The organism is Sporosarcina quadrami, from assembly GCF_014836615.1.
Classification (GTDB): Bacteria; Bacillota; Bacilli; order Bacillales_A; family Planococcaceae; genus Sporosarcina; species Sporosarcina quadrami.
Window position 1 is genome coordinate 1 of the sequence record NZ_JACSQN010000003.1, and the last position, 57671, is coordinate 57671.

The 57671-nt window shown below is 43.5% G+C and carries 63 protein-coding genes, 1 riboswitch and 2 other annotated features (1 of these 66 running past the window's edge); of the genes, 59 read left to right on the forward strand and 4 right to left on the reverse strand.

Annotated elements, in window-relative coordinates; genetic code table 11:
* Positions 1–291: 291 nt before the first annotated feature.
* The gene (gene metH / locus H9649_RS03615) at positions 292–3729 is read right to left on the reverse strand and encodes a methionine synthase (RefSeq protein WP_191693370.1); all 3438 of its coding nucleotides are present in this window, start codon (positions 3727–3729) and stop codon (positions 292–294) included.
* Entirely contained in the window at positions 3722–5569 is a 1848-nt protein-coding gene (locus H9649_RS03620; protein ID WP_191693371.1) for a bifunctional homocysteine S-methyltransferase/methylenetetrahydrofolate reductase, read from the reverse strand. The genes metH and H9649_RS03620 overlap by 8 nt, the downstream gene beginning before the upstream one ends.
* A 96-nt stretch (positions 5570–5665) precedes the next feature.
* Positions 5666–5768, reverse strand: a riboswitch (SAM riboswitch).
* Positions 5769–6206: 438 nt separating this feature from the next.
* Here H9649_RS03620 and H9649_RS03625 point away from each other — a divergent pair.
* The 3 genes from H9649_RS03625 (at position 6207) to H9649_RS03635 (ending at position 9621) form a co-directional block, all read left to right on the forward strand.
* The gene (locus H9649_RS03625; protein WP_225229655.1) at positions 6207–6809 is read left to right on the forward strand and encodes a biotin transporter BioY; all 603 of its coding nucleotides are present in this window, start codon (positions 6207–6209) and stop codon (positions 6807–6809) included.
* On the forward strand, positions 6806–7810 hold the full coding sequence (gene bioB / locus H9649_RS03630) for a biotin synthase BioB (RefSeq protein WP_191693372.1): 1005 nt from the start codon (positions 6806–6808) through the stop codon (positions 7808–7810). Before H9649_RS03625 ends, bioB begins: the two co-directional genes overlap by 4 nt.
* A gap of 131 nt (positions 7811–7941) precedes the next feature.
* Complete coding sequence (locus H9649_RS03635) at positions 7942–9621, forward strand: hypothetical protein (protein ID WP_191693373.1); 1680 nt, start codon at positions 7942–7944, stop codon at positions 9619–9621.
* A gap of 33 nt (positions 9622–9654) precedes the next feature.
* Here H9649_RS03635 and H9649_RS03640 read toward each other — a convergent pair whose 3' ends face one another.
* A complete protein-coding gene (locus tag H9649_RS03640; RefSeq protein WP_191693374.1) occupies positions 9655–11178 on the reverse strand; it encodes an AbgT family transporter in 1524 nt (507 codons plus the stop codon).
* 354 nt (positions 11179–11532) lie between these two features.
* Here H9649_RS03640 and H9649_RS03645 point away from each other — a divergent pair, with 354 nt between their 5' ends.
* The 4 genes from H9649_RS03645 (at position 11533) to H9649_RS03660 (ending at position 14026) form a co-directional block, all read left to right on the forward strand.
* Complete coding sequence (locus tag H9649_RS03645; protein ID WP_191693375.1) at positions 11533–12219, forward strand: DUF1361 domain-containing protein; 687 nt, start codon at positions 11533–11535, stop codon at positions 12217–12219.
* Positions 12220–12283: 64 nt separating this feature from the next.
* Complete coding sequence (locus H9649_RS03650) at positions 12284–12688, forward strand: hypothetical protein (protein ID WP_191693376.1); 405 nt, start codon at positions 12284–12286, stop codon at positions 12686–12688.
* A 381-nt stretch (positions 12689–13069) separates the two neighbouring features.
* Complete coding sequence (locus H9649_RS03655) at positions 13070–13429, forward strand: hypothetical protein (RefSeq protein WP_191693377.1); 360 nt, start codon at positions 13070–13072, stop codon at positions 13427–13429.
* A gap of 87 nt (positions 13430–13516) precedes the next feature.
* A complete protein-coding gene (locus H9649_RS03660) occupies positions 13517–14026 on the forward strand; it encodes a nucleoside deaminase (RefSeq protein ID WP_191693636.1) in 510 nt (169 codons plus the stop codon).
* A gap of 331 nt (positions 14027–14357) precedes the next feature.
* Here H9649_RS03660 and H9649_RS03665 read toward each other — a convergent pair whose 3' ends face one another.
* Positions 14358–14942 (reverse strand): GNAT family N-acetyltransferase, encoded by a 585-nt coding sequence (locus H9649_RS03665; RefSeq protein ID WP_191693378.1) that lies wholly within the window; start codon positions 14940–14942, stop codon positions 14358–14360.
* Between the two features lie 337 nt (positions 14943–15279).
* Here H9649_RS03665 and H9649_RS03670 point away from each other — a divergent pair, with 337 nt between their 5' ends.
* The 52 genes from H9649_RS03670 to secY form a co-directional block, all read left to right on the forward strand.
* Positions 15280–15750, forward strand: coding sequence for a CtsR family transcriptional regulator (locus H9649_RS03670; RefSeq protein ID WP_191693379.1), 471 nt, complete (start codon positions 15280–15282; stop codon positions 15748–15750).
* 27 nt (positions 15751–15777) lie between these two features.
* The gene (locus H9649_RS03675) at positions 15778–16341 is read left to right on the forward strand and encodes a UvrB/UvrC motif-containing protein (RefSeq protein ID WP_191693380.1); all 564 of its coding nucleotides are present in this window, start codon (positions 15778–15780) and stop codon (positions 16339–16341) included.
* Positions 16331–17413 (forward strand): protein arginine kinase, encoded by a 1083-nt coding sequence (locus tag H9649_RS03680; RefSeq protein ID WP_191693381.1) that lies wholly within the window; start codon positions 16331–16333, stop codon positions 17411–17413. Before H9649_RS03675 ends, H9649_RS03680 begins: the two co-directional genes overlap by 11 nt.
* A 177-nt stretch (positions 17414–17590) precedes the next feature.
* Positions 17591–20038, forward strand: coding sequence for an ATP-dependent Clp protease ATP-binding subunit (locus H9649_RS03685; RefSeq protein ID WP_225229672.1), 2448 nt, complete (start codon positions 17591–17593; stop codon positions 20036–20038).
* A gap of 71 nt (positions 20039–20109) precedes the next feature.
* Positions 20110–21480, forward strand: coding sequence for a DNA repair protein RadA (radA, locus tag H9649_RS03690; protein WP_191693382.1), 1371 nt, complete (start codon positions 20110–20112; stop codon positions 21478–21480).
* Positions 21481–21630: 150 nt separating this feature from the next.
* Positions 21631–22743, forward strand: a complete 1113-nt coding sequence (locus H9649_RS03695) for a PIN/TRAM domain-containing protein (protein WP_191693383.1) — start codon at positions 21631–21633, stop codon at positions 22741–22743.
* 17 nt (positions 22744–22760) lie between these two features.
* Positions 22761–23456 carry a 2-C-methyl-D-erythritol 4-phosphate cytidylyltransferase gene (ispD, locus tag H9649_RS03700; protein WP_191693384.1) on the forward strand — a complete coding sequence of 232 codons (696 nt, stop codon included), beginning with the start codon at positions 22761–22763 and terminating at the stop codon, positions 23454–23456.
* Complete coding sequence (gene ispF / locus H9649_RS03705) at positions 23456–23941, forward strand: 2-C-methyl-D-erythritol 2,4-cyclodiphosphate synthase (RefSeq protein WP_191693385.1); 486 nt, start codon at positions 23456–23458, stop codon at positions 23939–23941. Before ispD ends, ispF begins: the two co-directional genes overlap by 1 nt.
* 80 nt (positions 23942–24021) lie before the next feature.
* The gene (gene gltX / locus H9649_RS03710; protein WP_191693386.1) at positions 24022–25485 is read left to right on the forward strand and encodes a glutamate--tRNA ligase; all 1464 of its coding nucleotides are present in this window, start codon (positions 24022–24024) and stop codon (positions 25483–25485) included.
* Between the two features lie 69 nt (positions 25486–25554).
* Positions 25555–25776 (forward strand) — a binding site (T-box leader).
* A 59-nt stretch (positions 25777–25835) separates the two neighbouring features.
* Positions 25836–26504, forward strand: coding sequence for a serine O-acetyltransferase (gene cysE, locus H9649_RS03715; RefSeq protein ID WP_191693387.1), 669 nt, complete (start codon positions 25836–25838; stop codon positions 26502–26504).
* Positions 26485–27885, forward strand: coding sequence for a cysteine--tRNA ligase (gene cysS / locus H9649_RS03720; protein ID WP_191693388.1), 1401 nt, complete (start codon positions 26485–26487; stop codon positions 27883–27885). Before cysE ends, cysS begins: the two co-directional genes overlap by 20 nt.
* Entirely contained in the window at positions 27882–28313 is a 432-nt protein-coding gene (locus tag H9649_RS03725; protein WP_191693389.1) for a Mini-ribonuclease 3, read from the forward strand. Before cysS ends, H9649_RS03725 begins: the two co-directional genes overlap by 4 nt.
* On the forward strand, positions 28310–29068 hold the full coding sequence (gene rlmB, locus H9649_RS03730; protein ID WP_191693390.1) for a 23S rRNA (guanosine(2251)-2'-O)-methyltransferase RlmB: 759 nt from the start codon (positions 28310–28312) through the stop codon (positions 29066–29068). Before H9649_RS03725 ends, rlmB begins: the two co-directional genes overlap by 4 nt.
* On the forward strand, positions 29065–29580 hold the full coding sequence (locus tag H9649_RS03735) for an NYN domain-containing protein (protein WP_191693391.1): 516 nt from the start codon (positions 29065–29067) through the stop codon (positions 29578–29580). The genes rlmB and H9649_RS03735 overlap by 4 nt, the downstream gene beginning before the upstream one ends.
* 81 nt (positions 29581–29661) lie before the next feature.
* Positions 29662–30300 carry an RNA polymerase sporulation sigma factor SigH gene (sigH, locus tag H9649_RS03740; protein WP_191693638.1) on the forward strand — a complete coding sequence of 213 codons (639 nt, stop codon included), beginning with the start codon at positions 29662–29664 and terminating at the stop codon, positions 30298–30300.
* Between the two features lie 134 nt (positions 30301–30434).
* A complete protein-coding gene (rpmG, locus tag H9649_RS03745) occupies positions 30435–30584 on the forward strand; it encodes a 50S ribosomal protein L33 (RefSeq protein ID WP_191693392.1) in 150 nt (49 codons plus the stop codon).
* Between the two features lie 52 nt (positions 30585–30636).
* Positions 30637–30822, forward strand: coding sequence for a preprotein translocase subunit SecE (secE, locus tag H9649_RS03750; protein ID WP_191693393.1), 186 nt, complete (start codon positions 30637–30639; stop codon positions 30820–30822).
* Between the two features lie 155 nt (positions 30823–30977).
* Positions 30978–31511, forward strand: a complete 534-nt coding sequence (gene nusG / locus H9649_RS03755; protein WP_191693639.1) for a transcription termination/antitermination protein NusG — start codon at positions 30978–30980, stop codon at positions 31509–31511.
* A gap of 173 nt (positions 31512–31684) precedes the next feature.
* Positions 31685–32110 (forward strand): 50S ribosomal protein L11, encoded by a 426-nt coding sequence (rplK, locus tag H9649_RS03760; protein WP_191693394.1) that lies wholly within the window; start codon positions 31685–31687, stop codon positions 32108–32110.
* Positions 32111–32223: 113 nt separating this feature from the next.
* Positions 32224–32922, forward strand: coding sequence for a 50S ribosomal protein L1 (gene rplA, locus H9649_RS03765; protein WP_191693395.1), 699 nt, complete (start codon positions 32224–32226; stop codon positions 32920–32922).
* A 45-nt stretch (positions 32923–32967) separates the two neighbouring features.
* Positions 32968–33113 (forward strand) — a sequence feature (ribosomal protein L10 leader region).
* A gap of 32 nt (positions 33114–33145) precedes the next feature.
* Positions 33146–33646, forward strand: coding sequence for a 50S ribosomal protein L10 (gene rplJ / locus H9649_RS03770; RefSeq protein WP_191693396.1), 501 nt, complete (start codon positions 33146–33148; stop codon positions 33644–33646).
* A 76-nt stretch (positions 33647–33722) separates the two neighbouring features.
* Positions 33723–34088, forward strand: a complete 366-nt coding sequence (gene rplL / locus H9649_RS03775; protein WP_191693397.1) for a 50S ribosomal protein L7/L12 — start codon at positions 33723–33725, stop codon at positions 34086–34088.
* 100 nt (positions 34089–34188) lie between these two features.
* Positions 34189–34803, forward strand: coding sequence for a class I SAM-dependent methyltransferase (locus tag H9649_RS03780; RefSeq protein WP_191693398.1), 615 nt, complete (start codon positions 34189–34191; stop codon positions 34801–34803).
* A gap of 207 nt (positions 34804–35010) precedes the next feature.
* Complete coding sequence (gene rpoB / locus H9649_RS03785) at positions 35011–38553, forward strand: DNA-directed RNA polymerase subunit beta (protein WP_191693399.1); 3543 nt, start codon at positions 35011–35013, stop codon at positions 38551–38553.
* Between the two features lie 139 nt (positions 38554–38692).
* A complete protein-coding gene (gene rpoC / locus H9649_RS03790; RefSeq protein WP_191693400.1) occupies positions 38693–42286 on the forward strand; it encodes a DNA-directed RNA polymerase subunit beta' in 3594 nt (1197 codons plus the stop codon).
* A gap of 128 nt (positions 42287–42414) precedes the next feature.
* The gene (locus H9649_RS03795) at positions 42415–42663 is read left to right on the forward strand and encodes a 50S ribosomal protein L7ae-like protein (RefSeq protein ID WP_191693401.1); all 249 of its coding nucleotides are present in this window, start codon (positions 42415–42417) and stop codon (positions 42661–42663) included.
* A 103-nt stretch (positions 42664–42766) separates the two neighbouring features.
* Positions 42767–43189, forward strand: coding sequence for a 30S ribosomal protein S12 (rpsL, locus tag H9649_RS03800; RefSeq protein ID WP_191693402.1), 423 nt, complete (start codon positions 42767–42769; stop codon positions 43187–43189).
* A gap of 35 nt (positions 43190–43224) precedes the next feature.
* Positions 43225–43695, forward strand: coding sequence for a 30S ribosomal protein S7 (gene rpsG, locus H9649_RS03805; RefSeq protein ID WP_191693403.1), 471 nt, complete (start codon positions 43225–43227; stop codon positions 43693–43695).
* A 183-nt stretch (positions 43696–43878) separates the two neighbouring features.
* A complete protein-coding gene (fusA, locus tag H9649_RS03810) occupies positions 43879–45957 on the forward strand; it encodes an elongation factor G (protein WP_191693404.1) in 2079 nt (692 codons plus the stop codon).
* Between the two features lie 127 nt (positions 45958–46084).
* Entirely contained in the window at positions 46085–47272 is a 1188-nt protein-coding gene (gene tuf, locus H9649_RS03815) for an elongation factor Tu (RefSeq protein ID WP_191693405.1), read from the forward strand.
* Between the two features lie 396 nt (positions 47273–47668).
* Positions 47669–47977, forward strand: a complete 309-nt coding sequence (rpsJ, locus tag H9649_RS03820) for a 30S ribosomal protein S10 (RefSeq protein ID WP_060203412.1) — start codon at positions 47669–47671, stop codon at positions 47975–47977.
* Between the two features lie 43 nt (positions 47978–48020).
* Positions 48021–48650, forward strand: coding sequence for a 50S ribosomal protein L3 (gene rplC, locus H9649_RS03825; RefSeq protein WP_191693406.1), 630 nt, complete (start codon positions 48021–48023; stop codon positions 48648–48650).
* A 25-nt stretch (positions 48651–48675) separates the two neighbouring features.
* The gene (gene rplD / locus H9649_RS03830; RefSeq protein WP_191693407.1) at positions 48676–49299 is read left to right on the forward strand and encodes a 50S ribosomal protein L4; all 624 of its coding nucleotides are present in this window, start codon (positions 48676–48678) and stop codon (positions 49297–49299) included.
* Entirely contained in the window at positions 49299–49583 is a 285-nt protein-coding gene (rplW, locus tag H9649_RS03835; RefSeq protein WP_191693408.1) for a 50S ribosomal protein L23, read from the forward strand. The genes rplD and rplW overlap by 1 nt, the downstream gene beginning before the upstream one ends.
* 33 nt (positions 49584–49616) lie before the next feature.
* On the forward strand, positions 49617–50447 hold the full coding sequence (rplB, locus tag H9649_RS03840; RefSeq protein ID WP_191693409.1) for a 50S ribosomal protein L2: 831 nt from the start codon (positions 49617–49619) through the stop codon (positions 50445–50447).
* A gap of 63 nt (positions 50448–50510) precedes the next feature.
* A complete protein-coding gene (gene rpsS, locus H9649_RS03845) occupies positions 50511–50789 on the forward strand; it encodes a 30S ribosomal protein S19 (RefSeq protein ID WP_191693410.1) in 279 nt (92 codons plus the stop codon).
* Between the two features lie 19 nt (positions 50790–50808).
* Positions 50809–51153, forward strand: a complete 345-nt coding sequence (gene rplV / locus H9649_RS03850; protein ID WP_191693411.1) for a 50S ribosomal protein L22 — start codon at positions 50809–50811, stop codon at positions 51151–51153.
* Between the two features lie 3 nt (positions 51154–51156).
* The gene (gene rpsC / locus H9649_RS03855) at positions 51157–51813 is read left to right on the forward strand and encodes a 30S ribosomal protein S3 (RefSeq protein WP_191693412.1); all 657 of its coding nucleotides are present in this window, start codon (positions 51157–51159) and stop codon (positions 51811–51813) included.
* A 2-nt stretch (positions 51814–51815) separates the two neighbouring features.
* On the forward strand, positions 51816–52250 hold the full coding sequence (gene rplP, locus H9649_RS03860) for a 50S ribosomal protein L16 (protein WP_191693413.1): 435 nt from the start codon (positions 51816–51818) through the stop codon (positions 52248–52250).
* The gene (rpmC, locus tag H9649_RS03865; RefSeq protein ID WP_025783856.1) at positions 52240–52440 is read left to right on the forward strand and encodes a 50S ribosomal protein L29; all 201 of its coding nucleotides are present in this window, start codon (positions 52240–52242) and stop codon (positions 52438–52440) included. Before rplP ends, rpmC begins: the two co-directional genes overlap by 11 nt.
* A gap of 17 nt (positions 52441–52457) precedes the next feature.
* Entirely contained in the window at positions 52458–52721 is a 264-nt protein-coding gene (gene rpsQ / locus H9649_RS03870; protein ID WP_191693414.1) for a 30S ribosomal protein S17, read from the forward strand.
* 39 nt (positions 52722–52760) lie between these two features.
* The gene (rplN, locus tag H9649_RS03875) at positions 52761–53129 is read left to right on the forward strand and encodes a 50S ribosomal protein L14 (RefSeq protein WP_191693415.1); all 369 of its coding nucleotides are present in this window, start codon (positions 52761–52763) and stop codon (positions 53127–53129) included.
* Between the two features lie 35 nt (positions 53130–53164).
* Positions 53165–53476 carry a 50S ribosomal protein L24 gene (rplX, locus tag H9649_RS03880; protein WP_191693416.1) on the forward strand — a complete coding sequence of 104 codons (312 nt, stop codon included), beginning with the start codon at positions 53165–53167 and terminating at the stop codon, positions 53474–53476.
* Positions 53477–53498: 22 nt separating this feature from the next.
* The gene (gene rplE, locus H9649_RS03885) at positions 53499–54038 is read left to right on the forward strand and encodes a 50S ribosomal protein L5 (protein WP_191693417.1); all 540 of its coding nucleotides are present in this window, start codon (positions 53499–53501) and stop codon (positions 54036–54038) included.
* A 19-nt stretch (positions 54039–54057) separates the two neighbouring features.
* Positions 54058–54243, forward strand: a complete 186-nt coding sequence (gene rpsN, locus H9649_RS03890; RefSeq protein WP_020062302.1) for a 30S ribosomal protein S14 — start codon at positions 54058–54060, stop codon at positions 54241–54243.
* Between the two features lie 29 nt (positions 54244–54272).
* Complete coding sequence (gene rpsH / locus H9649_RS03895; protein WP_191693418.1) at positions 54273–54671, forward strand: 30S ribosomal protein S8; 399 nt, start codon at positions 54273–54275, stop codon at positions 54669–54671.
* Between the two features lie 30 nt (positions 54672–54701).
* Complete coding sequence (rplF, locus tag H9649_RS03900; protein ID WP_191693419.1) at positions 54702–55241, forward strand: 50S ribosomal protein L6; 540 nt, start codon at positions 54702–54704, stop codon at positions 55239–55241.
* 33 nt (positions 55242–55274) lie between these two features.
* Positions 55275–55637, forward strand: a complete 363-nt coding sequence (gene rplR, locus H9649_RS03905; RefSeq protein ID WP_191693420.1) for a 50S ribosomal protein L18 — start codon at positions 55275–55277, stop codon at positions 55635–55637.
* A gap of 22 nt (positions 55638–55659) precedes the next feature.
* On the forward strand, positions 55660–56160 hold the full coding sequence (gene rpsE / locus H9649_RS03910; protein ID WP_191693421.1) for a 30S ribosomal protein S5: 501 nt from the start codon (positions 55660–55662) through the stop codon (positions 56158–56160).
* Between the two features lie 13 nt (positions 56161–56173).
* Entirely contained in the window at positions 56174–56356 is a 183-nt protein-coding gene (gene rpmD, locus H9649_RS03915) for a 50S ribosomal protein L30 (protein ID WP_191693422.1), read from the forward strand.
* Between the two features lie 32 nt (positions 56357–56388).
* A complete protein-coding gene (gene rplO / locus H9649_RS03920; protein ID WP_191693423.1) occupies positions 56389–56829 on the forward strand; it encodes a 50S ribosomal protein L15 in 441 nt (146 codons plus the stop codon).
* Positions 56829–57671, forward strand: partial view of a preprotein translocase subunit SecY gene (secY, locus tag H9649_RS03925; protein ID WP_191693424.1) — the 5' portion only. Its footprint extends 450 nt past the window's final position; 843 of the gene's 1293 nt are visible here — the first part of the coding sequence; it begins with the start codon at positions 56829–56831; its stop codon lies off the right edge, out of view. The genes rplO and secY overlap by 1 nt, the downstream gene beginning before the upstream one ends.

The following is a 57671-nucleotide window of genomic DNA, read 5'->3' on the forward strand; positions in this document are numbered from 1 at the left end:
TACCGAGTATAAGTATATGATTTGATAGGCAATGGAAAACATGAATAGGGAATTTACACAATACTATGGACTTGACTCGTAACCGTCGTCCACGCGCCCATAACCGCCTCGCCCGCGCCCGTAACCTCGCTTCACGCGCCCATAAACGTCGTCTCCGCGCCCGTAACCCCGCCGCCCGCGCTCGTAAACGATGCCGCCGCGCCCATAAACACACCATCCGGCCCGCAACCGACACACCAACCCACAAAAAAGCCGCCTCCCACAATCAGGAGACGACCTACAACCAATCAATCAAACAACATTAAAATATCTCGCATCCGGATGCGCAAACACGATAGCAGACACCGATGCTTCCGGTTCCATCATAAACTCCTCCGTCAAATGAACACCAATATCTTCAGGCTTCAACAATCCGAACAACTTCGCCTGATCCTCAAGATTCGGACACGCTGGATAGCCGAACGAAAAACGCTGACCTTGGTACTTCGCCGCAAACCGGTCGCGCATTGTGAAATCGGTCGCATCGGGGAAGCCCCACTGATCACGGATTTCCTGATGCACACGCTCTGCAAATCCTTCCGCCAACTCAAGCGCAGTCGCCTGAAATGCGTGACTTTCCAAAAACTTACCTTGCGCTTTCAAATCAGCCGCATAAGCTCGTACACCATGGCCTGCTGTCACTTGCATCAAAGCAATATAATCCATCTCACCACTTTGTACCGTCTTCAAGAAATCTGCAAGACATAAGAACGGCTCTTCACTTTGACGTGGAAATGTAAACCGTTCAATTTCCGTCTTCGAATCAGCAGGATCATACACGACAACATCATCGCCATCCGCTTGAGCGGGGAAGAACTGATACAAGCCTGAAGCCGTCATCTTATCGGAATTCAAGAACCCCGTCACCATTTCATGCAGCTGAAGTGCACGCTCTTCACGATTTTCAAGCATCTTATCGACATTGCCTCGCAATCCGAGATGATGGCCGATCAATGTCCGCATATTCACATATGGGTGTAAATGGGACACCGAATAATCCTTCATCACCCGGCGGCGCAAATCACTTGGCACATACACGGGAGCATCTTCACGAACCGTCTTCACAGGCTTCGGCAACACAGCGACCGCCGTATCACGCGTCGCACGCACAGCTTCAGATTCCATCCGTTTTTCCTGCTTCTCCGAAATCTCGAGCAACAACGCCTCCTTGTCACCACTTTGCAACCGATTCGCAAGATCCAATCCTTGCATCGCATCCTTCGCAAAAATAACCGGTCCGTCATATTCAGGCGCAATCTTCGTCTCTGTAAACCTACGCGTCAACGCAGCCCCACCAACCATGATCGGTATATTGATACCTGCTGCCTTGAAATCCTGCGCGGTAATAACCATCTGCTGCGCTGATTTAACTAGCAAACCCGACAACCCGATAATATCCGGTTTCTCCTTACGAATGACATCAATCAGCGTCGCGGGCGTCACTTTAATCCCGATATCGACAACACGGAAACCGTTATTACTCAAAATGATTTCAACTAAATTCTTCCCGATATCATGCACGTCACCTTTGACCGTCGCGAGCACCATCTTCCCTTTACCCGTATCATTTTCATCCTTCTCCATAAACTGCTCGAGGAAACTCACCGACGCTTTCATCACTTCAGCACTTTGCAATACTTCCGCAACAATTAACTTATTATCATTGAACAACTTTCCAACTTCAGACATTCCGACCATCAAAGGCCCGTTAATCACATCCAGCGGCGTATCATACATTTCGAGAGCTGCTTCAAGGTCAGGAATCAATCCTTCCTTCGTCCCCTCCACTACATAATAAGCAAGACGCTCAGGAACCGTCTTCGGAATATCATCCTCAGTCTTTTCCTTCTTCTTATCACGATAGAAATCAGCAAAATCAGCAAGCGTCTGATCCGTCGTCGTAAATAATAAATCATTCGCAAGCTTAATTTCCGCCTCAGGAATAGAAGCGTACCGTTCCAATTTCTCTGTGTTGACAATCGCGTAATCGAGGCCTGCTTGAGTGCAGTGATATAAATACACCGCGTTCAACACCTCGCGACCAACAGGAGGCAATCCGAATGACACGTTACTGACACCGAGTGTTGTCAAAGCCAATGGCATTTTCTCCTTGATCAACCGGATGCCTTCAATCGTTTCGACCGCGGAACCGATATATTGTGCATCACCTGTTCCGACAGGGAATACAAGTGGATCGAAAATAATATCTTCCGGTGCAAGTCCCCATTTATTCACTAATAAATCATACGAACGTTCCGCAATTTCAAGCTTCCGTTCACGAGTGACCGCCATGCCGATTTCGTCAATCGTACCGACGACGACAGCCGCACCGAACTTTTTAACGAGCGGCATAACCGCATCAAACCGCTCTTCACCATCTTCCAAGTTGATGGAGTTGATGATTGCTTTCCCTTGAGAAAATTTTAATGCTTCTTCAATGACGTTTTCGTCTGTCGAGTCGATGACGAGAGGAACTTTCACTTTTTTTACAACTTCTTGCATGAACCGCTTCATATCTTCTAGCTCATCACGGTCCGGATTTGCCAGACAGATGTCAAGGACATGCGCACCACCACGAACTTGAGCACGTGCAATTTCAGATGCTTCTTCGAACTTTTCATCGACAATCAGCCGCTTGAACTTTCTGGAACCGATGACGTTCGTTCGTTCACCAATCAACAGTGGACGCATTGATGGATCGTACATTAAAGGTTCAATTCCAGAAATACTGTGTTCATGTACACTTTCGGGCTTCTGGCGAGGGGAGAGTCCATCAACCGCTTCACGCAATACGCGGATATGTTCAGGTGTCGTCCCGCAACAGCCGCCAACCATGTTCAACCAGCCTTTATCGGCAAAACCTTTCAATTTCAGCGATAAAGACTCAGGTGATTCATGATAATGGCCTTCTTCGTCAGGCAATCCGGCGTTCGGATAACACGTAACATAACTCGTCGCAAGTTCCGATAAAGAGCGTAAGTGATCCGTCATAAATTCAGGCCCTGTCGCACAGTTCAATCCGACTGACAAGGGATTAATATGTTCAATGGAAATGTAGAACGCTTCAATACTTTGTCCAGCAAGCGTTGTTCCCATCGGTTCAATCGTGCCTGAAATCATGATTGGCAGTTCAATACCTGTCTCTTCGAATGCTCGTTTTATGCCAAGTGTTCCCGCTTTGACGTTGAGCATATCCTGACTCGTTTCCATGAGCAGTAAATCGGCACCCCCTTCAATCAATGCTTTCGCTTGCACATAGAAGTCTTCCGAAAGCTTATCGAACGTAATGCCCCCTGTGACGGAAAGCGTCTTCGTTGTTGGTCCGATTGCACCGGCGACGAAACGCGGCCACTCCGCAGTCGAGAATTCGACAGCACACTTTTTCGCGATTTCCACAGCGCTTTTATTAATTTCTTCAGCGCGGTGTCCGAGGCTAAATTCATCCAGAACAAGAGGGGTGCCTCCAAAAGTGTTCGTGCATATGATGTCCGATCCTGCTTCTAAGTAGCCTCGATGGATCTTCTCAAGAATGTCAGGACGTAAAATGTTCAAGTATTCGTTACAGCCATCGTATTCCTCTCCACCAAAATCTTCAGTAGATAGGTCTTCCGCTTGGAGCATCGTGCCCATAGCCCCATCTAAGATGAGTATTCTTTTTTGGAGCTGTTCTTCAATAATGTGTTTAGGCATGGACAATGTTCCTCTCTTTCTCTGCGTCGAGTTCTTTAATATGTTGAACGAGTTCAAGCGACATATCATAGCGCAAGAACGGGGTAATAATATAAATGCCGTTGAATAGCTCTGCTGCTGTGTCAATCAGTTCCTTTGCAATTTGAATGCCTTCTTTCGTCGCTTTATCACGGTCATCGCCACACGCCGCCATTCGAGCCAGCACTTCCTCGGATAATTTGATGCCCGGCACTTCGTGATGGAGGAATTCGGCATTCCGGATATTTGTAAGAGGCATGATGCCAAGGAATATTGGCGTATTCAAATGCTTTGTCGCTTCGTATATGTCGACGATTTTCTCTTTTGTATAGACCGGTTGGGTAATGAAATAATCCGCCCCGCATTCGATTTTCTTCTCGAGTCGTTGCACAGCACGGTCAAGGACACGGACATTCGGATTGAATGCTGCTGCTACAGAGAACTTCGCCTTTTTACGTAAAGGTTTCCCTGTGAATGAAATCCCTTCATTCAACTGCTTGATGAGTTGCAGCAACTCCATGCTGGATACGTCATACACACTAGTCGCACCAGGGAAATCACCGACTTTTGTCGGGTCTCCTGTGACTGCCAAAATGTCATGGATACCGAGTGCATCCAGCCCCATCAGATGGGATTGAAGTCCGATTAGATTATGATCACGGCAAGTGAGATGCACGAGCGGACGTACATTATGCTGCTGTTTCATGATCGCGCCCATCGCCATATTGCTAATGCGCGGTGAAGCGAGTGAGTTATCCGCCATCGTCACCGCGTCGACACCTGCGTCGTATAATTGGTTTGCACCGATGAAATACTGTTCTGTTTCCAAATGTCTCGGCGTATCAAGTTCGACGATGACTGTGCGTGCAGTTTTCGCTTTTTCGTGAATTGGTTCGTATTTCGCTGGATCTGCTTCTCGTATGACAATCGGTTTTTGTGGTGTAACGATCTTTTTTGTAATCGGTGCAAGCCCACTTAAATGCTTTTTTACAGCTGCGATATGTTGCGGAGTCGTTCCACAACATCCGCCGATAAGACGAACACCTTCTGCGCGGAGCAGTGCAGCAGCACGACCGAAATACTCCGCTTCGGATACATAGACGATCCGGCCGTCTTCCACATCGAGCAGGCTAGCATTTGGAGCGGCCGATAGGAATGCACGCTCAGGTAATGTCACTTTTTCAAAAGCTTGAATCGTATGATAAGGGCCCAATCTGCAGTTGACGCCGACGACATCTGCACCGATTGTTTCAAGTTCATGTAACGCATCATTCAACAGCATCCCGTTTTTTAACACCCCGGGTTCATCCATTGAAACTTGTGCAATGATCGGTCGTTCCGTCATTGCGCGTAGTTCTTTCACAACAGCAGATAGCTCTTCGAAATCATAGTACGTTTCAAGCAACAGACCATCAGGATCGCCTGTCAACAATGAATTTGCCTGTTCGCGCACAATAGCAAGGACTTCCGGAATCGTTGCATCGCTTTTCCGGATGCCTCGTAAGCCGCCAATTGTTCCGAGTACGTATTGATTGCCCGGTGCAGCTGCGCGTTTGGCAATTTTAATTGCCGCTTCATTGAATTCTTTCACGCGGTCTTCCATGCCGTAGCGTGCAAGTTTGAACGCATTTGCACTATATGTGTTCGTCTGGATAATGTCTGCTCCAGCTGCTATGTAATCAAGATGAATCTTTTCAATGATATCGGGTTTTTCCACATTCAATTCTTCGTAGCAAAAGTCAATTCCATGCGAATAAAGTACAGTCCCCATTGCACCGTCCGCCACCAATACATTGTTCTTCAAGTTTTCTAGTAAGTTCATTATAAAATCATCCCTTTCCCCATTATGTGAGAGTTATAAGAAAATAGAAAAAAGCCTTCTCGAAAGAAGGCTTTGAAAATGCGATGGCTCGCTACCTCCTTATCTACCAGGTTTACACCTGCTGGAATTAGCACCTGACCATAAATGGCTGGTTGCTGAAGCGTCGACGGGCCAGTCCCTCGGCTTCTCTTGATAAGAAAATGATATTCAGTTGTTTGAATAATTTAACACATCATACCGCGAATAAGTTGTTCCGTCAACAGTTGGTTGAAATATGATAGAATGAGCATATGAATATGAGTGGAAGGTGAATACAGTGAGAATTTTTAAGTTTTCGGTTCCCATCGCGCTTCTCGTAGCGGGGATATCTTGGTATATGCTCAACTTGAACTTCCAGGAAGTGCCGGGTATGACCCGTATCTATATAACGCTTGGGGCTGCGGTTCTGAGTGGCATATTAGCTTACTTTCTATTTCCCAAAAGTGAAGACAAACAATAGTGTATGAAGTGCATCGACGGCGAATTTCTGCTGTCGTTTTTTTGTTGTGTTTTGTGTTAACCTTAAAAAATATACGGTTGACACATTTCGTTTAAACTTTTATCCTTATAGATATAAATTAAATCTAAGAGGTGCGTTATGACAACAGCAACAGCAAAACCAAAACAAAAAAGTGCAATGAGCGCGTTAAGTCTCGTCTACTGCGGAATGTTCGCAGCACTCATGATGATTGGCGCAAATATTACATCATTCGTTCCATTCCTAGTAGTAGGAGGCGTTCCAATTACTTTGCAGGCATTCTTTGCAGTACTTGCAGGACTTCTGCTAGGAAGCCGTCTAGGCCCAATTGCTATTACTGTTTATGTTGTAGTCGGTCTTGCAGGAGCTCCCGTATTCGCGAAATTCCAAGGAGGATTCAGCGCGATTCTACTACCGACTTTCGGATTTATTGTATCGTTCATCCTCGTCGCATATGTTGTCGGGAAGATCGTTGAAAAGAACGGCAGTATAGGAAGTTACGTTATTGCAGGACTTGTCGGTATGACGATTAATTACCTTATCGGTACGAATTGGATGTATTTCGCTTACAAGTTTTGGGCCAATGCACCTGATGTATTTACGTATAAGATTGCATGGGCTTGGATGGTTCCACCATTACCGAAAGATATTATCCTATCGATATTGGCAGGAATCTTCGGTCATAGAATGTATAAAGTGTTGAAAGTGAGGCGGGCGCATTGACGATCTATGGGGAATGGTCAGATCGTGTACTTGCTGGAGGAACGTTGACGGACGAAGAGGGACTCGCGATTTTGAATAGTCCTGATACAGACCTACTGCAACTTCTGCATGCATCATACAAAATTCGCAATTATTATTTTGGCAATAAAGTGAAACTCAATATGATTATTAATACAAAATCAGGATTATGCCCTGAAAACTGTGGCTACTGTGCACAGTCAATCGTCTCAAAAGCACCAATTGAAAAGTATGCGATGATGAAAAAAGAAGAAATCATCGAAGGTGCTGATCGCGCCGTCGCTGTGAATGCTGGAACGTATTGCATCGTTGCAAGTGGACGTGGACCCGTCAACCGGGAGCTTGAAATCGTTATCGATTCAGTAAAAGCGATCAAAGCAAAACATCAAGACATGACTGTTTGTGCATGCCTTGGCATCTTGAAGCCTGAGCAAGCAAAACGCTTGAAAGAAGCGGGTGTGGATCGCTATAACCACAACATCAACACATCCGCTGCGCACCATGAAAGCATTACGACGTCACACACATACGACGATCGAGTGAACACGGTCAACCACGCCAAAGAAGCGGGAATCTCGCCATGCTCTGGTGTCATTATCGGTATGCGTGAAACGAAAGAAGACGTCATCGCAATGGCGCGTAGCCTACATGCAATGGATGCAGATTCAATACCGGTCAACTTCTTGCATGCGGTGGATGGGACACCGCTTGAAGGGACAAACGAATTGACCCCGCTTTACTGCTTGAAAGTATTGTGCCTGTTCCGCTACATCAACCCGACGAAAGAAATTAGGATTTCGGGCGGGCGTGAAGTGAATTTACGGTCTCTTCAGCCACTTGGATTATATCCGGCGAACTCGATTTTCATCGGCGATTATTTGACAACTGCAGGTCAAGAAGGCGATCGCGATCGTCAAATGCTCGAGGATATGGGCTTTGAAATCGATTTAGAACCGCTCAATAAGGAAGCTGTCGTTAATTAACAATTTGATGTGAACTGTCTGCATGGTGGAGATCACCTAGTAGACAGTTTTTCTGTATGGAATGAAACGGATGGCGTATTCATACGTATACTTATAGGTGAACGGAATCTTTAATGGAAAAGAGTGAACGTATGATTAATCTATTACTATTTTCAATCGTCGCAGGTATTGTATCTGCGATTATCATTGTTCCCATCACATTTGTGTCAAAGGAAACGGAGAAACCGACTTTCAACCGGATTACAGCGCTTGCGGCTACAACAGTCCTCATTGCTGTCATCACATTCGGCATTTATTATTTAACTAATCTTGATCGCAATTGGACGTCAGCGTGGGCGTTGTTACTGGTTGTGACGATTATTGGAGTCGTGTTTGCCACAGGGAAGGAACGTACCATGAAAATGGTCCTCCTGCTAGTCTCATTGGCAGGAAGTGTATTCATATTGAGTGCGCCGCTTTTCAACGCCGACAAGAAATACGAAGCAGTCGAGATGGACCAGCAAGTAGAAATCAAGGCGTTCGACGAAACGAAAACACCGGCTAGTGTCCCACCGAAGTTCGCTCGGAATAAAATGAAGAAAGCATTCGGACAAGTGCCGAATACGAGCTATTACGAGCTTGGTCATTTGCAAACTCAAAAAGTGAATGACAAATTTGTCTATATTGCGCCCGTCGAGTTTTCAGGTTTATTCAAGTGGTGGAATGGCAAGACGACACCGGGTTATTTTACGATGAGTGCGACGGACTCCGCGGATAATCCCAAGTTCGTGAAGACGGAAATGGCCTATACGCCATCCTCGTTCTTCCATAAACAAGTGGAGCGACATATGCGCATGGAATTCCCTGAACTGATCTTTTATGGAGATGTGCAGTTGGAAATTGATGATGACGGGCATCCGCATTATATCCGCTCTTACGGAAAGTTCATCACGGCAAGGAATGGTTTTGACGTACAAGGGATTGTCATAGTCGATCCTGAAACAGGGGAAGTCGATCAATTCGCGTTAGCGGACATTCCTGATTACATCGACGGTGCCGTCTCGCCTGAAGCAGTCAGCCTTCAAAACAGCTACTTCGGGAATTATATCCACGGTTTCTGGAATTCAGTCGTCGGTAAAAAAGACGTGAAATTGCCGTCTGATGAAGGCACAGAATCGAATGTCAGTCCCGTATTCGATGAGAACGGGCATATGTTTTACTTCACAGACTTTACAAGTCCGAAAGAGGAAGTCGACTCGATGCTCGGCTACGCATTAACGGATGGACGCACTGGCGAAGCAACCTATTACACGGGCAATCTAGAAGAATCCTACATGGATTCCCAAGGTGCGCTCCAAATTATCGAGAAGAAATTCATTGAGAAGAAGTGGTCGGGTGAAATGCCTGTCCTCTACAACTTCTACGGCGAAGCAAGCTGGTTGACGCCAGTGCTAGACTCAAACGGATTCTTGCAAAACTACTTCATCGTCTCGGCAGCGAACCCTGAGATCTCTGTTTTTGCAAACTCACCTAACGAAGCGTTAAGACTATACAAAACGGCTTTACAACGCGGCGGTAGCTCTGTCGATGGTAGTTCCGGCGCAGTAGAAGAGAAAACCGTGGCAACAGTCTCAAGGGTATACAAAGAACGAGCAGGCGATTTCACGATCGTTTCAATCCTTGCGGAAGACGGAAAGAACTACATCGTCTCAACTGAAGCAGTTCCACTCGCCATTTATATTGAAGAAGGTGATCGGTTAGCCATCACGTACTTTGCAACAGGCGAACTGTTCCTGCCAGTGAAGGAACTGAAGAATAGTACGATTGAATGAAAGAAGGGTGCCCCCTAATCGGAGCACCCTTTTTCATTTATTCAAGAATAATTCGCCTTGAGGTCCTAGAGGAATGCCGAGCAAGTACCATACTGCGAATAGAATGATCCACATGATGGCGAAGGCAATTGAATAAGGCAGTAGGGAAGTCATGAATGTACCTATTCCGATTTTCGGATCGTATTTCTTCGCGAATGTCAGTGCAATGGCGAAGTATGCAAGCATCGGTGTAATTGGATTCGTTATGGAATCCCCGATTCGATACGCTGCTTGTGTCAATGCTGGACTATACCCCATAATCATGAACATCGGCACGAACACGGGAGCGAGAATTGCCCATTTAGCGGACGAGCTGGCAACAAGGAAGTTAATGAGTGCTGCAACTATGATGAAACCGATAAATAGCGGTAGACCTTTTAAACCCAATGCTTCAAGCGTTTCAGCCCCTTTAATGGCTACGATAGGACCTAGATTACTCCAGTTGAAGTAAGCAATCATTTGTGCGGCAACAAAAGCGATGACGATATACATGCCCATACCAGACATGGCCTTCGCCAAATGATCTGCAAAATCCTTTGAATTATTTACTGTCTTGACGATTTTTCCATAAATTATAGAAGGAACAAGGAACAATATCATCATCAATGGCACAAGGCTATCCATGAGTGGAGATGTCGTCAAACTGCCTGTTTCAGGATGACGTAATAGCGCCCCTTCTGGAATTGATAGGGCTAATACTGTACCGATGATGAGTACAACGGAAAGTGCGGCCCATAAAAAGCCTTTTTTTTCAACAGCTGAAACTGGTTCTAGTTCCTCGGTAATCCCGTGATATTTACCAAGTCTGGGTTCAACAATCTTGGTCGTAACAAACACGGCGACAGGGACTAAAACTAAAGCGGATACTGCTAAAAAGTAATAGTTCATCCCAGGGTTCCCTGAGTAAGTAGGGTCGTAAATATGTGCACCGATTTCTGTGAACCCGTATACAAGCGGATCCAAAACGTTAATAATCAAATTTGCTGAAAATCCTCCAGCGACAGAAGCATATGCTGCGGCAAGGCCGGCAATCGGGTGTCTGCCGAGGGCAATGAAAATCATCGCGACAATCGGAGGTAATACTACCATCGCTGCATCAGCCGCCGCATTTCCTAAAATTGCAACAAGCACGATTGTAGGCAAAATAATCTTTTTTGGTGCGTTTAATATTGTTGTCTTCATCACAGTTGCGATTAAACCGGTAGACTCTGCAAGCCCTACCCCTAACATGACGACAAGAACGAGGCCAAGAGGTGGGAAACTAGTAAAGTTTTTCACTAAGTTAGTTAAAATCATAATTAGGCCAGCACCATTTAATAAGTTGACAACCTTTACTTCATCACCTGTGCCAGGGTTTATAGCTGTTGTTCCAAGTGCTCCGAAAATAGCGGAGCAAACTAAAATTAGACCAGCAATATAGACGAAAAGCATGACTGGATCGGGCAACTTATTCCCGTACTTTTCAATGAAATCTAGAAATCTGTTAAAAACCCCTTTTTTGCGTGTTTTTGCTTCCAATCCCCATTCCCCCTTCTTAAAAAGACTTCTTCCTAGTAACGTATTAAATTATAATTATGATTATACCATGTATTTAGATAAATAAAATAACTAACTTGGTTAGTAAGGATTACATACTAAAGATTTGAAAGGAATTACCTGATAAATGAGCTAATCATATGAAAACCTTTACTTGGCCTAAGGGTTTTCTCTTTTTTTATGGAAATGAATCATGAATAACAAAACACCGTTCCAATGCATGCAACCTTTCTTTGCAAAATAAGTCTGATTAATCAATGATTGCTCGATTCGTCAAGGGAAAATAGAACAATTAAGAGCTAGTTTGTCGGATTGAATCACCTATGGGGGGTAGCCATGCAAAAATTAATCGAGAACTATAAAGGATTACTGCTTTTCATGTTTGTGTATTGGGTTGTCTGTTTTGTCATGCTATTTAAGGAATCAAATTTCCTATATTTCATGTTGCCTTGGAATACCTTTTTAGCACTATTGCCTTTGGTTTTCATTATGAAAGCAGAAATGGCGATCAGGCAGAGAAAGGTTGGTTGGCCAGCTTTTTGGATCATTCTCTGGTTGCTCTTCTTCCCAAATTCGGTTTATGTGATAACTGATTTCATTCACATAACAAACGATAAATTCTTGTGGCTTGTAGAGGTTGAGCCCTTTTCTTCGGATGCTAGGGTTGCATACAGTCACGAGATTATGGTGTGGGCAAAGCTGTTTGTTATTGGAGCGGGCTTCCTTTTCGCTCTATTGGCTGGGCTTGAGTCCGTCTATAAATTAGAACGGCTCAGCAGAAAGAAGTATTCTACTATTATCTGTTTTTCAGGATTGGCAATGCTTTCTTTACTTACAGGACTAGGCGTGTATATCGGACGATTTTTACGTTTCAATAGCTGGGATATCCTTGCCAACCCGATTCAACTAGTTAGACAAGTTCTCGGAATTGATGCATTTGCAGTTCAGTTCATAGCTGTTTTTGCGTGTTTTGTCTTTGGCGGTTATGTGCTCTATAGGACGCTTAGAAAAAGTGCCGATTAAATAAAAGGGCCAAATTAAACGAATGACGTTGGAGAATTTCATTTATAAAGTAGGAGGTGAAGCGATGTTTAAAGTTATCATTTTAATTCTTTTTTTAATTTCGATGTACCTACTTCTTTTAAAAGAAAAGCGGGTTGTCAGAGTTTTACTGATTCTTTACTTTACTTTGTTATCGGTCCTATTTTTAACCGGAATCTCTAAAATTACGGAGAAGTATCATCTGTATCAGGGACCTGTTCCTGATGAGGGATTTCGAGTCTTGGGTGACTGGGTAGGAACGTTTTCATATTTCTTCATTATCCCGGTGTTTGTTGTCGTCTCCTGTGTAACGTTTAAATTGGCGAAACGAATAATTCAAAACAATAGAGTACGTATTGTTGTTTATCTATTGTGGCTGATGTTCCTCCTGGCAGTCAGTTTTATTTCCTTTTTTATCTTTACGCTGATTTTTTATGGTTTTGCCCCTTGATGAATTCAGGGGAATCTGTTGTAGAGAAACAACACAAGTTTGATTAAGTGCATGTGTATGATCAATGTTTTTGTTTTCATCAACGTTCAATTACTTATGGTCGGAGTTGCACAGCCCGACTCCATCGGAATTAAAAGTATTGAAATGTTTCCAGTTATTAAAGAAGAGTTGTGACTTAAATTGGGGCGATTGCAAGCCCTCCGGAAAGTGTAAGGCTGGAACGTAGATCAACGTTTGTAAGATTATATTATGTCTTGTAATACTAAAGACTTTGTACAACATAAGGAGGCGTTTGCGGGATAAAAGTTTTGTACGGATTCAGTGATTGGGTCAAAATGTATTGAAGTAAAAATAACTAGGTTTGGTCGGAAGGATTATGGTATGAAGACACATCATTTGATATATGTAGCCTTTATATGGGTAGTACCTATTCTACTTTCCTGGCATGCCTTTAGAAAAATGAATGAAAAGGAACGCCAAGAAATCATAATAGGAATTAAACACCCTTTATTTATTTTAAGTATTCTCCCACTTATTATCGGGTTTCTTGTATTTTTGACTGGTTCAGTTTTTGCATTAGGATCAAGGATAATGCAAAATTTCGGAATTAGTTTAGTGTTTTTTGGATGGTTCGTGTTGTGGGTAGTAAACTTGATGAAAAAAAACGAAAGTGTAACAAAAAGTCTTTCTATGATTGTTGTAGGCATATTCGGCGTTATCGTTTATATATATCTGTTTTAAGCAATCGGGTGCGTTGCGGGATAAGTATTGTGCCTCAATCGGGCCATTTTATTTAGGGAAATACAGAATGTGTGGAGGTTGTTTATTATAAATACCGATCAAGATAGATACTTTTTAGAGTTGGCTCTTGATGAAGCAGAAAAGGCATTGAATGAGAATACCTATCCAGTTGGGGCTATTATAGTTGATGAAAAAGGAAATATAATTGCAAAAGGACGCAATAAGGTACATCCCCAACAAGATGCAACTGCTCACGCCGAAATTGATGCTATTCGTAATGCTGGGGAATCAATATTTAATGCTAAAATTAATGGTGAAAAGTTTACAATATATTCTTCATTGGAACCTTGTCCAATGTGTACTGGTGGAATTCTGTTTGCCAAAATAAAAAAGGTTGTTTGGCTACTAAATGACGATGTAGGTTTTGGTGGTTACAAAAAAATCAAAGATGCAAAAGTCTTTGATAGGAAGTTCAGTGAAATTGAAGCTATTGAAGAACCTTATGATGATTTAAAGAAAAGACAAATGGAATTAATGGGTAAATGGTCAGCAAATCCTAATAATGTTACTAACTTACGGAAGGCTGTTATTCTATAATAGGGTGCGATTGTGTGATAATTTCTAAGCCGACACTTAGTTAATCTTCGTTGCAGCCGGCGACTCTGGGAGGATCAGCGAAAGCCGTAACGAAGAACGGCTTTTGCGAGACAAAGCGTTAGCTTTTCGAGCATATCTTTGCAATTGCATTGAGACCCTGGACGTAGCGGAGCGAAGGAAGCGGCACAAGCCTCGCCCTCCAGAACGCGTCCGGCTGCAACGCAGATTAACGTGTTTAATCCTATTCCAGATTCAGGCGCGTTAAATGAATAAAGGTATAAAAACAGGCAGCCCCCAAAAAATTGGGGGCTGCCTGTTTGCTTCTTCTATATTATTTACTAACCTCAAAGGCTTTTAAGATATTCTCCTTGTCTTCCTTATCGAAAAACAATACTTTATCAGCTGGGTCGTATTGATCGCCGTAAAATGTCTCATCCTTATACGTATGGAATTCCTCATACGTTGTCTTCATTGCTTCGTAAACGGATACTTCATCTGCATCCGTCGGCGACCAGAACAGGATCTCCATCTCATTATGCTCGCCAGTTGCGAGCGATCTGCGACGATATCCGATTTTACTTGCATGGTGGAAATGCTCGCGCGCGTAAAACTTCAAACGTTTCTCGCTGTCCGTATCTTCATAATCAATTGGCTCGACTTCTAAAATAATCGGTTTCCCTTTCGCCTTCAATGAATCCAGAAGCTTACGTCCAAGTCCCGCACCACGTGATTGCGCTGAAACAAATAGATAATCGATGAAGACGAACGTTTCAGTCTCAACAAACATAAGGACATGATGTGGGCCTTCTTCTTTTAAATAGACATTTTTCTTGTCTTTAAGAAGCGCGTCCATATGCTCCTTTGACTTCATTTCTTCAATTGGGAAATACTCACTAAGTTTGTCATACCAGTTCATGTTGAAAATTCTCCTCCATAGGTATCTGTGTACCGGGAGCTTTTTGTTTGGGGATTGTAAAAGAGAGTGAATCCAAAAGGACAGATTGCTTCAGGCGTAGAAAGACGATTGTTTGCCTCAATCGAATCCATCCATCCTTTTGAACGCAACTCTGTGAAGAGGAAAAAAGAGGTCAGAAAAAAATCCTCAACTACTCACTTACCCTTTATCCAAAATTCTTAAACCTTTTTGAATCAAAAATTGCTTTTTCGTTGCAACCATCCCATTTTTTCATGTACAATTAAGTCAAAGATAGTCAAAGTCAATGACTTATCACCAAGCAGAAAGAGGTGAGAACATGCGAAACATTTCTGACATTATTGAAGGATATTTGAAGGCCATTATCGAAAAGGAAGATAGCGGAACTATTGAAATAAAACGTAGCGAAGTGGCAGAGAAGTTTTCATGCGTCCCTTCACAGATTAACTATGTCATTAATACTCGTTTTACAGTGGAACGCGGTTATGCAGTTGAATCTAAACGGGGAGGCGGAGGATATATCCGCATTTATCGTGTTCAAACAAACTCCTCTAAAGAGTTGATCGAGCATATTATTGGAGGTATCCAGCAAGGCGCATCGAATACGATGGCTGAAGATATCGTCCTTAGATTACTTGAAGAGGATGCAATTACGGAACGCGAAGCCCGCATTATTATGGCGGCAGTCGACCGAACGACATTGCAATATCCATTACCAGAACGAGATGTTATGCGAGCGCGAATTTTGCAGGCGATCCTCATGACACTCATATATACAGAAATGAAATAGAATCCGATATCGATGAGGTGACAGACGATGATTTGTGACAATTGTAAAGAACGGCAAGCTTCCGTAATTTTGACACAAGAGAATGAAGGCGTGAAGACAGAGCGTCATTTATGCGAAAAATGTGCATTCCAATCTCAGATGTTTCATTTAGATCCAAGTCAGGAACCGTTGTCTATTCAACAGTTCTTATCCCATTGGTTTGGTGGAATTGATTCCATGCAGTCATTGCAACAATCGAAGGAAGGGATACCTGAAGGTCCAACATGTCCTGATTGCGGGTTAACATTTAAAAGGTTTCTCGATATCGGTAAATTTGGCTGTCCAACTTGCTACAGTACGTTTAAAGAACGATTGCCGAGAATTTTTAGCAAATTGCATAACGGACATATGTCTCATACCGGAAAGATTCCGGTTTCATTCAACGAGTTGTTTGCTGTGAAAAAGAAAATTGAAGAGATCAGGGCGGACATGCAAGAAGCGATACAGGCAGAACGTTTCGAAGATGCCGCGTTACTGCGCGACGAAGTGAAAGCGTTGAAGTCAAGGTTAGCGACTTGCCAAGATGGAGGTGGAGATGCTGATGTCAATTAATAAATTCATGAAAGGCTCAGTTGCTGGATGGATGAAGGCAAGTGGAGAGCATGCAGATATCGTCATGTCCACAAGAATACGTCTAGCGCGCAATTTGAGAGGACATCTATTCCCGATAGCGTCTAATCCGGAAGATGCGAACCAAGTGGATGAAGTAGTTAAGGAAGTACTGCTTAATTCTGGAGAAAAAGGGTATGAATATATGAGAATGTCCGATGTTCCTTTGCTTGATCGTCAAATACTTGTGGAAAAGCATTTGATTAGCCCGCAATTGACTGATTCGAAACGTAATGGAGCTGTCATTCTCTCGGAAGATGAAACGGTTAGTCTCATGATCAATGAAGAAGACCATATTCGTATACAGTGCATTTATCCTGGATTTCAGCTGGAAAACGCCTACGAGCATGCAGATTCGGTTGATAATGAGCTCGAAGACAAACTTCCTTATGCCTTTGATGAGGAGTTTGGCTATTTGACAAGTTGCCCATCCAATACAGGGACGGGTATGCGGGCATCGGTCATGATGCATTTGCCTGCATTGACGATTACGAAGCAAATTGATCGTATCATTCCAGCCGTCACGCGTCTTGGAATGGTTGTCAGAGGAAGTTATGGCGAAGGAAGCGAAGCGCTCGGCAATATTTATCAAATTTCGAATCAGACGACATTAGGTAAAACGGAAAAGGAAATTTTAGCTGACCTTAAAAACGTGGCGTTACGGCTCATCGCACATGAAAGGCGATCCCGTGAAGTGTTGCTGGCAAAGTCCAAAATTGCGCTCGAAAACAAACTGTTCAGGTCACTTGGCATCATCAAGTATGCACGATTACTCCCATCTGGCGAAGCGGCTCGATGTCTGTCAGATGTCCGTCTTGGTATTGATCTCGAAATCATACAAGACATCGACATGTCCATCTTGAATGAACTGATGATTTTCATGCAACCAGGTTTCTTGCAGCAATATGCTAGAACGGAATTGACCGCTGAAGAGCGGGACATTTTCCGCGCGGATCTGTTCCGGGAGCGATTGAGTGTAAACCAGGTATCTGAAAGAGAAGATAGTGGAGAGTGAGCAACAATTTTGCGTGTCGCTCTTCTTTTAATTATACTTAAGTCAAAGATAGTCAAAGTCAATTTCTTGACGAAGGGTTGCTAGTCGATTTATTTGAATAGAGTAAAAGAGATTAGTATTCCACACTTTCGGGGGTGGAGAATAATATAGACGTTAAATAGAAGGAGTGGAATGGATATGATGTTCAATCGGTTTACACAACGTGCACAAAAAGTTTTGCAATTAGCGCAAGAAGAAGCGATTCGTATGAAACACGAATCGATCGGTACAGAACATATCTTGCTTGGACTCATACGTGAAGGTGGCGGCATTGCGGCGAAGGCATTGGAAGCAATTGACGTCAGTTTTGATACAATTGAAAAAGGTGTAGAAAGCCTTGTCGGTTCAGGTTCAAAGGAAGTCGGACCAATTGTTCACTATACACCGAGAGCGAAAAAAGTCATCGAGCTTTCTGTCGATGAATCGCGTAAATTGGGTCATTCCTATATTGGTACAGAGCATATTCTCCTCGCGCTGATTCGTGAAGGGGAAGGCGTTGCTGCACGCGTGCTGAACAATGCAGGTGTCAGCTTAAACCGTGCAAGACAGCAAGTCCTTCAATTGTTAGGAAGTAACGATGCCTCAGTTGGTTCGACAGGCACTTCTTCATCTGCCTCCACACCTACACTCGATAGTCTAGCGCGTGATTTGACAGAAGTGGCACGTGAAGGTTCGCTCGATCCGGTTATCGGAAGAGGTAAAGAAATTACAAGAGTCATTGAAGTATTAGCGCGACGTACGAAAAACAACCCTGTGCTGATCGGGGAGCCGGGTGTCGGTAAAACAGCTGTCGCAGAAGGTCTTGCGCTTCAGATTGTGAATAATGAAGTACCTGAAATCCTTCGTGATAAGCGTGTGATGACGTTGGATATGGGGACGGTTGTAGCTGGTACGAAATATCGCGGTGAGTTTGAAGACCGTATGAAGAAAGTGATGGAAGAAATCCGTCAAGCAGGCAATATCATTCTATTCATTGATGAATTGCATACATTAATCGGAGCGGGGGGAGCGGAAGGCGCAATCGATGCGTCGAACATTCTTAAGCCATCCCTCGCACGTGGCGAGTTGCAATGTATTGGTGCTACGACGTTAGATGAATACCGTAAGTATATCGAAAAGGATGCGGCACTTGAACGTCGTTTCCAACCGATACAAGTTGATGAACCGACTGTTGATGAAACGATTTTAATTATTAGAGGCTTACGTGATCGTTATGAAGCCCATCACCGTGTGAAAATAACGGATGAAGCAATCGATGCGGCGGCGAAAATGTCTGACCGCTATATTTCCGACAGATTCTTGCCGGATAAGGCGATTGATCTAATTGACGAAGCAGGATCGAAAGTGCGCTTGCGTTCGTATACAACACCACCGAATTTAAAAGAACTTGAGGCGAAACTTGAAGCGGTGCGTCATGAAAAGAATGCCGCGGTGCAAGCCCAGGAATTTGAAAAGGCGGCTTCATTCCGCGATAAAGAACAGAAAATGAAAGAAGAACTTGAAAGTACGAAGACAGAATGGAAAGAAAAGCAAGGCAAGAAGGAATCAGAAGTGACGGTCAATGATATTGCTGAAGTCGTGGCGATGTGGACAGGAGTTCCTGTTTCTAAAATTGCTGAGACAGAATCTGCGAAACTGTTGAACATGGAAGAACTGTTGCATGAGCGTGTTATTGGTCAAAGTGAAGCGGTGACAGCTATTTCAAGAGCAATCCGTCGAGCACGAGCGGGACTTAAAGATCCTAAACGTCCAATCGGTTCATTCATCTTCCTTGGACCAACGGGTGTCGGGAAGACGGAACTTGCAAGAGCGCTAGCTGAAGCGATGTTCGGTGATGAGGATGCGATGATTCGTATTGATATGTCTGAGTATATGGAGAAGCATGCGACATCTCGTCTTGTTGGTTCACCTCCGGGGTATGTAGGTTACGAAGAAGGCGGCCAGTTGACTGAGAAAGTTCGTAGAAAGCCGTATTCAGTCGTCTTATTGGATGAAATTGAAAAGGCGCATCCGGATGTTTTCAATATTCTCTTGCAAGTGTTAGAGGATGGCAGGTTGACTGATTCGAAAGGGCGAACAGTCGATTTCCGTAACACAGTCGTCATTATGACGTCGAACGTCGGTGCTGAAGCGTTGAAACAGAATCGCTATGTCGGATTCAATTTACAAGATGGCAAAAAAGATTACGAAGGTATGAAATCGAGTATGCTTGATTCATTGAAAAAAGCCTTCCGTCCTGAGTTCTTGAACCGTGTGGATGAAATGATTGTCTTCCATTCACTCGAGAAAGAACATTTGCAAAAGATTGTGTCACTTATGTCTAGTGAGCTGACAAAGCGCCTTGCAGAACAGGAAATTACACTAGATTTGACAGAGGCGGCGAAATTGAAAATCGCGGACGAAGGATATGATCCGGATTACGGAGCGCGTCCATTGCGTCGTGCATTGCAGAAACATATTGAAGATCGCTTATCTGAAGAATTGTTAAAAGGTACTGTATTGACAGGTGGTACCGTAATTGTTGATGTGGAAGATGACAAATTCGTCGTAAAGACTGAGCGCGAAGCAGTAGCGGAAAATCAATAAAAAGGATGGTCCTTCCGTAGAGTTCGCTATTCTACGGAATCGGGCCGTCTTTTTTTCTTATGGAGGGTGTTATGGCAAAACGGAAAACGAAATTCATGTGCAGAGATTGCGGATATGAATCGCCTAAATGGATGGGTAGATGCCCAGGTTGCGGCGAATGGAATACGATGGATGAAGAAGTTGAAATCGTCAGTAAAGGTCCGCGCGGCGCATTCCAACACACTGCGAATATCCAGCAGAAAGCAATGCCGATCAGCGCGATACAGACTGCAGAAGAACCACGTGTCAAAACAGAGTTGAAAGAACTGAACCGTGTACTTGGTGGAGGAATTGTTCCGGGGTCGCTGATTTTAATCGGTGGAGACCCGGGTATAGGTAAGTCAACATTGCTGTTGCAAGTGTCTTCTTTGCTGGCGAACCAAAACGAGAGAACATTGTACATATCGGGCGAGGAATCGATACGGCAGACGAAGTTGCGAGCTGAACGACTTGGTGTCGCTTCGGATGAATTGTATATTTATGCTGAAACCGATTTGGCGAAGATTCATGAAACGATAAACGATGTGAAACCGAAATTTGTCATTGCCGATTCAATTCAGACGATCCATCATCCGGAAGTTACATCGGCGCCTGGCAGTGTATCGCAAGTGAGGGAATGTACGGCAGAGTTAATGCGCATTGCGAAGACGCAAAACATAGCGATTTTCATTGTCGGACACGTAACGAAAGACGGACAAATTGCAGGTCCGAGACTTCTTGAGCATATGGTGGATACTGTTCTGTATTTTGAAGGAGAGCGTCATCATACGTATCGGATTTTGCGGAGTGTAAAAAACCGATTCGGTTCGACGAATGAAATTGCGATATTTGAAATGTTGCAATCCGGTTTGAAAGAAGTGTTGAATCCGTCTGAGTTATTTTTGCGGGAAAGGTCGCAAGGGGCAGCCGGTTCAACGGTCGTTGCGTCAATGGAAGGAACGAGGCCTATACTTGTTGAAATTCAAGCGCTCGTCACGCCTTCAAGTTTTAACTATCCAAAACGAATGGCAACCGGCCTAGACCAAAACCGCGTATCACTTCTCATGGCGGTCCTTGAAAAAAGGATGGGGATGTTACTGCAAGCACAAGATGCTTACATAAAAGTAGCAGGCGGTGTAAAGCTCGACGAACCGGCAATCGATTTGGCTGTCCTTGTTAGCATTGTATCCAGTTACCGTGACGCAGCGCCCGGAGTTACTGATTGCTTTATCGGCGAAGTTGGCTTAACTGGAGAAGTGCGCCGAGTTTCACGCATTGAACAACGAGTTATTGAAGCTTCGAAATTAGGATTTGAGCGAGCCATTATTCCAAGTTCCAACATCGGTGGTTGGGATTTCCCAGAAGGTATTAATGTTGTCGGTGTCGAAACGGTAAGTGAAGCGTTGAATTTAGCCTTTAAATAAACAAGAGGTAGTAAGCGACTGAGGTCGGAACTTTCACCGCCGGGATACAGTCCTATAAATGGGAATAAATTTCCCGGCATTGGATGGTTCGCAACTGCGTTAAATAGGGAAAACATGTATAGTTAGCATTATTGAATGGAGGTGTAAGGCATGTTGAGAAGAGTTGTACAGATTGGGTTACTGCTCGTCGGAGGGACGCTTGGCGTTTTATTCTTACCGTATTTATTCACTTTATCCACTTTTACTTCCCAGCCGATGATCGATAATCCTTATGTATCTGCAGTAGTAGGTGCATTGCTGTTGTTTGTGCTTGGTATTTTTATTGTAGATCCGATTGTGAATTTCATTAAATGGATGGAAGATTTATTGTTAAAAGCACCGATTTTCGACTTGCTGTTTGGAACAATTGGATTGGTTGTCGGATTGATAGTGGCGTTTCTTGTTAGTTATGGGTTAAGCAGTTTGCAGATTCCGTTCATCACATCGGTCCTATCGTTTCTGCCAGCAATTCTTTCGATTCTGCTCGGTTATCTCGGTTTTCAAGTAGGATTCAAGAAACGTGATGAACTTCTACGTTCAGTTATTTCGATGAGAACCCCTGCACCAAAGAAGAAAGACGGTAGTGAAATCATCGTTCAATCGGATTCAAAGCTGAACAAAATTCTAGATACGAGTGTCATTATTGACGGCCGCATAGCGGATATCGCTTCAACCGGTTTTCTCGAAGGGGTTCTCGTAGTCCCACAGTTCGTTTTGACCGAACTACAACATATCGCTGATTCCTCTGATTCCTTGAAAAGGACAAAAGGAAGACGTGGGTTAGATGTGCTAAAGCGTATGCAGACCGATGAAGGACCTAGTATTTTAATAACTGAAGAAGACTTTGCGGATGTCGCAGAAGTGGATTTGAAGTTAGTACGTCTAGCAAAAAGCATGAACGGTTTAGTTGTAACAAATGATTTTAATTTGAATAAGGTTGCTGCACTCCATGGTGTGCAAGTGCTAAATATTAATGATTTGGCGAATGCCGTGAAACCGGTTGTCATACCTGGAGAAGAGATGCATGTCGTCGTTATTAAAGATGGTAAAGAGCATAACCAAGGCATTGCTTATTTAGATGATGGCACGATGATTGTCATTGAAGAAGGTAGATCACATATCGGGAACCCAATTGACGTCGTTGTCACAAGTGTGTTGCAAACCTCTGCTGGTCGGATGATTTTTGCGAAGCCGAAAAATGGCAAGCCGACAAAAACGTCATAAGGAAGATGGGAACGGTTATGAAAAAGTATACAGTGTTAATTCCTGCAGCAGGAAGTGGTAGTCGAATGGGTGCCGGCTTTAATAAGTTGTTCCTTGAACTTGTCGACAAGCCGATTCTCATTCACACATTAGAAGTGTTTGAAAACGATCCATCGTGCGAAGGTATGATTTTGTCTGTGAAGGAAGAAGAACGATTAGACATTAGCCGGATGATTGCACAATTCGGGATAACGAAAGTGAAGATGCTTGTTGAAGGTGGAGCAGAGCGGCAACAAAGTGTTGCCGCTTGCATCCATGCACACCCATCAAATGGCATTATTCTTGTGCATGATGCTGCAAGGCCTTTCATTAGACATGAAGTAATCAGACAGCTTGTTGAAACGGCCGATGTACAAGGAGCAGCAATTGCCGGTGTGCGCGTGAAGGATACAATGAAAACGGCAAGTGATACTATTGTTGAGGGGACGATTGACCGTTCGACGTTGTGGTCGATTCAAACACCTCAAGCATTCCGCTATGAGGTTTTAAAAGAAGCATCAGATAAGGCGGAGGCAGATGGATTTCTTGGGACGGATGAGTCAATGATTGTTGAGCGACTCGGTTTCCCCGTCCATATTGTAGAGAGTGCGTATGACAATGTTAAAATGACGACAAAAGAGGACCTCCTGTTTGGTGAGGTTCTCTTGAAACATAGACGGCAGGAGGATGTATAATGATTCGTATAGGACAAGGGTTTGACGTTCATGAATTCGAGGTAGGTCGGCCACTTATAATAGGCGGCATAACAATTCCGCACGACAGAGGACTGACAGGGCATTCCGATGCTGACGTATTATTGCATACAATTACAGATGCAGCACTTGGTGCAATTGGCGAAGGGGATATCGGACGTCATTTTCCAGACACCGATGCTGCTTTCAAAGATGCAGATTCAGCAGTTTTGTTGGAAAAAGTATGGACGATTGTCGAATCGAAAGGTTATAAGTTAGGAAATGTCGATTGTACGATTATGGCGCAGAAGCCGAAGATGGCTCCCCATATTGAGACAATCCGTGCGCGTGTAGCGGAATTGCTGCAAGCAGATATCTCACAAGTGAATGTCAAAGCTACAACGACGGAGAAGCTTGGTTTTGTAGGCAGAGAGGAAGGAATTGCTTCTATGGCGACAATCCTTCTTCTGAAAGATGGAGAAATGTAATAATGGGAAGCCTCCTTTTAAAAAAGTGCATGCAGTGATAAAATAATAGTGCAAACAAACAGGAACGGAGATGCTATACAATGACAACAGAAGTACGAGTGCGTTATGCGCCAAGTCCAACTGGCCATTTACATATCGGAGGGGCCCGAACGGCTTTATTCAATTATCTATTTGCAAAACACCACGGTGGAAAATTTATCGTCCGCATCGAGGATACGGATATTGCGCGTAATATTGAAGCAGGAGAACTTTCGCAACTGGACAATTTAAAATGGCTCGGTATCGACTATGACGAGTCCGTGGATATTGGCGGAGAGTATGGACCTTATCGCCAAATGGAACGTCTGGATATTTACGAAAAATATGCGCAAGATATCCTTGCAAGTGGAAATGCGTATAAATGTTTCTGTACGACGGAAGAGTTGGATGCTGAACGTGAAAAACAGAAAGCTTCAGGTATTGCAGCGCCGATGTATACAGGGACGTGCCGTCATCTAACTGCTGATCAGGTTGCTGAAAAAGAATCAGCAGGTATGCCATATACGCTTCGCATGCGTGTTCCTGAAAACGTCACTTATACAGTCGATGATCTCGTGCGAGGGGAAGTTGCATTCGAATCACAAGACGTTGGTGATTGGGTAATTGTCAAAGCAAATGGTATTCCGACATATAACTTTGCGGTAGTCATTGATGATTATCTTATGAAGATTACACACGTTTTCCGTGGTGAAGAGCATTTAACGAACACACCGAAGCAACTAATGGTTTCTGATGCTTTCGGTTGGGAATACCCGCGCTTCGGTCACATGACGCTAATTGTCAATGAAGACCGCAAGAAATTGTCGAAACGAGACGAATCGATCATTCAATTCATCTCCCAATATAAGGACCTCGGCTACTTGCCGGAAGCGATGTTCAACTTCTTCGCATTACTCGGATGGTCTCCGGGCGGTGAGGAGGAAATCTTCTCGCGTGAAGAACTGATTAACCTGTTCGATGAAAGTCGCTTGTCTAAATCACCATCTATGTTCGATAAGACGAAATTGACATGGATGAACAATCAGTACGTGAAGAAATTGAGTCTCGACGAAGTAATCGAATTAACATTACCGCATCTTCAGGCTGCGGGTCTCGTGAAAGAAGAAATGACTGAAGAAGAACGTAATTGGGTGCATGACTTGATTGCGCTCTATCAAGCTCAGTTAAGCTATGGAGCGGAAATTGTCGAATTGACCGCCCAGTTCTTTACGGATGCTATTGAATATGATGAACAATCCAGTGAAATACTTGCTGGTGAACAAGTGCCGGAAGTGATGGCTTCATTCCAGAAACAACTGTCAGATCTTGAAACGTTCGATCCTGATTCCATTAAAGCAGCGATAAAAGCTGTGCAAAAAGAAACAGGCCATAAAGGCAAGAATTTGTTCATGCCTATCCGTGTTGTTGCAACAGGGCAAGCGCATGGTCCGGAGTTGCCGGATTCCATCGCTCTTATCGGTAAAGAAAAAACAATCGAACGCGTATCGAAATATGCAAAAGCATAAGTTGATTGACTTCTTGCATAATATATGTAGAATTGATGTACATTCAATAAAAAGTAAAGCACGACAAATAGCAAAGCGTTGAGAAGGATAAGTACATACTGCATGCTCTTCAGAGAGGATCATCATCGGCTGTAAATGATCCGGGCCGCTGCAATATGGAAATGCCCCTTTGAGCTCCGAGCCGAACGATTGAGTAGGCCGGACGTATGACCTGCGTTACAGGTATTAAGCGGAAAGAGAGCTCACTCTCTTTCAAGCGGAGTGGAACCGCGCATCTATTGCGTCTCTGTCTATTTATGGACAGAGGCGTTTTTGTGTTTTAAAGATGATGAAAAGGAGGCGAAGAAGCGGTGTTCGGAAGGATGAAAGAAGATATCAACTGCATTTTTGAGCAGGACCCCGCAGCACGCAGTACATTGGAAGTGATTCTTACTTATTCAGGACTTCATGCGGTCTGGTGGCATCGTATTGCTCATGTTTTCTACAAAAGAAGGTTGCTGTTTCTAGCACGGGCTATTTCGCAGATCAGCCGCTTCTTCACAGGTATCGAAATCCATCCTGGAGCAACGATCGGACGTCGTCTATTCATTGACCATGGAATGGGCATCGTCATCGGTGAAACGTGTGAAATCGGTGATGATGTAACGTTGTACCAAGGTGTCACGCTTGGTGGCACGGGCAAAGAAAAAGGAAAGCGTCATCCGACACTTGGTAATAATGTGCTTGTAGCGTCAGGAGCAAAAGTGCTCGGTTCCATTAGTATTGGAGACAATAGCAAGGTGGGGGCGGGATCTGTCGTCTTAATCGATGTGCCGGCCGATTCGACGGTCGTCGGAATACCTGGGAAAGTCGTCATGACGAATGGTGTCCGTGTAAAAAGCCGACATGATCATTCGCACATGCCTGATCCTATAACAGACACATGCAACCGGTTGGAAAAAGAAATTGCTTTATTGAAACAGCGCATAGAAGAACTTGAGAACAGGGAAGGGGAAAACGATGAGCATTCAATTGTATAATACGTTAACACGAAAGAAAGAGCAGTTCGTTCCGATGGAAGAAGGAAAAGTGAAAATGTACGTGTGCGGGCCGACCGTCTATAACTATATTCATATCGGTAACGCAAGACCAGTCATTGTATTTGATACAGTGAGACGTTATTTGGAGTACCGCGGTTATGAAGTGAATTACGTATCGAACTTTACGGACATCGATGACAAGATCATCAATACAGCGAAGGAACTTGGCGAGGAGGTAGGCGAGCTGACTACCCGTTTTATCGATGCCTATTTTGAAGATGTCGGAGCTCTCGGCTGCGGGAAAGCAGACGCTCATCCGCGTGTTACTGAACATATCGATGATATTATCGCGTTCATACAAGTGTTAATCGACAAAGGATTTGCATACGTCGCGCAAGGTGATGTGTATTATCGTACACGTAAGTTTGATGGCTACGGAAAATTGTCTCATCAGTCGATTGATGAATTGAAAGTTGGCGCAAGAATTGAAGATAGTGGTATTAAAGAAAACGCCCTTGACTTCGCACTATGGAAATCCGCTAAAGAAGGCGAAATCGCATGGGATACGCCTTGGGGTGCAGGTCGTCCGGGTTGGCACATTGAATGTTCCGTCATGGCTCGAGAACATTTAGGTGATACGATTGATATCCATGCGGGTGGACAGGATTTAACGTTCCCTCACCATGAAAACGAAATCGCTCAATCCGAAGCGATGACAGGCAAGCAGTTTGCGCGTTATTGGATGCATAATGGATACATTAACATCGATAATGAGAAGATGTCCAAATCACTTGGAAACTTCGTGCTTGTCAATGATATCCGTAAACAGATCGATCCAAAAGTGTTACGGTTCTTCATGCTCTCCGTCCATTACCGCCATCCGGTAAACTTCTCACAAGATCTCGTTGAGGGTGCATCAAATGGCTTGGATCGCATAAATACTGCTTATACTAACTTGAAATACCGTCTTGAAAAATCCGCCGATCTCGGAGACCAACAAGATATTTGGAAGTTTAAAGTGGGTGAAAGCGTCCGTCAATTCGAAGTTGCAATGGATGATGACTTCAATACTGCAAATGCAATCGCTGCGATTTTCGAACTTGTGAAGACGGCAAACGTCTATCTTCTTGAGAAGAATACACAGAACTCTGTGCTTGCATATTTCATTGCAGCATTTGAAAAACTTATGAGTGTGCTCGGTTTACCTTTTGCTACTGAAGAAAGTCTTTTGGATGAGGAGATTGAAACACTACTAGAGGAACGCCTGACAGCACGTCGTGAAAAGAATTTCAAACGGTCTGATGAAATCAGGGATTTATTAAAAGAACAGGGAATCATCCTCGAAGATACCGCGCAAGGGATGCGGTGGAAAAGAGGATGAGTGATTTGTATACATTGCGTGATATGGACGTCAAACAGCTGAATGCCCTCGCTCTTGCATATATGGGGGATGCTGTGTATGAACAGTCTATTCGTGAACATTTATTGCGTTCGGGTCGTGTGAAACCGAACACATTGCATAAAGCGGCGACACAGTATGTGTCTGCTAAAGCTCAAGCGGCAAGTGTCAAAATGATGCAGCTCGAAGGCTTCCTTTCGGATGAAGAGGAAGCCGTGCTGCGTCGCGGTAGAAATGCTAAATCAGGGTCAGTACCAAAAAACACAGACGTCGTCACATACAATTATAGTTCGGGCTTTGAAGCGGTTATCGGCTATTTATATTTACTTGGCAGACACGATCGTGTTGGAGAGATAATCCGTAAGACGGTGACTTTTATCGAGAATCCTAAAGAGGAGGGAACATCATGACAGAACAGGAATCAGAATTGATTGGCGGAAAAAACCCTATAGCGGAGGCGCTTAGATCTGGCAGAGAACTAAATAAGATCTGGATTGCGGAAGGGTTGAATAAAAAGGGTATCGGTGAAATTCTATCACTTGCAAAAGAGGCAGGTGTCATTGTACAAGCTGTACCTAAGCAGAAGTTGGATGGCATGCTCGATATGAATCACCAAGGGATCATCGCTTCCGTTGCGGCGTACGAATACGCTGAACTTGAAGACCTATTCGCGGTTGCACAAGAAAGAGGGGAGGATCCGTTATTCCTCATATTGGACGAGCTTGAAGATCCACACAATCTTGGATCTATCCTCAGGACGGCGGACGCTACGGGTGTTCACGGTGTTATAATTCCCAAACGGCGTTCTGTCGGTTTGACTGGTGTGGTAGCGAAAGCGTCTACTGGTGCTATCGAACATATACCTGTCGTTCGCGTTAACAATCTTTCACAGACTGTTGAAGAGTTGAAGAGGAAAAACGTCTGGATTGCAGGGACCGATGCGGCGCGCTCACAAGATTATAGGACAATGGATGCGACATTGCCACTCGCGATCATTATTGGGAGTGAAGGTAAAGGCATGTCAAGAATTCTGAAAGAAAAATGTGATTTCCTCTATCATTTGCCAATGGTAGGGCAAGTTACTTCGCTGAATGCATCTGTCGCGGCTTCGGTGTTGATGTATGAAGTGTTCCGCAAGCGTGATGCTCAAAAGTCACAATCATGAAACAGGAAATTCTTCTCGTAGACGGCTATAACATAATTGGCGCATGGCCAGAACTTGTGCGTTTGAAGAATGATAATCTGGCCAACGCTCGTGATCGACTAATTGAACGGATGGCTGAATACCAGGCGCATACAGGTTGGAAGGTTATCATCCTGTTTGACGCCCATCTCTCGACTGGTATAGAGAAGAAGGATCGTAAATACCGGGTAGAAGTTGTATTTACAAGGGAAAATGAAACTGCGGATGAGCGTATAGAGAAGATGGTTTCTGAACTGAGCGGGCGCCGTGTCCAAATTCATGTTGCTACTTCAGATTTAACGGAGCAATGGGTGATTTTTGCACAAGGTGCGCTCCGCAAGTCAGCAAGAGAATTAGAGATTGAAATGAACGAGATTGATAAGGCGATTGCGAAAAGAGTAAAGGTAATTCAAGAGCAACGGCCGTTTTCGAAGATCCAGCTAACAGATGATGTGGCAGAAATTTTCGAAAAATGGCGCCGTGGGATGAAATGAACGGTTGACGTTAAAAAATTCCATACTGTATACTAGTTGAAATGGCATTTACGAATCGGGGTGTGGTGATTGGTGGGGAAGATGTACGTTCATGGTGGCAAATCGGATTTCACCGGGCTTACTGATGAAGAACTTATCATTCGTGTTCAAAATGGCAGCGCGGACGCACTTGATTTTCTTATTACCAAATATCAAGTCTTCGTGAAAATGAAAGCGCGCTCATACTTCATGATAGGTGGAGATAGGGAAGACATCATTCAGGAGGGCATGATCGGCTTATATAAAGCGATTAGGGATTTCCGGAATGACCGGTTAAGTTCATTTAGGGCATTTGCGGAATTGTGCATTACGAGACAAATCATTACAGCTATTAAAACAGCTACACGTCAAAAGCATATACCGCTTAATACATCGGTGTCGTTGGACAAGCCTGTGTACGATGAAGAGTCCGATCGTACGCTTATGGATGTAATTGCGGGAGAGGATTTAGATGACCCTGAAGATCTGATGATTCATAAAGAAGATTATATTCATATGGAAACAGAGATTAATAAAGTGCTAAGTGGATTGGAAAAACAAGTGCTCTCACTCTACTTGGAAGGACAGTCTTATCAAGAAATCTCAGATGAGTTGAATAGGCAAGTAAAATCAGTCGATAACGCACTTCAAAGGATTAAACGCAAACTGGAACGGCATATGCAACTGCATCCTGTGTTGTAAAACTGCTTGAATTTGGATTTCCAAGCATTTTCCATACTATTGACATGGTGATTGTTAGATGGTACTCTTTAGCAAGACAATGGCTAAATACTTCAGAAATTTATAAAACAATCACGGAAGTTTAAGGTGATGAAATGTCAGGAAAGATAACATTATGTTGTGATCGTTGTGGAGCAAGAAACTATGTTACACCAGTGGGCGATAAAAAAACAACGACCCGATTTACAGTTAAGAAATTTTGCAGTCAATGCAATTCGCATACAGAACATAAACAGTCGATTTAATGGATTGGCTGACGGTAACAACATATCTACTTATTCGGAGGTCTATGAAGGAATGGGGAAAATAACCGGTTTTTTAAAGGATGTCGTCTCGGAAATGCGCAAGGTCAGCTGGCCTAAACGCAAAGAGCTGACACGTTACACGATTGTCGTCATTTTTACAGTCATTTTCATGGCGGTATATTTTGGGGTAGTCGATTTAGGCATTTCACAAGTAATGGAATGGTATGTTGCGTTATAATAAGACAGTATGAATATCCCTGCTGAAAATATCCCGTCAATTCTTAATGAACGGGTTTTTTCATTTTACGCAAAATCGAAATTCAGACTATGTGCAATCGAACATAATAATTAAGGTAAAGGAGGGACGGACAAACAGTCCTCGTCACTATGGAAATGGAGAAGAATTGGTATGTTGTCCATACGTATTCAGGTTATGAAAATAAGGTGAAAGCCAACCTGGAAAAGCGTGTTGAGACAATGGGCATGCAAGATAAAATATTTCGAGTAGTCATTCCTGAAGAACAGGAGACAGACTTCAAAGACGGCAAAAAGCGCACTGTCATGAAGAAGACATTCCCAGGATACGTCCTTGTGGAAATTATAATGACAGATGATTCATGGTATGTGGTACGCAATACACCAGGTGTCACTGGTTTTATCGGTTCATCAGGCGGAGGTGCAAAACCGACTCCGTTACTTCCTGAAGAAGTGGATTTCATCCTGAAACAGATGGGCATGAAAGAACGTAAAGCAGAAGCTGACTTCAGCATTGGTGAAATGGTCGAAGTGCTTGAAGGGCCGTTTGCACACTTCCAAGGTAAAGTGGAAGAGCTGGATCAAGATAAAGGCAAAGTTCGCGTTTCTGTCGACATGTTCGGTAGAGAAACAATTATGGAACTTGACTTTACGCAAGTGGAAAAATTATAAACGATTTACTACTTGCAAGACAAGCGTATTAATGGTATCATTTCAAAGGTCAGACTGTTATAGTAACAGGCTGGACGGATTAACCAAATTCTACCGGGTCAAACCGGCAAGGCACATATTGAGTGGGAGGGGCAACCCTATTACCACATCACGGACTTAAGGAGGTGTGTCTCGTGGCTAAAAAAGTAACCAAAATTGTGAAATTGCAAATCCCTGCAGGTAAAGCTAACCCAGCTCCACCAGTTGGACCAGCACTAGGTCAAGCAGGTGTTAACATTATGGGATTCTGTAAAGATTTCAACGCACGTACAGCTGATCAAGCAGGTCTAATTATTCCTGTTGAAATTACTGTATTTGAAGATCGTTCTTTCACTTTCATTACAAAAACTCCACCAGCAGCAGTATTGCTGAAGGTTGCAGCTAATCTTCAAAAGGGTTCAGGTGAACCTAACAAGAAGAAAGTAGCTACTGTAAAACGCGATAAAGTTCGCGAAATTGCAGAGCAAAAGATGGAAGATTTAAACGCAGCGTCGGTTGAAGCAGCGATGGCAATGGTTGAAGGTACTGCGCGCAGTATGGGAATCACGATCGAAGACTGATTCGTGTAACTTAACGCGTTTCTTTGTGGGGGTTGCGCTTGTTCCGTGGAACACGCAACCCTTATTCGTGGGAGGTTCAATCCGTTAAAACCACAAACGAGGAGGAAATTTAAATGGCTAAAAGAGGTAAAAAGTTCACTGAAGCGGCGAAGCAAGTCGACCGTAATGAAGTGTATGGTATGAAAGAAGCGATTGAGCTTGCTAAGAAAACAAGCACAGTCAACTTCGATGCAACTGTAGAAGTGGCGTTCCGTTTAGGAATCGACACTCGTAAAAACGATCAGCAAATCCGTGGAGCAGTTGTGCTTCCAAACGGAACTGGTAAAACACAACGTGTACTCGTTTTCGCAAAAGGCGAAAAGTTGAAAGAAGCGGAAGCTGCTGGTGCAGATTTCGCGGGCGACGCAGAGTATATCGCTAAAATCCAACAAGGCTGGTTCGATTTCGACGTTATCGTTGCAACTCCGGACATGATGGGCGAAGTTGGTAAAATCGGTCGTGTTTTAGGACCAAAAGGCTTAATGCCAAACCCTAAAACAGGCACAGTAACATTTGATGTTGCTAAAGCTGTTCAAGAAATCAAGGCTGGTAAAGTTGAGTACCGTGCTGACAAGGCCGGAATCATCCACGCGCCAATCGGAAAAGTTTCTTTCGATAACGAAAAACTTGAAGAAAACTTCAAAACTGTATATGAAACGATTCTAAAAGCTAAACCTGCTGCAGCAAAAGGAACGTACATGAAGTCTGTGAACGTTACAACTACAATGGGTCCTGCTATTAAGGTCGATTCTTCATCAGTTATTTCTAAATAAAACCATTGACATAACAGGAATCTTGTAGTAAGATTTCGTTTGTTATGAATTAAATCATTTGTACCGTAGACAGCAGGGGCGTTAATCGCTTAATCTTCCTGCCGAGGACAAGACGCTCATTTATTTAAGATGACGACTTTTCTGCCCTCGTGGTCTACTTTGTAGATTGCGGGGGCTTTTCATATCGGTATGAATGACCCGAATACTTATAGGAGGTGTCAAGATGAGCAAAGTAATTGAAGCTAAACAAGCAGTTGTAGAAGAGATTTCAAACAAATTGAAATCTGCAGTTTCTGTTGTAGTTGTTGACTATCGTGGTCTTAACGTCAGCCAGGTAACTGAACTTCGTAAACAGCTTCGTGATGCAGGTATCGACTTCAAAGTTTACAAAAACTCAATGACTCGTCGTGCTGCAGAATCAGCAGGACTTGAAGATTTGAACGAACATCTAGTAGGACCTAATGCAATTGCGTTTTCAACTGAAGACGTTGTAGCTCCTGCTAAAATTCTTAACGACTTCGCTAAGAAAAATGACAAGCTTGAAATTAAAGCAGGTGTAATCGAAGGATTGGTTTCTTCTGCGGACGATATGAAAGCATTGGCTGAACTTCCATCACGCGATGGTCTACTATCAATGCTACTCAGCGTTCTTCAAGCTCCAATGCGCAACTTCGCGCTTGCAACAAAAGCTGTTGCAGAGCAAAAAGAGGAACAAGGCGCTTAATTTTCATTTTGCAGCCTGAACGACAAAATGCGGGGTAACCCCCGACAAACTAAAACCTATCTAGGAGGAAAATATAATGACTAAAGAACAAATCCTTGAAACGATTAAAGAAATGACAGTTCTTGAATTGAATGACCTTGTAAAAGCTATCGAAGAAGAATTCGGTGTAACTGCTGCAGCTCCAATGGCTATGGCTGGTGGCGCTGGTGCTGGTGAAGCTGCTGCTGAGCAAACTGAATTTGACGTAATGCTTACATCTGCTGGAGACCAAAAGATTAAAGTTATCAAAGTTGTTCGTGAAATCACTGGCCTAGGCTTGAAAGAAGCGAAAGAAGTAGTTGATAACGCTCCTAAAGCTATCAAAGAAGCAGTTTCTAAAGAAGAAGCTGAAGAGATGAAAGCGAAACTTGAAGAAGTTGGCGCTGGCGTAGAAGTTAAGTAATTTTTGGATAAATGAAGAAAGGCTCGTCAACAAACGACGGGCTTTTCTTTGTTTTTTTATCTGCACTAAAACAACCTTTCGAACGGAAGGAAGGATTTATATGACTGAACATTATTATTCTAAAAACCCCTCTGTGAAAAGTGATCCAAAAGAATGGCAAGCAGTCATTCGTGATGTGCGGTTGCGTTTTAAAACGGATGCAGGAGTTTTTAGCAAAGGTGAAGTGGATTTTGGATCTCGGTTGCTTGCTGAATCCTTTGTATTGCCGGAAGTGGACGGAGATTTGCTTGATGTAGGTTGTGGATATGGTCCAATCGGTTTATCGATTGCCGCATCTTTTCCGGATCGGACTGTCCACATGGTTGATGTGAATGAACGTGCGTTGTCCTTATCGAAGGAAAATGCCAGTTTGAATGGCATTGGAAATGTGAGCATTTATCCGAGTGATGCGTTATCGGACGTGGTAGCGAAAGATTTTGCCTCGATACTTACGAACCCGCCAATCCGGGCAGGAAAAGAGACGGTATTCAAAATTTATGATGGTGCATTTTTGAAGTTGGCGACCGGAGGAGAACTTTGGATTGTCATCCAAAAGAAGCAAGGCGCGCCTTCGACGATGGCTCATTTGGAAGCGCTATTTGGTAACGTTGAAACGATAGTAAAGAAAAAAGGCTATTATATACTGAAAGCCCAAAAAACGTTGACGCAACAATAATGTTGTGGTAGCATAGTAAAATGCATAAATAATATAATGCGGTCGTGTGCCCTTTTGCATAAGTATTGGAAATCTAAGGCATACTGGCAATGGATAAAAGATTGTTAAACCGAAAATGAGCTCTTGCCGGAACTCGTTTTCTTTTTGTTTTTTCGATATCATACACCATTTTTATGATTTCGCAAAGGACTAATATTGTTTTGAGGGGTGAAAGAGTTGACAGGTCATTTAGTACAGTATGGTCAACACCGTCAGCGCCGTAGTTTCGCGCGGATCAATGAAGTTCTGGAGTTGCCGAATTTGATTGAAATCCAGACGGCATCTTATGAGTGGTTCTTGGAAGAAGGACTACGTGAAATGTTTAGAGACATTTCTCCGATTCAGGATTTCACAGGTAATCTTTCGTTAGAGTTCATTGATTATCAGCTTGGAGATCCAAAATATCCTGTTGATGAGTCAAAGGAGCGCGATGTAACATATGCAGCTCCACTTCGGGTAAAAGTGCGCTTGCACAACAAAGAGACTGAAGAAGTGAAAGAACAAGATGTTTTCATGGGTGATTTCCCGCTTATGACTGAAAACGGAACGTTTATCATTAACGGTGCGGAGCGGGTTATCGTTTCCCAGCTTGTTCGTTCTCCGAGTGTCTATTTCAATGATAAGACGGATAAGAATGGAAAACGTGGTTTCGCAGCAACCGTCATTCCAAACCGAGGCGCTTGGTTGGAATATGAAACGGATGCTAAAGATGTAGTACACGTTCGTATTGACCGTACACGTAAGTTGCCGGTTACAGTTCTTCTTCGTGCGCTTGGTTTTTCAACTGACCAGGAGATCATTGAATTAATCGGAGATAATGAGTACTTGCGCAATACACTTGAAAAAGACAACACGGAAACTTCAGAGAAGGCATTGCTTGAAATTTACGAGCGCCTTCGTCCTGGTGAACCGCCGACTTTGGATAGTGCGAGAAGTCTGCTGTACTCCCGCTTCTTCGATCCGAAAAGATATGATCTGGCAAATGTCGGACGTTATAAGATGAATAAAAAGTTACATTTGCAAAACCGTCTGTTCAATCAGACATTGGCTGAAACACTTGTCGATCCAGAAACAGGTGAAATTCTCCTGGAGAAAGATCAGCTAATGGATCGTAGAACATTGGATCGCCTATTGCCACATCTTGAAAAGGGTGTCGGTATCCAGGAGATAACGCATGTGACTGGAGTGCTAGAAGAAGACATCACCATTCAGGGGATTAAAATCTATGCTCCGAAAAGTGAAGAGAAACAAGTGATTAACGTCATTTCAAATGCAACAATTCCTGAAGAGATCAAGCATGTGACGCCGGCGGATATTGTCGCTTCCATTAGTTACTTCTTCAACTTGCTTCACGGTGTCGGGAATACGGATGATATTGATCATCTTGGTAACCGACGTCTCCGTTCTGTAGGAGAATTGTTGCAGAACCAATTCCGTATCGGTTTGTCTCGTATGGAACGTGTGGTAAAAGAGCGTATGTCTATTAACGACACACAATCTATTGTGCCACAACAACTGATCAATATCCGTCCTGTCATAGCCTCTATTAAAGAATTCTTTGGTAGCTCTCAATTATCACAGTTCATGGATCAGACAAATCCACTTGCAGAATTGACGCATAAGCGTAGATTATCTGCATTAGGACCCGGTGGTTTAACGCGTGAGCGTGCAGGTATGGAAGTGCGTGACGTTCACTACTCCCACTATGGCCGTATGTGTCCAATTGAAACACCGGAAGGTCCGAACATCGGATTGATCAACTCGCTATCTACATTTGCGAGAGTGAACAAATTCGGTTTCATTGAAACGCCATATCGAAAAGTTGATCCTGAAAGTGGTCATGTCACTGCACAGATTGACTATTTGACGGCAGATATAGAGGATAACTACGTTGTAGCTCAAGCGAACGCTTTGCTAAACGAAGATGGCTCCTTTACGAATGAAGAAGTCGTCGGTCGTTTCCAAGGGGATAACACGGTATTCAAACGCGAACAAATCGACTATATGGATGTATCTCCAAAACAAGTCGTGTCTGCCGCTACAGCTTGTATTCCGTTCCTTGAAAACGATGACTCTAACCGTGCACTTATGGGTGCGAACATGCAACGTCAAGCAGTACCGTTGTTAAATCCTGAAGCTCCTTTCGTAGGAACAGGTATGGAACACGTATCAGCACGTGACTCAGGTGCTGCGGTCATCGCTAAATTCCACGGAATTGTAGAGCATGTCGAAGCGAAAGAAATTCGTATTAGACGAATTGAAACAGTCGACGACAAAGAAGTGAAGGGCGACTTGACGATTTATAAGCTTGAAAACTTTATCCGTTCGAACCAAGGGACTTGCTATAACCAACGTCCGATCGTCAGTGTAGGTGACCGCGTTAAACCGCGTGATATCTTAGCAGACGGACCGTCAATGGATAGTGGAGAACTTGCTCTAGGACGTAACGTTCTTACTGCGTTCATGACGTGGGACGGATATAACTATGAAGATGCTATCATCATGAGCGAACGTCTTGTGAAAGATGACGTATTCACTTCAATTCACATTGAGGAATATGAATCTGAAGCACGTGATACGAAGCTTGGACCTGAAGAAATCACGAGAGATATTCCGAACGTTGGAGAAGAAGCCCTTCGTAATCTGGATGATCGTGGAATTATTCGTGTCGGAGCAGAAGTGCGCGACGGGGACATACTTGTCGGTAAAGTGACGCCTAAAGGAGTTACTGAATTGACAGCTGAAGAGAGACTTCTTCATGCGATCTTCGGTGAAAAAGCTCGTGAAGTGCGAGATACATCATTACGTGTGCCACACGGCGCAGGTGGAATCGTCCTCGACGTGAAAGTGTTCAATCGTGAAGATGGTGACGAATTGCCACCAGGTGTCAATCAGCTCGTCCGTGCGTATATCGTACAGAAACGTAAAATCTCCGTAGGGGATAAGATGGCTGGACGTCACGGTAATAAAGGGGTAATTTCTCGTATCTTACCGGAATCCGATATGCCTTATCTTCCTGACGGCACACCTATTGATGTCATGCTAAATCCTCTTGGTGTTCCATCTCGTATGAACATCGGACAGGTACTCGAGATGCACTTGGGTATGGCTGCGCGCAGTCTGGGTATCCACATGGCCTCACCTGTATTTGACGGTGCGAATGAAGAAGATGTTTGGTCCACAATGGAAGAGGCAGGGATGAACCGTGATGGTAAGACGATGTTATATGACGGACGCTCTGGCGAACCGTTTGACAACCGTGTATCTGTAGGTGTCATGTACCTCATTAAACTTGCGCACATGGTTGATGATAAACTTCACGCTCGTTCTACAGGACCATACTCACTCGTTACGCAACAGCCGCTTGGTGGTAAAGCCCAGTTCGGCGGACAACGTTTCGGGGAAATGGAAGTGTGGGCACTAGAAGCATATGGTGCTGCTTATACATTGCAAGAAATCTTGACTGTTAAATCTGATGACGTTGTAGGACGTGTTAAGACATACGAGGCGATTGTCAAAGGGCAAAGCGTACCTCAACCAGGAGTTCCGGAATCATTCAAAGTATTGATTAAAGAACTTCAAAGTCTTGGACTTGACGTGAAGATGCTAACGGAAGATTTCGAGGAAATCGAAATGCGTGATCTTGACGATGATGATGACATGCAACCAACTGATGCTCTAAATCTCATGACGGAAGATCAAACAGTCTAAATCAAACAGATCGAAGCTTTATTCATAGCTAGAACGAAAAGTGATTGAAATTGAATAGGAGAGCCTTTTAAAGCTCTCCTATTTTAACAATGTTGATGAGGATCCATCGCGGAGATAAGATAAGAGGGAGGTAGGCTCCTTGATAGATGTAAACAATTTTGAGTATATGAAAATCGGCCTTGCTTCACCGGATAAGATCAGGTCTTGGTCTTATGGTGAAGTGAAAAAGCCGGAAACAATTAACTACCGTACATTGAAGCCTGAAAAAGATGGTTTGTTCTGTGAAAGGATATTCGGTCCTACAAAGGATTGGGAATGTCATTGCGGAAAGTATAAGCGTGTACGTTATAAAGGTGTCGTCTGTGATCGATGTGGCGTCGAAGTAACTCGCCAGAAAGTGCGTCGTGAACGTATGGGGCATATCGAGCTTGCAGCACCTGTTACACATATTTGGTATTTCAAAGGCATTCCAAGCAGAATGGGTCTTATTCTTGATATGACGCCACGTGCGCTTGAAGAAATCATCTATTTTGCATCTTATGTAGTTGTCGACCCTGCTGATACGCCACTTGAACGCAAACAGCTTCTATCCGAGAAGGAATTCAGATTGTACCGTGAAAAGTACGGATCGAAATTCCAGGCGGCAATGGGAGCTGAAGCGATTGAGCAACTGTTGGCGGCAATCGATTTGGATAAAGAAACAGAAAGCCTGAAAGAGGAATTAAAGACTGTTCAAGGTCAACGTCGTACACGTGCGATTAGACGTTTGGAAGTAGTCGAGTCATTCCGTAACTCAGGAAATCGTCCTGAATGGATGGTCCTTGAAGTATTACCAGTCATCCCTCCTGAACTGCGTCCGATGGTACAGTTGGATGGTGGCCGTTTTGCAACATCCGATTTAAATGATCTTTACCGGAGAGTTATAAACCGGAATAACCGATTAAAACGTCTTCTTGATCTTGGCGCACCAGGCATTATTGTGCAGAACGAGAAACGTATGTTACAAGAAGCTGTTGACGCACTCGTTGACAATGGTCGACGTGGACGTCCGGTAACTGGACCGGGTAACCGTCCGTTGAAATCCCTCTCGCATATGTTGAAAGGGAAGCAAGGGCGCTTCCGTCAAAACTTATTAGGTAAACGTGTTGACTATTCAGGTCGTTCGGTTATCGTTGTTGGACCGAACTTGAAAATGTATCAATGTGGTCTTCCTAAAGAGATGGCTATCGAACTGTTTAAACCTTTCGTCATGAAAGAGTTAGTTGAACGTGGTCTTGCACATAATATTAAGAGTGCTAAACGGAAAATTGAACGACTGCATTCCGAAGTTTGGGATGTTCTTGAAGATGTCATCAGAGAGCACCCTGTATTATTAAACCGAGCACCTACTCTTCACAGACTTGGTATTCAGGCATTCGAACCGATGTTGGTCGAAGGACGCGCAATCCAGCTTCACCCTCTCGTTTGTACAGCTTATAACGCTGACTTTGATGGTGACCAGATGGCTGTTCACGTTCCACTATCGGCAGAAGCTCAGGCAGAAGCTCGTCTATTAATGCTAGCGGCTCAAAACATTTTGAATCCGAAAGACGGAAAACCGGTCGTTACACCTTCCCAGGATATGGTATTAGGTAACTATTACCTCACATTGGAAAGAGCTGGATCTATCGGTGAAGGTATGATCTTCAGTTCTATAAGCGAAGCGTTAATTGCTTACCAGACTGGTCATGTTCACCTTCATTCAAGAATCGCGATTCAAGCGGGTTCCATTAATAACCCAACATTTACAGAAGAACAGAACGGTAAGTTCCTATTGACGACAGTTGGGAAACTTATTTTCAATGAAATTCTTCCTGAGACATTCCCGTACATTAATGAACCGACGAGTCATAACTTGCAAATTGAAACGCCGGATAAATATTTCATCAGTGGTACAGTCGATGTTAAGGAACATATTCAAAACGCTGAAATTGTTCTCCCGTTCCGCAAAACGATCCTTGGTGATATTATCGCGGAAATCTTCAAGAGGTTCCATATTACGGAAACTTCAAGAATGCTTGACCGTATGAAAAACCTTGGGTTCAAATATTCTACACGCGCAGGAATCACTGTCGGTATTTCTGACATCGTCGTATTACCGAACAAAGATGACATCTTGCAAGAAGCTCAAGATAAAGTAGATAAAGTGACACAGCAATTCCGCCGTGGTCTTATTACGGAGGAAGAGCGTTATGACCGTGTCATCTCTTACTGGAGTAATGCGAAAGACGTTATTCAGGATAAACTGATGGGCTCACTTGAAAATACTAACCCTATTTACATGATGAGTGACTCAGGTGCCCGTGGTAACGCATCGAACTTTACGCAGCTCGCAGGAATGCGTGGATTGATGGCCAACCCGGCAGGACGTATTATTGAATTGCCGATCAAGTCATCATTCCGTGAAGGTTTAACAGTACTCGAATACTTCATCTCCACTCACGGTGCACGTAAAGGTCTTGCCGATACAGCACTGAAAACTGCCGATTCAGGTTACCTAACTCGTCGTCTCGTTGACGTTGCACAAGACGTCATCGTACGTGAAGACGATTGTGGTACTGATCGCGGTCTTGAAATCAGATCGCTTACCGAAGGATCTGAAATTATTGAGGCGTTGGATGAGCGTATGGAAGGACGTCATGCGAAGAAGACGATCCGTCACCCTGAAACAGGAGCGGTAATTGTTGCGAAAGACGGACTGATCACTGCTGATCTTTCCCAGCAGATTATTGACGCTGGAATTGAGTCCATCACTATCAGATCTGCATTTACATGTAATACTAAACATGGTGTCTGTAAAAAATGTTACGGCATAAACCTTGCGACAGGTGAAACAGTCGAAGTGGGTGAAGCGGTTGGTATCATTGCTGCTCAATCGATTGGAGAACCAGGAACACAGCTTACGATGCGTACATTCCATACAGGTGGGGTTGCAGGAGACGATATTACATCAGGTCTTCCGCGTATCCAGGAAATATTCGAATCACGTAATCCTAAAGGTCAAGCAGTTATCTCTGAAATTAAAGGTGAAATCACTGAAATAGATGAGATTCGCGAAGGTCAAAAAGAGATTACAATCCAAGGTGAAGTGGAAACACGTAAATATCTTGCGCCTTATAATGCGCGCTTGAAAGTGGATATCGGTGATTCTATCGACCGCGGAGAGAGCATTACAGAAGGTTCCATTGATCCGAAAGAATTAATCATAGTTAAAGATGTAGCGACTGTCCAAGAATACCTTCTTAAAGAAGTTCAAAAGGTATATCGTATGCAAGGTGTTGAAATCGGCGATAAGCACGTTGAAGTAATGGTTCGTCAAATGTTACGGAAAGTCCGTGTCATTGAAGCGGGAGATACTGAGCTTCTTCCGGGTTCATTGCTTGATATTCATCAGTTTGCTGAAGCGAATGGCGCTGTGTTGAAAGCGGGTAAAGTACCTGCGACATCACGTCCCGTTATTCTCGGTATTACAAAAGCTTCACTTGAGACAGAATCATTCCTTTCTGCGGCTTCATTCCAAGAAACGACTCGTGTCTTGACGGATGCAGCGATAAAAGGAAAAACAGATGAATTGCTCGGTTTGAAAGAGAATGTCATCATCGGTAAACTTGTTCCAGCTGGAACTGGTATGCAACGTTATCGCCAGATCAAGATGGATCAGGAAAAAGAAGCAGTAACACTTACAGTGGAATAAGTAACAATTAAAGAAAACGGGGAGAAACTTCTCTCCCCGTTTTTCTAATAATTGTTGACATGTGCGATTTTAAGTGATAATATACAAAAGGTTGATAGTTGAATGTCTGCACTTTGGAGGATGTACGTATGTCTTACGAAAAAGTAGAACAGGCAAAGAAAACGATCATCGGTACAAAGCAAACAGTAAAAGCGATAAAGTCAGGCGTAGTAAAAGAAGTCGTCATTGCGAAAGATGCCGATAAGCGATTCATTGATCCTGTAATAGGTGAAGCGGAGCATAATGGTATCCCAGTGAGTTATGTCGAATCGAGGGAAAAGCTCGGTCGATCATGCGGCATTCAAGTTGGTACGGTTGTCGTCGCAATAACTGTATAATCGTTTTTGTGTTAATTAAAACACAAAGACTTTGTTTTTACCCCAAAAATGAACCACCTGGATGTGTGGTCTTACAAAAAGCACAATGAAAGGAGGAAATCCGATGCCTACAATTAACCAATTAGTTCGTAAACCACGTAAGTCAAAATCGGAAAATTCCAAGGCACCTGCTCTAGGAAAAAGCTATAACAGCTTTAAAAAGTCGATGACTAACGTCAACTCGCCACAAAAAAGAGGTGTTTGTACTCGTGTGGGTACAATGACTCCGAAGAAACCGAACTCGGCTCTTCGTAAATATGCGCGTGTACGTTTGACTAACACTTTGGAAGTTAACGCATATATCCCTGGTGAAGGTCACAACCTTCAAGAGCACAGTGTTGTTCTTATCCGCGGAGGACGTGTAAAAGACTTACCGGGTGTTCGTTACCATATCGTTCGTGGTGCTCTTGATACAGCTGGTGTTACTGGCCGTATGCAAAGCCGTTCACAATACGGTGCGAAAAAGCCTAAAGAAAAGAAAAACTAATATCGAAATGATTATTTCGAAAGGAGGAAAACAATATGCCTCGTAAAGGTCCTGTTGCTAAGCGCGACGTATTACCAGATCCAATTTACAATTCCAAACTTGTAACTCGTCTCATCAACAAAATGATGGTTGACGGTAAAAAAGGTACATCACAAAACATCCTCTATGGTGCGTTTGAACTTGTGAAAGAACGTTCAGGCAAAGAACCACTAGAAGTGTTTGAAGCAGCATTGAATAACGTTATGCCAGTTCTTGAAGTTCGTGCTCGCCGTGTTGGTGGTGCAAACTACCAGGTACCGGTTGAAGTTCGTCCGGAACGTCGTACGACTCTTGGATTACGTTACCTAGTTAACTACTCACGTACTCGTGGAGAAAAGACTATGGAAGAGCGTCTTGCAAATGAAATTCTTGATGCTTCTAATAACACAGGTGCATCCGTAAAACGTCGTGAAGAAATGCATAAAATGGCTGAAGCCAATAAAGCATTCGCTCACTATCGCTGGTAAGATCGGACAGTTTATCTTTATTCAGTCGAAGACTATGTCTGTCGCTGGACAAAGATGAATGCCTCCGATGGTTATCGTGGATTTCAAGGGGAGCTATTCGATCGAACCCGAAAAAATCCATGAGCGATCACTTAGAGGCGAGTCTGGTTTAAACTGAATCAGAAACGGAAGGAGAAATACAAAATGGGTAGAGAGTTCTCCTTAGAGAATACTCGTAACATCGGTATCATGGCTCACATCGACGCAGGTAAAACAACGACGACTGAGCGGATCCTTTTTTACACAGGTAAGATCCATAAGATTGGAGAAACGCACGAAGGTGCTTCTCAAATGGACTGGATGGAGCAAGAGCAAGAGCGTGGAATCACTATCACGTCTGCTGCAACAACAGCTGCTTGGAAAGGCCATCGTGTAAACATCATCGATACTCCGGGACACGTTGACTTCACTGTTGAAGTTGAGCGTTCACTCCGCGTACTTGATGGTGCGGTAACAGTACTTGACGCTCAATCCGGCGTTGAACCGCAAACAGAAACTGTTTGGCGTCAAGCAACGAACTACGGCGTTCCCCGTCTAGTATTCGTTAACAAAATGGACAAGACAGGTGCAGACTTCCTTTACTCTATAAGCACTCTTCATGATCGCTTGCAGGCTAACGCGCATCCTATCCAACTTCCAATCGGTGCGGAAGATCAATTCTCAGGAATTATCGACCTAATCGAAATGAAAGCAAACTTATATCCAGATGACACAGGATTGAACGTCGAAGTTGTCGACATTCCTGAAGAACATATGGACCTAGCAGTAGAATACCGTGAAAAATTGATCGAGGCTGTTACAGAATTCGATGAAGAACTCATGGAAAAATATCTTGCTGGTGAAGAGCTTTCTGTTGAAGAACTTAAATCAGCTATCCGTAAAGCAACATTGGCAGTAGATTTCTACCCAGTTGTTTGTGGAACAGCTTTCAAAAACAAAGGTGTTCAATTAGTACTTGACGCAGTTGTCGACTACTTACCAGCACCAACAGATGTTATCGCAATGAAGGGTGTAAACCCTGATACTGAAGAAGAAGAAGAACGTCCAGCTAGCGATGAGGCTCCATTCTCCGCATTGGCGTTTAAAGTTATGACTGACCCTTATGTCGGTAAACTTACATTCTTCCGTGTGTATTCTGGTGTACTTCAATCAGGATCATACGTTCAGAACGCTTCTAAAGGTAAGCGCGAGCGTGTAGGACGTATTCTACAAATGCACGCTAACCACCGTGAAGAGATTGCTGAAGTGCATGCTGGCGAAATCGCTGCTGCAGTCGGTTTGAAAGACACTGGTACAGGTGATACGCTTTGTGACGACAAAGCACCAATCATTCTTGAATCCATGGACTTCCCAGAACCGGTTATCTCAGTAGCGATCGAACCAAAAACAAAAGGTGACCAAGATAAGATGGGTAACGCTCTTGCGAAACTACAAGAAGAAGATCCTACTTTCCGTGCGCATACAGACACTGAAACGGGCGAAGTAATCATTGCTGGTATGGGTGAACTACACCTTGATATCATCGTTGACCGTCTACGTCGTGAATTCAAAGTTGAAGCGAACGTTGGAGCACCACAAGTATCATACCGTGAGACATTCCGTACAGCTGCTGAAGTTGAAGGTAAATTCGTCCGCCAATCTGGTGGTCGTGGTCAATACGGACACGTTTGGATCGAGTTCTCTCCAAACGAAGAAGGAAAAGGTTTCGAATTCACTAATGCTGTCGTCGGTGGAACTGTTCCTCGTGAATATGTTGGATCCGTCGAAGCGGGTGTTCGTGATTCCTTGAACAACGGTGTTCTTGCTGGATATCCATTAATTGATATTAAAGCTCGTCTATTCGACGGTTCTTATCATGATGTTGACTCCAACGAGATGGCGTTCAAAATTGCCGCTTCTATGGCACTTAAGAACGCAGCAGCAAAATGTAACCCTGCATTGCTTGAGCCGATGATGAAAGTAGAAGTAATCATCCCTGAAGAGTACATGGGAGACATCATGGGTGATATTACATCACGCCGTGGTCGCGTAGAAGGTATGGACGCTCGCGGTAACGCACAAGTTGTCCGTGCTATGGTTCCACTTGCAGAAATGTTCGGTTATGCAACTTCACTTCGTTCGAATACACAAGGACGCGGAGTATTCTCCATGTCATTCGATCACTATGAAGATGTTCCGAAATCAGTTGCAGAAGAAGTCATCAAGAAAAATAAAGGTGAATAATTAAAATTCATCCTTGTTAAACCAATTGATAACTTGTAAGATATGGATAGTTGAAGGCGATGCATCACTTCAACTTCCATACCTACAAATATAAAAAACATTCATATTTTTAAGGAGGAATTCCATAATGGGTAAAGAAAAATTCGATCGTTCCAAACAGCACGCTAACGTCGGAACAATTGGTCACGTTGACCATGGTAAAACAACTTTGACTGCTGCAATCGCAACAGTTCTTGCAAAAAAATTAGGTGGAACTGCAGCTTCATACGCTGACGTTGATAACGCACCTGAAGAAAAAGAGCGTGGTATTACTATTAACACGTCTCACATCGAGTACGAAACTGAAAAGCGTCACTACGCACACGTTGACTGCCCAGGTCACGCTGACTACGTTAAAAACATGATCACTGGTGCAGCACAAATGGACGGCGGAATCCTAGTTGTTTCTGCAGCTGACGGCCCAATGCCACAAACTCGTGAGCACATCCTTCTTTCACGTCAAGTTGGTGTTCCTTACCTAGTAGTATTCATGAACAAATGTGATATGGTTGACGACGAAGAACTTCTTGAATTAGTAGAAATGGAGATCCGTGATCTTCTTTCTGAATATGACTTCCCTGGCGATGACATTCCTGTCATCAAAGGATCTGCACTTAAAGCACTTGAGGGCGACGAAGCATATGAAGACAAAATCATGGAACTTATGACTGCTGTTGACGAGTATATCCCAACACCACCACGTGATACTGAAAAACCATTCATGATGCCTGTTGAGGACGTATTCTCAATCACTGGTCGTGGTACTGTTGCTACTGGACGTGTTGAGCGTGGAGTAGTTAAAGTCGGAGATGTTGTTGACATCATCGGTTTAACTGAAGAACCAAAATCTACAACTGTAACAGGTGTTGAAATGTTCCGTAAGCTTCTTGATTATGCAGAAGCTGGCGACAACATCGGTGCACTTCTTCGTGGTGTATCACGTGAAGACATCGAGCGTGGACAAGTACTTGCTAAGCCAGGTACAATCACTCCACACACAAGCTTCAAATCAGAAGTTTATGTTCTATCAAAAGAAGAAGGTGGACGTCATACTCCGTTCTTCTCAAACTACCGCCCACAGTTCTACTTCCGTACAACTGACGTAACTGGTATCATCCACCTTCCAGAAGGCGTGGAAATGGTTATGCCTGGCGACAACGTTGAAATGACAGTTGAACTTATCGCTCCAATCGCGATTGAAGAAGGTACTAAATTCTCAATCCGTGAAGGTGGACGTACAGTAGGCGCTGGCGTTGTAGCAACAATCGTTAAGTAATTTACGAAAAACCCTGCACTGATCATGCAGGGTTTTTCTTTTTGGGTAAAACTCTCTATGTAACAACCACAGAAAACGTTTTATATAGAAGCAATGCATATTGAAAGCGTTAGTAAGAAGTGTTAGTGAGTTTTCACATCAATCTCTAAAAACACATTAGAATTTAACTATCACACTTGATTATTTCGTTGAAATTAATTATACTTAAAAAGTTGAGTAAAAGGTTTTGAGAAAACACTTGCAAAACCCTTTAATCATGTGTATAATATTTAATGTTGGTCTTTGACTGCGATGAAGCGGGAGGTTACCGACACACCCGGCCGCTTTGCCATGGCATGTGTGTAGGAAAATTTCCGTGGAGAATGTCTAGAAAATAGGCGAGAAGGAGGGAAAGTAATGGCAAAACAGAAGATTCGTATCCGTTTAAAAGCATATGATCACAGAATTCTTGATCAGTCAGCTGAAAAGATTGTAGAAACAGCAAAGCGTTCAGGTGCTAGCGTATCAGGTCCGATACCACTTCCAACTGAAAGATCTGTTTATACAGTACTTCGTGCGGTACATAAATACAAAGATTCGCGCGAGCAGTTTGAAATGCGTACGCACAAACGTCTAATCGATATCGTTAACCCGACACCACAAACTGTCGATGCGTTAATGAAACTTGATTTACCATCTGGCGTTGACATTGAAATCAAACTTTAATCTATAAAAATAAAAAACAAATTAAAATCAGGAGGTGTGACAAATGACCAAAGGAATCTTAGGGAGAAAAGTCGGCATGACGCAAATTTTTGCTGAAAACGGCGATCTCATTCCAGTGACTGTGATTGAAGCTGCTCCAAACGTTGTTCTTCAAAAGAAGACTAATGAAACAGACGGCTACGAAGCAATCCAGCTTGGATTCGACGACAAACGTGAAAAGCTTTCAAACAAACCTGAAAAAGGGCATGTTGCTAAAGCTGGAACGACACCTAAGCGCTTCATTCGCGAATTCCGCGGAGTAGACGTTACAGGGTATGAAGTTGGTCAGGAAGTCAAAGTCGATACATTCGCAGAAGGCGATATCGTCGATATTACAGGAACATCAAAAGGTAAAGGTTTCCAAGGTGTTATTAAACGCCACGGTTATTCACGCGGACCAATGAGTCACGGTTCTCGTTTCCACCGAGCTCCAGGTTCAATCGGTTCGGTTGACGCACAACGTGTATTCAAAGGAAAGAAATTACCAGGACGTACTGGTGGAGACACTGTAACGATCCAAAACCTTGAAATCGTACGAGTTGACGCTGAGCGTAACTTGCTATTGATTAAAGGTAACGTTCCAGGAGCACGCAAAACACTTATCCAAGTGAAAAGTGCTATCAAAGGGAACTAATTCTTAGAGGAAGGAGGAAACAAAAATGCCTAAAGTATCCGTTTTAAGTCAAACAGGTTCTTCAGTTGGTGACATCGAATTGAGCGAAGCGATTTTCGGTATCGTACCAAATGATGCTGTTCTATTTGAAGCATTGGTTCAACAGCGTGCATCGTTACGCCAAGGTAACCACAAAGTTAAATCTCGTGGAGAAGTTGCTGGCGGTGGTCGTAAACCATGGCGCCAAAAAGGAACTGGACGTGCTCGTCAAGGGTCGATCCGTTCACCACAATGGCGTGGAGGCGGTATCGTATTCGGTCCGAATCCAAGAAGCTACAGCTACAAACTTCCTAAGAAAGTTCGTCGTTTGGCACTCCTTTCAGCACTATCCACAAAAGTGCGCGATGAAGAAATCATCGTTTTGGATGGCTTGACATTCGATGCGCCTAAAACAAAGGAATTCACAAAGGTTCTTAAAGACCTTTCTATTAATAAAAAAGCATTGTTCGTAACAGCTGACCTTGATGAAGCAGTGGCATTGTCTGCTCGCAACATTCCTGGTATTAGTGTAGTTACAGCAAACGGCATCAACGTTCTTGACATCGTCGCTCATGACAATCTTGTCATCACTAAAGATGCAGTAACTAAAATTGAGGAGGTGCTTGGTTAATGGAAGCACGTGATGTACTTAAACGTCCGGTCATTACCGAGCGTTCTTCAGAACAAATGGAATTCAAAAAATACACTTTCGATGTAGACACTCGCGCTAACAAGACTCTTGTAAAGCAAGCTGTCGAAGAAATCTTCGGAGTGAAAGTTGCAAAAGTTAACGTGCAGAACTACAAAGGTAAGTTTAAACGTATGGGCAAACATGCTGGATACACGAACAAACGCCGTAAAGCTATCGTTACTTTAACAGCTGATTCAAAAGACATCGAACTTTTCGAAATGTAATTAACTCATAATTAAACGAAGGAGGGAACACAAATGGCGATTAAGAAATACAAACCTACCTCCAACGGACGTCGTAACATGACTACTTCCGATTTCGCTGAAATCACAGCATCAAAGCCGGAAAAATCATTGCTTGAACCAATCAAGCGTAAAGGCGGACGTAACAACCAAGGTAGGATGACTGTTCGTCACCAAGGTGGAGGACATAAGCGCCAATACCGTGTCATCGATTTCCAACGTCGGAAAGATGGCATACCAGGACGCGTTGCTACGATCGAATACGATCCAAACCGTTCTGCTAACATCGCCCTAATCAACTATGCTGATGGGGAAAAGAAATATATCCTAGCACCAAAAGGATTGCAGGTAGGAATGACAATCATGTCTGGAGTAGATGCTGACATTAAAGTCGGTAACGCGCTTCCACTTGAGAACATCCCTATGGGTTCTACAATCCACAACATCGAATTGAAACCAGGTAAAGGCGGCCAGTTAGTACGTTCTGCAGGTACATCTGCACAGCTACTTGGACGTGAAGGCAAGTATGTCATCATCCGTCTGCAATCAGGTGAAGTTCGTATGGTTCTATCAACTTGCCGCGCAACAATCGGTCAAGTAGGTAACGAACAACATGAATTGATCAACATTGGTAAAGCAGGTCGTTCACGTTGGATGGGCAAACGTCCTTCAGTACGTGGATCTGTAATGAACCCTAACGATCACCCACACGGTGGTGGTGAAGGACGTACTCCAATCGGTCGTCCAAGCCCAGTAACACCTTGGGGTAAACCGACTCTTGGTTACAAGACTCGTAAGAAGAACAACAAATCCGACAAACTTATCGTTCGTCGTCGTAAAAAATAATGTGATGGCACTGCGGTTCATTGATAGAGCCGTAGTTCAACCATCACGGAGGGAGGTTTTTACATGGGCCGCAGCTTGAAAAAAGGACCTTTCGCAGATGATCATCTCTTGAAAAAGGTCGACGCTCAAAAAGATGCACAAAAAAAGCAGGTCATTAAAACTTGGTCACGTCGTTCTACAATCTTCCCATCTTTCATCGGATTGACGATTGCAGTATATGACGGACGCAAACACGTACCTGTCTATGTGACTGAAGATATGGTTGGTCATAAATTAGGTGAATTCGTACCTACGCGCACATACAAAGGTCATGGCGCTGACGATAAGAAAACTAAACGTTAATTGAGAGGAGGTATTCCTGATGCAACAAGCAAAAGCTAGTGCCCGCACAGTCCGTATTGCTCCTCGCAAAGTCCGTTTAGTCGTAGATCTTATTCGGGGCAAGAAAATCGGTGAAGCTGTAGCGATTCTACGCCTGACGCCAAAAGCGGCATCTCCGGTTGTAGAAAAAGTTTTGAAATCAGCAATCGCAAACGCTGAGCACAACTATGAATTGGATGTTGAGAATCTGATTGTTAGCGAAGTATTCGTTGACGAAGGTCCAACTATGAAACGTTTCCGTCCACGTGCACAAGGTCGTGCAAGTGCGATCAACAAACGTACTAGCCATATCACAGTAGTGGTATCTGAAAAGAAGGAGGGGTAATTCGTGGGTCAAAAAGTACATCCTAATGGTTTACGGGTTGGTATTATTCGTGACTGGGATTCCAAATGGTATGCAGAAAAAGACTATGCAGATCTTTTGCACGAAGACTTGAAAATCCGTGAATACATCGAAAAACGTCTAGTAGACGCTTCTGTTTCCAAAGTGGAAATCGAACGTGCTGCAAAGCGTGTTAACATTACAATTCACACTGCGAAACCAGGAATGGTTATCGGTAAAGGCGGTACTGAAGTCGAAGCACTTCGTAAAGCTCTTAACGACATCACTGGCAAGCGTGCACACATTAACATCGTTGAAATCAAACGCGCAGATCTAGATGCTAAATTGGTTGCTGAGTCAATCGCACGTCAATTGGAAAGCCGTGTATCATTCCGTCGTGCTCAAAAACAAGCAATTCAACGTACTATCCGTTCTGGAGCAAAAGGAATCAAAACACAAGTGTCCGGTCGTCTTGGTGGCGCCGATATCGCTCGTGCTGAACACTACAGTGAAGGTACTGTTCCCCTTCATACATTACGTGCAGACATCGACTATGCACACGCAGAAGCTGATACTACATATGGTAAGCTTGGCGTAAAAGTATGGATTTACCGGGGAGAAGTCCTTCCAGTGAAGAAGAACTCTGAGGAAGGAGGCAACTAATTATGTTAATGCCTAAACGCGTTAAATATCGTCGTGTATTCCGTGGTAAAATGCGCGGAACTACTAAAGGCGGAGCATCAGTTCAATTTGGTGAGTTTGGTCTTCAAGCATTAGAATCATCTTGGATCACTAACCGTCAAATCGAATCTGCCCGTATCGCAATGACACGTTACATGAAACGTGGCGGTAAAGTATGGATCAACATCTTCCCACACAAGCCATATACGAAAAAGCCTCTTGAAGTCCGGATGGGTTCCGGTAAAGGTGCTGTAGAAGGCTGGGTTGCTGTTGTTAAACCAGGTCGTGTAATGTTCGAAATCGCAGGTGTATCAGAAGAAGTTGCTCGTGAAGCTCTTCGACTCGCATCCCACAAACTGCCGATTAAGAGCAAGTTTGTAAAACGAGAAGAAATTGGTGGTGAGTCTAATGAAAGCTAATGAAATCCGTGACTTAACAACTGCAGAGATTGAGCAAAAAGTGAAATCACTGAAAGAAGAGCTTTTCAACCTTCGCTTCCAGTTAGCGACAGGACAATTAGAAAACACTGCACGCATCCGTGAAGTACGCAAATCGATTGCGCGCATGAAAACTGTAATACGTCAAAGAGAGATCAGTGCAAATAACTGATGAAGGAGGTTGCAGCCATGACTGAGCGTAACCAGCGCAAAGTATATACAGGCCGTGTTGTATCCGACAAAATGGATAAGACGGTTACCGTAATGGTAGAGACACACAAAAAACACTCTTTATACGGAAAACGTGTAAAGTATTCAAAGAAGCTTAAAGCTCATGATGAACTAAATGAAGCAAAAATCGGCGATGTAGTCCGTATTATGGAAACTCGTCCACTATCAGCTACAAAACGTTTCCGCCTACTCGAAGTAGTAGAAAAAGCGGTCATCATCTAATATCGTTCGGATAGTAAATTCCGAGAGGAGGTAACCTCAATGATTCAACAGGAAAGCCGTATGAAAGTTGCCGATAATTCAGGAGCACGTGAAGTTCTAACAATTAAAGTACTTGGTGGAACAGGCCGTAAAACTGCTAATATCGGTGACGTCGTTGTTGTAACAGTGAAAAAAGCAACACCAGGTGGCGTTGTCAAGAAGGGCGAAGTTGTTAAAGCTGTTATCGTCCGTACTAAAAGTGGAATGCGCCGTAAAGATGGATCATACATTACGTTTGATGAAAACGCATGTGTCATCATCCGTGATGACAAGAGTCCACGCGGAACTCGTATTTTCGGACCGGTTGCTCGCGAACTTCGTGACAGCAACTTTATGAAAATCATTTCACTAGCTCCAGAAGTTCTTTAATTACATGACAGTGCCAATCAAGGAGGTGCGATGAAATGCACGTTAAAAAAGGCGATAAAGTTATGGTCATCACCGGTAAAGACAAAGGTAAGACCGGCGTTATCTTAGCTGCTTTCCCGAAAAAGGATCGCGTGCTTGTTGAAGGTATCAACATCGTGAAGAAACATACGAAACCGAACCAAGCAAATCCTCAAGGCGGAATCATTAGCCAAGAGGCAGCTATACACGTATCTAACGTCATGCTAATCGATCCGAAATCAGGCGAGCCGACTCGCGTTGGCTTCAAATTCGAAGATGGCAAGAAGATTCGTATTGCAAAAAAATCCGGTGAAGCGCTGGATAAGTAATGGATGAAAGGAGGTCCAACTGATGAGCCGTTTAAAAGAGAAATTCTCTAAAGAAGTTACACCTGCTCTAATGAGCAAGTTCGAATATACATCAGTAATGCAAGTACCAAAAGTAGACAAAATCGTCATTAATATGGGTGTAGGCGACGCTGTTCAAAACTCTAAAGCGCTTGATGCAGCGGTAGAAGATTTAACAATCATCTCCGGTCAAAAGCCAGTAGTGACTAAAGCGAAGAAATCAATCGCTGGGTTCCGTCTTCGTGAAGGAATGCCGATTGGCGCGAAAGTAACACTACGCGGTGAGCGTATGTATGAGTTCTTGGACAAGTTGATTGCTGTTTCACTTCCACGTGTTCGTGACTTCCGAGGTGTTTCGAAGAAATCATTCGATGGTCGCGGTAACTACACACTAGGTGTGAAAGAACAACTTATATTCCCTGAAATTGACTACGATAAAGTATCTAAAGTACGTGGAATGGATATCGTCATCGTTACGACTGCTAACTCCGATGAAGAAGCACGTGAGTTGTTAACGCAGTTCGGCATGCCGTTCCAAAAGTAAACTAAAGGGAGGCGAAAACGTGGCTAAGAAGTCAATGATCGCAAAACAGAAACGTACGCCAAAGTTCAAAGTACAAGATTATACACGTTGCGAACGATGTGGTCGTCCGCATTCTGTATATCGTAAATTCAAGCTTTGCCGTATTTGTTTCCGCGAACTCGCATACAAGGGACAAATTCCTGGCGTCAAAAAAGCAAGCTGGTAATCCCCTAACTTGGGAAGGAGGTTAATGTAATGACAATGAGTGATCCGATTGCAGACATGCTTACACGCATCCGTAACGCGAACATGGTTCGTCACGAGAAGCTTGAAGTACCTGCTTCAAACATGAAAAAAGAAATCGCAGAAATCCTCAAACGTGAAGGTTTCGTCCGCGATGTTGAATATGTGGAAGATAGCAAACAAGGCATTATTCGCATTTTCCTTAAATACGGTCAAAACAATGAGCGTGTTATCACTGGTCTTAAGCGTATCTCAAAACCTGGTCTTCGTGTTTATGCAAAATCAAACGAAGTTCCTAAAGTTTTGAATGGCCTAGGTATCGCCCTCGTATCTACATCTAATGGTGTGCTTACTGACAAGGAAGCACGTGCAAAACAAGTAGGCGGAGAAGTAGTAGCTTACGTTTGGTAATCTGTAACAATTGAATGGAGGTGCAATAGGATGTCCCGAATTGGTAAACGTCCAATCGAGGTTCCTGAAAACGTAACAGTTACTATCGCTGATAATAACTTCGTTACTGTTAAAGGCCCGAAAGGCGAACTTACAAATACATTTAACACTGATATTAAAATCGAGCAAGAGGGCAATGTCATCACTTTGACACGTCCATCTGAATCGAAAGAACACCGTTCCATCCACGGAACTACTCGTTCCCTTCTGGATAACATGGTTACTGGTGTCTCTAAAGGCTTCGAACGCACACTAGAACTAGTAGGGGTTGGGTATCGTGCTCAGCTTCAAGGTACAAAACTAGTGCTTAACGTAGGTTACTCTCACCCGGTTGAATTTGAACCGGAAGAAGGCGTACAAGTTGAAGTTCCTGCAAACACAAAAATTATCGTTCGCGGTATTAATAAAGAACGTGTTGGTGCTCTAGCGTCAAACATTCGCAAAGTACGTCCACCAGAGCCGTATAAAGGCAAAGGTATTAAGTACGAAGGTGAAGTTGTTCGTCGTAAAGAAGGTAAAACAGGTAAATAATGCCGCTTAAGGCATTTGGAAGGAGTGACCACGATGATCACAAAATTGGATAAGAACGCTTCCCGTAAAAAACGTCACGCACGTGTGCGTACGAAAATCAGCGGTTCTACAGCGCGTCCACGCTTGAATGTTTATCGTTCAAACAAACATATCTATGCACAATTAATTGATGATGCAACTGGCGTTACAATTGCTAGTGCTTCCACTATGGATAAAGGGTTCGATATGGACTCTAAGGCGAATGCCGAAGCAGCAGCTAAAGTTGGCGAGTTGATCGCGAAGAAAGCCGTTGAAAAGGATGTCAAATCGGTTGTTTTTGACCGTGGCGGATACCTATTCCATGGCCGTGTAAAAGCTCTTGCGGACGCAGCACGCGAAAATGGACTTGAATTTTAATTAAGAAGGAGGGACATATTTCATGCGTCGTAATGATCAGAATAAAAGTGAATTCGAAGAACGCGTAGTTACGATCAACCGTGTAGCGAAAGTGGTAAAAGGTGGACGTCGTTTCCGCTTTACAGCACTAGTAGTCGTCGGTGATAAAAACGGCCGTGTCGGTTTCGGAACTGGTAAAGCACAAGAGGTTCCAGATGCGATCCGTAAAGCGATCGAAGATGCGAAAAAGAACTTGATCGAAGTGCCTATGGTTAAAGGAACAACTCCACACGAAATTATTGGACGTTTCGGAGCTGGACAAATTCTTATTAAGCCTGCAGCACCTGGTACTGGAGTAATCGCTGGAGGACCAGTCCGTGCGGTACTTGAACTTGCAGGAATTACGGATATTCTTTCTAAATCTTTAGGATCAAGCACACCAATCAACATGGTTCGTGCGACAATCCAAGGATTGACGAATTTGAAACGCGCGGAAGACGTTGCTAAACTGCGTGGTAAATCTGTAAAAGAACTGTTAGGTTAAGGGGGGAAACACAATGTCAAACAAACTTGAAATCACCCTTACGAAAAGTGTAATTGGCTCTAAGCCTGCACAACGTAAAACAGTTGAAGCTCTAGGTCTACGTAAGTTGAATCAGATGGTTGAACATCAGGATAATGTTGCAATTCGCGGCATGATCAACAAAGTAAGCCACTTAGTCACTGTTAAAGAACAATAATGTCTACTTTGAAATAAGGAGGTGCCGATTAGATGAAATTACACGAGATGAAACCACATGAAGGTTCACGTAAATCACGTAAGCGAGTTGGTCGTGGAATGGGTTCCGGCGCAGGTAAAACTTCCGGCAGAGGTCATGATGGCCAAAACTCTCGTTCTGGTGGTGGCGTTCGTCTAGGATTTGAAGGTGGACAGATTCCACTATTCCAAAGACTTCCGAAGCGCGGATTTACGAATATTAATCGTAAAGAATACGCAATCGTGAATTTGGACGTACTTAACCGCTTCGACGAAGGTACTGAAGTTTCACCTGAATTGCTAATTGAATCAGGAATCGTGAGCAATGAAAAGTCAGGAATTAAGATTCTTGGAAATGGGACTCTTGAAAAAAAGATTACTGTCAAAGCTCACAAATTCTCTGCTTCTGCTAAAGAAGCGATCGAGAAAGCGGGCGGGCAAGTAGAGGTGATTTAATGTTTCAGACAATCTCCAACTTTATGCGCGTTAGAGATATCCGATCTAAAATCATTTTCACATTGCTGGTGCTTATCATTTTTAGATTGGGATCTTTCATACCAGTTCCGAATGTCGATGCAACAGCCCTTCAACAAACAACAAACCAATTCATCGGACTTCTTAACACATTCGGTGGCGGAGCGTTAGGTAAGTTCTCCATTTTTGCAATGGGAATCATGCCTTACATCACCGCTTCTATCATCGTGCAGTTATTGCAGATGGATGTCGTTCCGAAGTTCACTGAATGGTCGAAGCAAGGGGATGTCGGAAGACGGAAACTTGCTCAATTCACAAGATATTTCACAGTTGTCCTTGCTTTTATCCAAGCAATCGCCATGTCATTCGGTTTTAACCAAATGTTTGGTGGAACGCTTATAAAAGACGGAGGAATTTCCACGTATGTGGTCATTGCGATTGTCTTGACTGCGGGTACATCATTCCTGCTTTGGCTCGGTGAGCAGATTACCGCTAAAGGTGTTGGTAATGGTATTTCCATTATTATCTTCGCTGGTATCGTCTCCGGAATTCCAACAGCAGTGAACCAACTGTATGCAACTCAGATTCAAGATGCGGGAGATGCTTTGTTCATCCGTATTGCTACTATGGTTTTACTACTGATTGTAATTATTGCAATCGTTGTCGGAGTTATTTACGTGCAAGAAGCACTCCGTAAAATTCCAATTCAGTATGCAAAACGCATGACTGGCCGTCAACAGACGTCAGCCGGACAACAAACACACTTGCCATTGAAATTGAATGCTGCAGGGGTTATCCCAGTAATCTTTGCTGTGGCGTTTTTC

What these genes read in the sequence shown, in the direction of transcription:
- metH (WP_191693370.1), bottom strand. Translation starts at nt 3,729, where the DNA reads ATGCCTAAACACATTATTGAAGAACAGCTCCAAAAAAGAATACTCATC.
- H9649_RS03620 (WP_191693371.1), bottom strand. Translation starts at nt 5,569, where the DNA reads ATGAACTTACTAGAAAACTTGAAGAACAATGTATTGGTGGCGGACGGT.
- H9649_RS03625 (WP_225229655.1), top strand. Translation starts at nt 6,207, where the DNA reads ATGACAACAGCAACAGCAAAACCAAAACAAAAAAGTGCAATGAGCGCG.
- H9649_RS03635 (WP_191693373.1), top strand. Translation starts at nt 7,942, where the DNA reads ATGATTAATCTATTACTATTTTCAATCGTCGCAGGTATTGTATCTGCG.
- H9649_RS03645 (WP_191693375.1), top strand. Translation starts at nt 11,533, where the DNA reads ATGCAAAAATTAATCGAGAACTATAAAGGATTACTGCTTTTCATGTTT.
- H9649_RS03650 (WP_191693376.1), top strand. Translation starts at nt 12,284, where the DNA reads ATGTTTAAAGTTATCATTTTAATTCTTTTTTTAATTTCGATGTACCTA.
- H9649_RS03655 (WP_191693377.1), top strand. Translation starts at nt 13,070, where the DNA reads ATGAAGACACATCATTTGATATATGTAGCCTTTATATGGGTAGTACCT.
- H9649_RS03665 (WP_191693378.1), bottom strand. Translation starts at nt 14,942, where the DNA reads ATGAACTGGTATGACAAACTTAGTGAGTATTTCCCAATTGAAGAAATG.
- H9649_RS03670 (WP_191693379.1), top strand. Translation starts at nt 15,280, where the DNA reads ATGCGAAACATTTCTGACATTATTGAAGGATATTTGAAGGCCATTATC.
- H9649_RS03675 (WP_191693380.1), top strand. Translation starts at nt 15,778, where the DNA reads ATGATTTGTGACAATTGTAAAGAACGGCAAGCTTCCGTAATTTTGACA.
- H9649_RS03680 (WP_191693381.1), top strand. Translation starts at nt 16,331, where the DNA reads ATGTCAATTAATAAATTCATGAAAGGCTCAGTTGCTGGATGGATGAAG.
- H9649_RS03685 (WP_225229672.1), top strand. Translation starts at nt 17,591, where the DNA reads ATGATGTTCAATCGGTTTACACAACGTGCACAAAAAGTTTTGCAATTA.
- radA (WP_191693382.1), top strand. Translation starts at nt 20,110, where the DNA reads ATGGCAAAACGGAAAACGAAATTCATGTGCAGAGATTGCGGATATGAA.
- H9649_RS03695 (WP_191693383.1), top strand. Translation starts at nt 21,631, where the DNA reads ATGTTGAGAAGAGTTGTACAGATTGGGTTACTGCTCGTCGGAGGGACG.
- ispD (WP_191693384.1), top strand. Translation starts at nt 22,761, where the DNA reads ATGAAAAAGTATACAGTGTTAATTCCTGCAGCAGGAAGTGGTAGTCGA.
- ispF (WP_191693385.1), top strand. Translation starts at nt 23,456, where the DNA reads ATGATTCGTATAGGACAAGGGTTTGACGTTCATGAATTCGAGGTAGGT.
- gltX (WP_191693386.1), top strand. Translation starts at nt 24,022, where the DNA reads ATGACAACAGAAGTACGAGTGCGTTATGCGCCAAGTCCAACTGGCCAT.
- cysS (WP_191693388.1), top strand. Translation starts at nt 26,485, where the DNA reads ATGAGCATTCAATTGTATAATACGTTAACACGAAAGAAAGAGCAGTTC.
- H9649_RS03725 (WP_191693389.1), top strand. Translation starts at nt 27,882, where the DNA reads ATGAGTGATTTGTATACATTGCGTGATATGGACGTCAAACAGCTGAAT.
- rlmB (WP_191693390.1), top strand. Translation starts at nt 28,310, where the DNA reads ATGACAGAACAGGAATCAGAATTGATTGGCGGAAAAAACCCTATAGCG.
- H9649_RS03735 (WP_191693391.1), top strand. Translation starts at nt 29,065, where the DNA reads ATGAAACAGGAAATTCTTCTCGTAGACGGCTATAACATAATTGGCGCA.
- sigH (WP_191693638.1), top strand. Translation starts at nt 29,662, where the DNA reads ATGTACGTTCATGGTGGCAAATCGGATTTCACCGGGCTTACTGATGAA.
- rpmG (WP_191693392.1), top strand. Translation starts at nt 30,435, where the DNA reads ATGTCAGGAAAGATAACATTATGTTGTGATCGTTGTGGAGCAAGAAAC.
- secE (WP_191693393.1), top strand. Translation starts at nt 30,637, where the DNA reads ATGGGGAAAATAACCGGTTTTTTAAAGGATGTCGTCTCGGAAATGCGC.
- nusG (WP_191693639.1), top strand. Translation starts at nt 30,978, where the DNA reads ATGGAGAAGAATTGGTATGTTGTCCATACGTATTCAGGTTATGAAAAT.
- rplA (WP_191693395.1), top strand. Translation starts at nt 32,224, where the DNA reads ATGGCTAAAAGAGGTAAAAAGTTCACTGAAGCGGCGAAGCAAGTCGAC.
- rplJ (WP_191693396.1), top strand. Translation starts at nt 33,146, where the DNA reads ATGAGCAAAGTAATTGAAGCTAAACAAGCAGTTGTAGAAGAGATTTCA.
- rplL (WP_191693397.1), top strand. Translation starts at nt 33,723, where the DNA reads ATGACTAAAGAACAAATCCTTGAAACGATTAAAGAAATGACAGTTCTT.
- H9649_RS03780 (WP_191693398.1), top strand. Translation starts at nt 34,189, where the DNA reads ATGACTGAACATTATTATTCTAAAAACCCCTCTGTGAAAAGTGATCCA.
- H9649_RS03795 (WP_191693401.1), top strand. Translation starts at nt 42,415, where the DNA reads ATGTCTTACGAAAAAGTAGAACAGGCAAAGAAAACGATCATCGGTACA.
- rpsL (WP_191693402.1), top strand. Translation starts at nt 42,767, where the DNA reads ATGCCTACAATTAACCAATTAGTTCGTAAACCACGTAAGTCAAAATCG.
- rpsG (WP_191693403.1), top strand. Translation starts at nt 43,225, where the DNA reads ATGCCTCGTAAAGGTCCTGTTGCTAAGCGCGACGTATTACCAGATCCA.
- fusA (WP_191693404.1), top strand. Translation starts at nt 43,879, where the DNA reads ATGGGTAGAGAGTTCTCCTTAGAGAATACTCGTAACATCGGTATCATG.
- tuf (WP_191693405.1), top strand. Translation starts at nt 46,085, where the DNA reads ATGGGTAAAGAAAAATTCGATCGTTCCAAACAGCACGCTAACGTCGGA.
- rpsJ (WP_060203412.1), top strand. Translation starts at nt 47,669, where the DNA reads ATGGCAAAACAGAAGATTCGTATCCGTTTAAAAGCATATGATCACAGA.
- rplC (WP_191693406.1), top strand. Translation starts at nt 48,021, where the DNA reads ATGACCAAAGGAATCTTAGGGAGAAAAGTCGGCATGACGCAAATTTTT.
- rplD (WP_191693407.1), top strand. Translation starts at nt 48,676, where the DNA reads ATGCCTAAAGTATCCGTTTTAAGTCAAACAGGTTCTTCAGTTGGTGAC.
- rplW (WP_191693408.1), top strand. Translation starts at nt 49,299, where the DNA reads ATGGAAGCACGTGATGTACTTAAACGTCCGGTCATTACCGAGCGTTCT.
- rplB (WP_191693409.1), top strand. Translation starts at nt 49,617, where the DNA reads ATGGCGATTAAGAAATACAAACCTACCTCCAACGGACGTCGTAACATG.
- rpsS (WP_191693410.1), top strand. Translation starts at nt 50,511, where the DNA reads ATGGGCCGCAGCTTGAAAAAAGGACCTTTCGCAGATGATCATCTCTTG.
- rplV (WP_191693411.1), top strand. Translation starts at nt 50,809, where the DNA reads ATGCAACAAGCAAAAGCTAGTGCCCGCACAGTCCGTATTGCTCCTCGC.
- rplP (WP_191693413.1), top strand. Translation starts at nt 51,816, where the DNA reads ATGTTAATGCCTAAACGCGTTAAATATCGTCGTGTATTCCGTGGTAAA.
- rpmC (WP_025783856.1), top strand. Translation starts at nt 52,240, where the DNA reads ATGAAAGCTAATGAAATCCGTGACTTAACAACTGCAGAGATTGAGCAA.
- rpsQ (WP_191693414.1), top strand. Translation starts at nt 52,458, where the DNA reads ATGACTGAGCGTAACCAGCGCAAAGTATATACAGGCCGTGTTGTATCC.
- rplN (WP_191693415.1), top strand. Translation starts at nt 52,761, where the DNA reads ATGATTCAACAGGAAAGCCGTATGAAAGTTGCCGATAATTCAGGAGCA.
- rplX (WP_191693416.1), top strand. Translation starts at nt 53,165, where the DNA reads ATGCACGTTAAAAAAGGCGATAAAGTTATGGTCATCACCGGTAAAGAC.
- rplE (WP_191693417.1), top strand. Translation starts at nt 53,499, where the DNA reads ATGAGCCGTTTAAAAGAGAAATTCTCTAAAGAAGTTACACCTGCTCTA.
- rpsH (WP_191693418.1), top strand. Translation starts at nt 54,273, where the DNA reads ATGACAATGAGTGATCCGATTGCAGACATGCTTACACGCATCCGTAAC.
- rplF (WP_191693419.1), top strand. Translation starts at nt 54,702, where the DNA reads ATGTCCCGAATTGGTAAACGTCCAATCGAGGTTCCTGAAAACGTAACA.
- rplR (WP_191693420.1), top strand. Translation starts at nt 55,275, where the DNA reads ATGATCACAAAATTGGATAAGAACGCTTCCCGTAAAAAACGTCACGCA.
- rpsE (WP_191693421.1), top strand. Translation starts at nt 55,660, where the DNA reads ATGCGTCGTAATGATCAGAATAAAAGTGAATTCGAAGAACGCGTAGTT.
- rpmD (WP_191693422.1), top strand. Translation starts at nt 56,174, where the DNA reads ATGTCAAACAAACTTGAAATCACCCTTACGAAAAGTGTAATTGGCTCT.
- rplO (WP_191693423.1), top strand. Translation starts at nt 56,389, where the DNA reads ATGAAATTACACGAGATGAAACCACATGAAGGTTCACGTAAATCACGT.